General features: G+C 48.5%; 43 protein-coding genes, 2 tRNA genes and 1 pseudogene. 24 read left to right on the forward strand and 22 right to left on the reverse strand.

Annotation, left to right across the window (positions count from 1 at the left end; genetic code table 11):
- Positions 1-380 precede the first annotated feature (380 nt).
- The 6 genes from EA392_07615 to EA392_07640 all read right to left on the reverse strand — a co-directional run bounded on the left by EA392_07615 (position 381) and on the right by EA392_07640 (position 8,099).
- A complete protein-coding gene (locus EA392_07615; protein ID TVR39099.1) occupies positions 381-2,486 on the reverse strand; it encodes an oxidoreductase in 2,106 nt (701 codons plus the stop codon).
- A 4-nt stretch (positions 2,487-2,490) separates the two neighbouring features.
- The gene (asnB, locus tag EA392_07620) at positions 2,491-4,347 is read right to left on the reverse strand and encodes an asparagine synthase (glutamine-hydrolyzing) (GenBank protein TVR39060.1); all 1,857 of its coding nucleotides are present in this window, start codon (positions 4,345-4,347) and stop codon (positions 2,491-2,493) included.
- Positions 4,335-5,453: a glycosyltransferase family 1 protein gene (locus EA392_07625; protein TVR39061.1), complete on the reverse strand. Its 1,119-nt coding sequence runs from the start codon at positions 5,451-5,453 to the stop codon at positions 4,335-4,337. Before EA392_07625 ends, asnB begins: the two co-directional genes overlap by 13 nt.
- Positions 5,422-6,705, reverse strand: coding sequence for a hypothetical protein (locus EA392_07630; protein ID TVR39062.1), 1,284 nt, complete (start codon positions 6,703-6,705; stop codon positions 5,422-5,424). Before EA392_07630 ends, EA392_07625 begins: the two co-directional genes overlap by 32 nt.
- Positions 6,706-6,716: 11 nt before the next feature.
- Positions 6,717-7,868: a glycosyltransferase gene (locus EA392_07635; GenBank protein TVR39063.1), complete on the reverse strand. Its 1,152-nt coding sequence runs from the start codon at positions 7,866-7,868 to the stop codon at positions 6,717-6,719.
- Between the two features lie 72 nt (positions 7,869-7,940).
- Positions 7,941-8,099 (reverse strand): 50S ribosomal protein L34, encoded by a 159-nt coding sequence (locus EA392_07640; protein TVR39064.1) that lies wholly within the window; start codon positions 8,097-8,099, stop codon positions 7,941-7,943.
- Between the two features lie 238 nt (positions 8,100-8,337).
- On the opposite strand from EA392_07640, the gene EA392_07645 reads away from it, so the two are divergent.
- Positions 8,338-10,122 (forward strand): ATP-binding cassette domain-containing protein, encoded by a 1,785-nt coding sequence (locus EA392_07645; protein ID TVR39100.1) that lies wholly within the window; start codon positions 8,338-8,340, stop codon positions 10,120-10,122.
- A gap of 15 nt (positions 10,123-10,137) precedes the next feature.
- Here the strand turns inward: EA392_07645 and EA392_07650 are convergent, their stop codons facing one another.
- From EA392_07650 to EA392_07665, 4 genes are all read right to left on the reverse strand, one after another.
- A complete protein-coding gene (locus tag EA392_07650) occupies positions 10,138-13,488 on the reverse strand; it encodes a hypothetical protein (GenBank protein TVR39065.1) in 3,351 nt (1,116 codons plus the stop codon).
- Between the two features lie 67 nt (positions 13,489-13,555).
- On the reverse strand, positions 13,556-14,653 hold the full coding sequence (locus tag EA392_07655; GenBank protein ID TVR39066.1) for a UDP-N-acetylglucosamine 2-epimerase (non-hydrolyzing): 1,098 nt from the start codon (positions 14,651-14,653) through the stop codon (positions 13,556-13,558).
- Positions 14,654-14,664: 11 nt separating this feature from the next.
- Positions 14,665-16,470 (reverse strand): ABC transporter ATP-binding protein, encoded by a 1,806-nt coding sequence (locus EA392_07660; protein ID TVR39067.1) that lies wholly within the window; start codon positions 16,468-16,470, stop codon positions 14,665-14,667.
- Positions 16,471-16,539: 69 nt separating this feature from the next.
- Positions 16,540-18,915 carry a polysaccharide biosynthesis tyrosine autokinase gene (locus EA392_07665; protein ID TVR39068.1) on the reverse strand — a complete coding sequence of 792 codons (2,376 nt, stop codon included), beginning with the start codon at positions 18,913-18,915 and terminating at the stop codon, positions 16,540-16,542.
- 222 nt (positions 18,916-19,137) lie between these two features.
- Between EA392_07665 and EA392_07670 the strand changes: the two genes are divergently transcribed.
- Genes EA392_07670 through EA392_07685 form a run of 4 tightly spaced genes read left to right on the forward strand, consistent with a single transcriptional unit; the run spans position 19,138 to position 21,705 of the window.
- Positions 19,138-19,341 carry a hypothetical protein gene (locus EA392_07670; GenBank protein TVR39069.1) on the forward strand — a complete coding sequence of 68 codons (204 nt, stop codon included), beginning with the start codon at positions 19,138-19,140 and terminating at the stop codon, positions 19,339-19,341.
- A gap of 15 nt (positions 19,342-19,356) precedes the next feature.
- Complete coding sequence (locus EA392_07675; protein TVR39070.1) at positions 19,357-19,905, forward strand: hypothetical protein; 549 nt, start codon at positions 19,357-19,359, stop codon at positions 19,903-19,905.
- 41 nt (positions 19,906-19,946) lie between these two features.
- Positions 19,947-20,387: a hypothetical protein gene (locus tag EA392_07680; GenBank protein TVR39071.1), complete on the forward strand. Its 441-nt coding sequence runs from the start codon at positions 19,947-19,949 to the stop codon at positions 20,385-20,387.
- A 25-nt stretch (positions 20,388-20,412) separates the two neighbouring features.
- Complete coding sequence (locus EA392_07685; protein TVR39072.1) at positions 20,413-21,705, forward strand: serine hydroxymethyltransferase; 1,293 nt, start codon at positions 20,413-20,415, stop codon at positions 21,703-21,705.
- On the opposite strand, the gene EA392_07690 is transcribed toward EA392_07685, so the two are convergent.
- Positions 21,648-22,541, reverse strand: a complete 894-nt coding sequence (locus EA392_07690; protein ID TVR39073.1) for a hypothetical protein — start codon at positions 22,539-22,541, stop codon at positions 21,648-21,650. The genes EA392_07685 and EA392_07690 overlap by 58 nt on opposite strands.
- Positions 22,528-23,064, reverse strand: a complete 537-nt coding sequence (locus tag EA392_07695; protein TVR39074.1) for a hypothetical protein — start codon at positions 23,062-23,064, stop codon at positions 22,528-22,530. The genes EA392_07690 and EA392_07695 overlap by 14 nt, the downstream gene beginning before the upstream one ends.
- A 139-nt stretch (positions 23,065-23,203) precedes the next feature.
- Here EA392_07695 and fahA point away from each other — a divergent pair, with 139 nt between their 5' ends.
- From fahA to EA392_07725, 6 genes are all read left to right on the forward strand, one after another.
- On the forward strand, positions 23,204-24,472 hold the full coding sequence (fahA, locus tag EA392_07700; GenBank protein TVR39101.1) for a fumarylacetoacetase: 1,269 nt from the start codon (positions 23,204-23,206) through the stop codon (positions 24,470-24,472).
- 5 nt (positions 24,473-24,477) lie between these two features.
- Positions 24,478-26,703, forward strand: coding sequence for a bifunctional (p)ppGpp synthetase/guanosine-3',5'-bis(diphosphate) 3'-pyrophosphohydrolase (locus EA392_07705; protein ID TVR39102.1), 2,226 nt, complete (start codon positions 24,478-24,480; stop codon positions 26,701-26,703).
- Between the two features lie 27 nt (positions 26,704-26,730).
- A complete protein-coding gene (locus tag EA392_07710) occupies positions 26,731-27,177 on the forward strand; it encodes a transcriptional repressor (protein TVR39075.1) in 447 nt (148 codons plus the stop codon).
- A 101-nt stretch (positions 27,178-27,278) separates the two neighbouring features.
- Positions 27,279-28,559, forward strand: coding sequence for an adenylosuccinate synthase (locus EA392_07715; GenBank protein ID TVR39076.1), 1,281 nt, complete (start codon positions 27,279-27,281; stop codon positions 28,557-28,559).
- 32 nt (positions 28,560-28,591) lie between these two features.
- On the forward strand, positions 28,592-30,190 hold the full coding sequence (locus EA392_07720; GenBank protein ID TVR39077.1) for an organic solvent tolerance protein OstA: 1,599 nt from the start codon (positions 28,592-28,594) through the stop codon (positions 30,188-30,190).
- Positions 30,171-30,752 carry an aminodeoxychorismate/anthranilate synthase component II gene (locus EA392_07725; GenBank protein TVR39078.1) on the forward strand — a complete coding sequence of 194 codons (582 nt, stop codon included), beginning with the start codon at positions 30,171-30,173 and terminating at the stop codon, positions 30,750-30,752. Before EA392_07720 ends, EA392_07725 begins: the two co-directional genes overlap by 20 nt.
- On the opposite strand, the gene EA392_07730 is transcribed toward EA392_07725, so the two are convergent.
- The gene (locus EA392_07730; GenBank protein ID TVR39079.1) at positions 30,749-33,433 is read right to left on the reverse strand and encodes a hypothetical protein; all 2,685 of its coding nucleotides are present in this window, start codon (positions 33,431-33,433) and stop codon (positions 30,749-30,751) included. The two genes, EA392_07725 and EA392_07730, sit on opposite strands and share 4 nt — an antisense overlap.
- Before the next feature lie 126 nt (positions 33,434-33,559).
- Here EA392_07730 and EA392_07735 point away from each other — a divergent pair, with 126 nt between their 5' ends.
- The 5 genes from EA392_07735 to EA392_07755 are packed head-to-tail and all read left to right on the forward strand — an operon-like array spanning position 33,560 to position 38,443.
- Positions 33,560-34,744, forward strand: coding sequence for an N-acetylmuramoyl-L-alanine amidase (locus tag EA392_07735; protein ID TVR39080.1), 1,185 nt, complete (start codon positions 33,560-33,562; stop codon positions 34,742-34,744).
- Positions 34,745-34,747: 3 nt separating this feature from the next.
- Complete coding sequence (locus EA392_07740; GenBank protein ID TVR39081.1) at positions 34,748-35,779, forward strand: MCE family protein; 1,032 nt, start codon at positions 34,748-34,750, stop codon at positions 35,777-35,779.
- Positions 35,780-35,783: 4 nt separating this feature from the next.
- A complete protein-coding gene (locus EA392_07745; GenBank protein ID TVR39082.1) occupies positions 35,784-37,139 on the forward strand; it encodes a 4Fe-4S dicluster domain-containing protein in 1,356 nt (451 codons plus the stop codon).
- A gap of 3 nt (positions 37,140-37,142) precedes the next feature.
- Entirely contained in the window at positions 37,143-37,937 is a 795-nt protein-coding gene (locus EA392_07750) for a (Fe-S)-binding protein (GenBank protein ID TVR39083.1), read from the forward strand.
- Positions 37,934-38,443 (forward strand): ABC transporter ATPase, encoded by a 510-nt coding sequence (locus EA392_07755; GenBank protein TVR39084.1) that lies wholly within the window; start codon positions 37,934-37,936, stop codon positions 38,441-38,443. The genes EA392_07750 and EA392_07755 overlap by 4 nt, the downstream gene beginning before the upstream one ends.
- On the opposite strand, the gene EA392_07760 is transcribed toward EA392_07755, so the two are convergent.
- Genes EA392_07760 through EA392_07785 form a run of 6 tightly spaced genes read right to left on the reverse strand, consistent with a single transcriptional unit; the run spans position 38,411 to position 44,607 of the window.
- On the reverse strand, positions 38,411-40,498 hold the full coding sequence (locus tag EA392_07760; GenBank protein ID TVR39085.1) for a hypothetical protein: 2,088 nt from the start codon (positions 40,496-40,498) through the stop codon (positions 38,411-38,413). The genes EA392_07755 and EA392_07760 overlap by 33 nt on opposite strands.
- Positions 40,477-40,980, reverse strand: coding sequence for a GNAT family N-acetyltransferase (locus EA392_07765; protein ID TVR39086.1), 504 nt, complete (start codon positions 40,978-40,980; stop codon positions 40,477-40,479). The genes EA392_07760 and EA392_07765 overlap by 22 nt, the downstream gene beginning before the upstream one ends.
- Positions 40,981-40,996: 16 nt before the next feature.
- On the reverse strand, positions 40,997-41,695 hold the full coding sequence (locus tag EA392_07770; protein TVR39087.1) for a Crp/Fnr family transcriptional regulator: 699 nt from the start codon (positions 41,693-41,695) through the stop codon (positions 40,997-40,999).
- Between the two features lie 47 nt (positions 41,696-41,742).
- Positions 41,743-42,285, reverse strand: coding sequence for a DUF1572 domain-containing protein (locus EA392_07775; protein TVR39088.1), 543 nt, complete (start codon positions 42,283-42,285; stop codon positions 41,743-41,745).
- Complete coding sequence (locus EA392_07780; GenBank protein TVR39089.1) at positions 42,233-44,359, reverse strand: S9 family peptidase; 2,127 nt, start codon at positions 44,357-44,359, stop codon at positions 42,233-42,235. Before EA392_07780 ends, EA392_07775 begins: the two co-directional genes overlap by 53 nt.
- A gap of 59 nt (positions 44,360-44,418) precedes the next feature.
- Positions 44,419-44,607, reverse strand: a complete 189-nt coding sequence (locus EA392_07785) for a hypothetical protein (protein TVR39090.1) — start codon at positions 44,605-44,607, stop codon at positions 44,419-44,421.
- 534 nt (positions 44,608-45,141) lie between these two features.
- On the opposite strand from EA392_07785, the gene EA392_07790 reads away from it, so the two are divergent.
- Positions 45,142-45,321, forward strand: a complete 180-nt coding sequence (locus EA392_07790) for a hypothetical protein (GenBank protein TVR39091.1) — start codon at positions 45,142-45,144, stop codon at positions 45,319-45,321.
- Between the two features lie 33 nt (positions 45,322-45,354).
- Here EA392_07790 and EA392_07795 read toward each other — a convergent pair.
- Positions 45,355-45,432, reverse strand: a tRNA-Pro gene (locus EA392_07795).
- 112 nt (positions 45,433-45,544) lie between these two features.
- Positions 45,545-46,381 (reverse strand): hypothetical protein, encoded by an 837-nt coding sequence (locus EA392_07800; GenBank protein TVR39092.1) that lies wholly within the window; start codon positions 46,379-46,381, stop codon positions 45,545-45,547.
- Positions 46,382-46,711: 330 nt separating this feature from the next.
- On the opposite strand from EA392_07800, the gene EA392_07805 reads away from it, so the two are divergent.
- Positions 46,712-46,921 (forward strand): hypothetical protein, encoded by a 210-nt coding sequence (locus EA392_07805; GenBank protein TVR39093.1) that lies wholly within the window; start codon positions 46,712-46,714, stop codon positions 46,919-46,921.
- Positions 46,914-47,123, forward strand: a complete 210-nt coding sequence (locus tag EA392_07810; GenBank protein TVR39094.1) for a hypothetical protein — start codon at positions 46,914-46,916, stop codon at positions 47,121-47,123. Before EA392_07805 ends, EA392_07810 begins: the two co-directional genes overlap by 8 nt.
- Before the next feature lie 43 nt (positions 47,124-47,166).
- Here the strand turns inward: EA392_07810 and EA392_07815 are convergent.
- A tRNA-Ser gene (locus EA392_07815) sits at positions 47,167-47,255 on the reverse strand.
- A 103-nt stretch (positions 47,256-47,358) separates the two neighbouring features.
- Here EA392_07815 and EA392_07820 point away from each other — a divergent pair.
- The 5 genes and pseudogenes from EA392_07820 to EA392_07840 all read left to right on the forward strand — a co-directional run.
- A complete protein-coding gene (locus EA392_07820; protein ID TVR39095.1) occupies positions 47,359-49,155 on the forward strand; it encodes a hypothetical protein in 1,797 nt (598 codons plus the stop codon).
- A gap of 11 nt (positions 49,156-49,166) precedes the next feature.
- Positions 49,167-50,573, forward strand: coding sequence for an ABC transporter permease (locus EA392_07825; GenBank protein TVR39096.1), 1,407 nt, complete (start codon positions 49,167-49,169; stop codon positions 50,571-50,573).
- Complete coding sequence (locus EA392_07830; protein TVR39097.1) at positions 50,570-51,754, forward strand: ABC transporter permease; 1,185 nt, start codon at positions 50,570-50,572, stop codon at positions 51,752-51,754. Before EA392_07825 ends, EA392_07830 begins: the two co-directional genes overlap by 4 nt.
- Positions 51,755-51,898: 144 nt before the next feature.
- Positions 51,899-51,994, forward strand: a pseudogene (locus EA392_07835) (phosphoheptose isomerase).
- A 62-nt stretch (positions 51,995-52,056) separates the two neighbouring features.
- A partial coding sequence (locus EA392_07840) for a TGS domain-containing protein (GenBank protein TVR39098.1) occupies positions 52,057-52,382 on the forward strand: 326 nt, incomplete at its 3' end.

The following is a 52,382-nucleotide window of genomic DNA, read 5'->3' on the forward strand; positions in this document are numbered from 1 at the left end:
GTGGTGGGTGAAAAACCCACCCCAACCCCGACCTTCAACATCAAGGTCGTGTGAAACCCGCGTTTGTCGGGGCCACCCCTCCGGTGGAGGGGATAAAGGCCTCCGTTTCAATTTTGGGGATTTCTCGCTCGAAATGACAAAATGCTAATAACCAGAAATAAAAACTCCCAATCACACCCTTTTGTCATTTCGACCGGAGTGCTGAGGAATGAGGTACGGAGTAGTCAGCCCTGAAGAAGTACGAGACAGAAATCTTATCGCGTGTTCATAGCTTACTTCTTAGAACAAACACCCAATGCACAGAATCATCATTTCCCCCCTAGGCGACTTTGATGAATGGCAAGGGTCACAATCGAGTGACTTCGGTTAACAAAGAGCTCTCACCCCTTCAACTCCTCCAACACCTTAAATGTCACCCACATCGAATGGTAGAGTTCCTCCAGTGAAATGGGGGCAGGTTCTCCTTTTCTGATGGAATCGGCAAAAGCCTGAAGTTCCTCACCGTAGCCCTTTTGCGCCTTTGCCCATGTTTTGAGCGGTTTGCCAAGGCCGTTCTTGCGCAGCTTTTTAAAGTCTTCCACTTGCCAGAACTGACCGTCCTGCTGAACTTCCAGCCTTTCTTTTGGCAGAGAAGGATGTCCGTTTGAGAAATAGTTAATCACAGCCACGCTTCCGTTCACCATCTTCAATACAATGGCCGCGGTATCTTCCACGCCGGGTGAAGTTCCCAAAGACGTGACCTGTATCGACTGAACCTTTGATCCCGAAAGAAAAATGGCCAGGTCAATAAAGTGACACGCCTCGCCCAAAATCCTGCCGCCTCCTGTTTTCGGGTCGTGCACCCAATGGTCGGCTGGCAGGGCACCGGCATTGATTTGATAGTGCATACTCACCGGACGAGAGGGCTTAAGTTCTTTCTTTAACCCATCCGTCACGGGAGAAAAACGCCGGTTAAAGCCTACCATCAGTCGTCCCGCGGATTGAGCCGCCACCCGGGCAATTTCCTCCAGTTCATCCGGATGAAGACAAAGCGGCTTTTCCACAAACACATTCTTACCGGCACGCAAAGCTGCCAACACGTATTGCGCGTGCGTATCGTGTCGTGTAGCCACAAAAACGGTGTTGCAATGCTCGTCGGCAAGAAGCTCCTCTACCGACGAAAGTGCACCTGCAAATCCATACTTATCCGCAACGTTGCGCGCATTGTTGGGACGAGCGGTGACTATATGCCGCAAATGCAGCCCTGCGAGATTGGGCAACAGAAAATTCTGCGCAAACGAACCCGCCCCGATAAACGAAGCCACAACCACTCCGGATTTCATTGGGGTATTTTGCTTCCTCACCACTTTTTGAGCAAGCGTTTTGCCCGTGTCGTATGCCAAGATAACTCCGGCAAATTCTTCCGATTTGGAAACAATCATGTCGTAGGCTTGCCGTGCGTCACGAAAATCAAACCGATGCGAAATCAGCGGCGAAAAATCAACGGCTCCCGACGCAAGCATGGCCAGCACGGCCTGCATGTTTCGGTTTTCGGTCCAACGCACATATCCAATGGGATAATCAAGACCTTCTTCCTCATAGGCGCGATCATAACGGCCCGGACCATAAGAGGCCGACATGCGCAAATCCAGCTCTTTGCGGTAGAAATCCTTTCGGTCGAAACCGGTGGGAACGTTGCCCACAATCACCACTTTCCCTTTGGGCCGCGCAACCCGTCCGGCGAGGTTAACGGGGTCGAGCGATGAAGTTCCGGCGGTGATGAGTACGGCGTCCGTGCCGAAACCCTCGCAGAGGTCAATGATTTCGTTTTCAATGCCGTGTTGCTCCCGTACAAATACGTGATCAAAACCGAGAGCGCGGGTTGACTCCACTTGTCGCGCATCAATATCCACCCCGATGGGCCGTACTCCCGCTGCCCTGAGGAGTATCATCGTCATTTTACCAATCAACCCCAGTCCGATCACCACAGCATTTCCGCCCAGTTGGGTGTCGCTCAAGCGGATTCCCTGCAGGGCAATGGCGGCAATGGTGGTCATGGAAGCCTCATCGAGCGAGACACTTTCGGGCACTTTTGCGCAAAGATTTTCGGGTACGGCCACCACCTCGGCGTGCACAGCGGAGCCACCGGCGCATGCCACGCGGTCGCCCACCCTAAAACCGCGCACATCATCGGCAATCGCAATCACCTCACCGGCGCAGCTATAACCCAAGGCACTGGGGGCTTCAAGTTTGTTCATCACCATTTTGTAGGTGTCGGCCAACCCGTAAGTGCGGGCCGCTTTCACCACTTTTTTCACTTCGTTTTGACGGGCGCGCGCCTTGGCCAGGTATCCCAAACGCGCGTCGTTCACGGTTTTTCCTTCGGTGCCTGCGCTGATGGCCGAGTAGTGATTGCGAACCATCACCATGCCCGGCCCGAGAACCGGAAAAGGCACTTCGAGGAGCTGCATGGTGCCGTCTTTGAGTTGTTGTACGAGTTGTTCCAAGTGGTTAATTTTCAATGTACATTCGATACCAATGCTGAAAAGAAATCAGGGCGTAAAGGATGGAACTGTGGTCGGCGGTTCCGCGCCGGTGGTCTTTCACCACACCTTGAATTCTATCTACCGAGAAGCCCTCAAAATTACCAAAAAAGGCAGGGTCGAGAAGCTTATTGAGGATCTCCTGACTGGAAAGCAAGGTTCGGAGAGGCATTCCGAATCCGGCCTTGCGTCTGCGAACAATATCGCGCGGCAAGTCGCTCTGAAAGGCGTCTTTCAGAATGCGCTTGGTGTTGTCCAGACCAGCAATACGATCGGAAACGGGAAGCGACCACGCAAATTCAGCCAACCGGTGATCGAGAAAAGGGACCCTGCTTTCCATAGCGTGTGCCATGCTCATGCGGTCGAGGTAATGAAGGTTCTTCACCAGGAAGTTTTCACGCTCAAAATGCTGCAGGGCTTCGAAGTCGTCTCCCGCATAGTCACCCAGAAAATCTACCGAAGCAGGTTGGCTGAATGGCTGATACACAGATGAAGACGCATGCCAATCACCCACCACACTGAGCGGCGCAAAACGATGAGGGTGACCATAATAGCGACCGAGTTTGTAGAGGTATCGCTTCACGGCCTTGCCTTTTCCCCTGCCGGGATATAAGCCCGCCATGCGCCTGGCTAACATGCGGGCAATCGGAGCCGGAAGTTTGTCGAGCATACCTGCCATCCGCAAAATGATGTGGCCGCCATAGCCGAAAAACAGTTCATCGGCCCCCATTCCGCTGAGCACCACCGTACTTTTTTGCGATGCTTTTGCGGTAATCAAATAAGCGGGAATCTGCGACCCGTCGGCAATCAGGTCATCGGAAAACCGCAGGGTTTGATGAAGCAAATCCGTCGTAAGTTCATCACTGCCAATTGCTATGGCCTCGAAAGAGAGTTTCCATTCGCGGGCCAGTTCACGGGCGTAATGTGCGTCTGAGGTGGTTCCTTCGGCCTTCACATCACGCTCGTCTTTTACCGCGCAGTAGTGCCGAATTTCCGGGCGATTGCGAAGCAGCGATGCAATGATAGACGAGTCCAGCCCGCCGCTCAGAAAGGTGCTAACCGGCACATCGGAGCCCAGTCGAAGTTCAACGGCGTCCGTCAAAAGTGAGCGCACATGGTCGCGCCGTTCGGCGTAGGTTTTCGGAACATCCAAGGTTTGAGGCTTCCAGTAGCGATGGGTTTCCAACGTACCGCGCTCCAAATCAAAACGGAGGTAGCAGCCGGGTTCTAAGCGCTTCACTCCTTTGAAAAGGGTTTCCTGCCTCGGAACATATTTGAATATGAAGTAGTTTCCGAGCTCGTCTTTGTTCAAGGCAGCCCGCACTTCACCTGCCAGAATAGCCTTGATTTCGCTTCCAAATCGCAGCACATTATCCTGAAAATGATAGTAAAGGGGTTTTACGCCCAACCTGTCGCGCACGAGGTACAGGGCATTTTCTTCTCGGTTGAAAAAGGCAAAAGCAAAATCGCCGTTGAGATGCTCCAGGGCCCTGATGCCGTGCGTATTGAGCAACTCAAGCAGCACTTCGGTATCGGTTGAGGAGCGGGGCTGCCATCCTGAGGCTAATTTCGACTTCAACAGGTGATGGTTGTAAATCTCTCCGTTGAAACAGATTACCGCATTTCCATCGGCCGAAGTCATGGGCTGTTTTCCGCGCTCGCTCAAATCGAGAATGGCCAGTCGACGGTGACCCAAAAACAGATGAAAGTCCTTGCACTGCTCTTCAAAAAAGCCCTCGCCATCGGGTCCGCGATGGGCCATTGCGGCAACCATGGCCGGTCCGTTCAGCTTTTCGCGCGACACATAACCAGCTATTCCGCACATGCTTGCAAGGTTTGGTTAAAAATGTTTCGGTAGCGCTGTACAAGGTGCTCTTCGGTAAATCCCGACTCATACCGTGCGCGACTTTTTCTACCCATCTCCATTACCAGATCCGGGTTTCGGATAAGCAAGGTAATGCGTTCAGCCAGTTCGGTTTCGTCGGTGGTATTCACCACAAATCCGTTTTGGTCGTGGAGCACCGATTCAACAATGGCACCCTGGTCGGAAGTGAGAACGGGCAATCCGGCAGCCATGGCTTCTACAATCGCCCAGGGATGTCCTTCGGGATGGGTGGGGATAAAAGCAAAAACGTCGGCGTTGTTGAGGGCTGCCCATTTATCGGCGCCGCTCACGGGTGAATGAAGATGCACTTGATGGAGGCTGTGTTTTTGAATCAATGACAGGCATCGCTCCTGGTAATCTGGATTGTCCCAGGCACCGTAGGCATTTAGGACGCATTCGCATTGAACTTCTTGCGGAAGGGCCGCCAGCGCACGCAACAGCAAATCAAAACCCTTTCCGGGGAGAAAATTGGACAAGTACAAAAGACGCAAGGGCTTAGCCGCCGAGACACGCTTAGCACCAAGCTCCGGAAAATCGCCACCATTGGGAGCTACAAAAATCTTTTCAGGTGGAAAAAGACCTTCAAAGAGGTAGCGAAGATTGTTTCCCAGCACGAGCACGCCTTCGGTTTTCTTCAGTGAATTTCTCACCCACCAGCGGGTCAAGGGCGAGGCGCTGTGGTACCAATTTCTGAACTGGCTTCCTCGAAGTTGCACCAAGACCTTTACCCCGGCACCCGATAGAATCCTTACGTACAAACTGTCTTTTAAAAAACCCATGGTGGTTTGGCTGATGGGCACAAGGGCGAGGTCGGGTTTCAGGCTGCGGGCGAGCTGATGAAGTTGCCGGTAACCACCTATGCTTCGCCAGAGTTTTCGCCAGCCAAAGCGCCCCAGGCTTTTAACCGAGGTGTTGAGTCGGGTGTCAAAATGATGCAAATCAAACCATTCATTGAGGCGCGAACGAAGCAACAATTGCGTTGCAACGGCGGGCCCCATGAAGGGAGGAGGCAATTTACCCAACAAGAGTACCCGGGGTTTTGGCATAGGTCATTTTTCGGTGAAGCGGCAAAGCCACGTAGGCAAACACGGCCATGAGGATGTACACAAAAGGCGCGTACATGGTTGGTGTAGTGCTAATTGCATAAAGCACTGTAGCCATCATGATTCCGGTAACAAGAAAACGGTGATGCTCCGGGAGGTACCGAGCCCTGCGCCACACGTTGAAGAGCAGCAGCACGTACACCAACAACCCCAGGTAGCCCGTGAAGAACAACAGGCGAATGAAGTCATTGTGGGCACCAATTCCTACAAGGTGAAAGGCGTAGTCGAATGTAAGCGGGTACCCCAACATTTGAACAAGCACATTTTGCTGGCTCAGCAGGTCGAACATAAACATCCATCTCCCCACCCGACCGTGCATCAATTTGGAAGTATCCTGCTCACCGGCATACACTTTCATGTCGGTTTCGAGCAGTGGTGTGATGCTGCTTTCCAGTACCTGCTGGCCGAAGTAGATGACAAACAGCCCCACCACCACCATTGCTCCCACGCCTACCGCCTTGTTTACCTTCATGTTGTAGAGTACAAAGAGCCCTACCGTCATGGCAAAAACGGTGTAGCTCGCCACGTGGTGCATGTTTACCAAAGCCACCACCGATACCACCGCAACCACCGCGCAGATACTGATAGAGCGGCGAATGGGTCTGCCTGCCAGTTTATCGCGGAAGTAGAAATAACCCGCAGCGAGGGATGCAAGTGAAATGTAAATGCCGTAGCTCACCACATCGCCAAAATTGCCCTGAATTCTGGCCAGTCCCCGACTTTCCTCGGTTCGGATGGGGCCGGAAGTGAGCTCATATACCAGCACTCCCCCAACAATAATCCCTGCGTAGAGTACCGTTTGCAGAATGCCATCCAAATCTCCCTGGTTGCGCACAAATCGCCGGAGGAAGTAGAAAAGATAGGCCGGCAAGCTGAGTTTCAGCACCGATTCCATGGCCTGCATGGAGAAAGGGTCGAACATAAAAAGGAGAAAACAACCGAGCAGCAATGCCGCAGACCAATACCCAAAAAGCTTGTCAACAATGGAGCGCTGCCGCACTTTGTAGCGAAAAATAGTGAGCAAACACAAAACCGGCGTAAGTACACCCACGATGTACAGGGGCGAAAGCAGCGGCGAGATCTCTTTGAGGTAGTAGAAGTTGTCAATGATGGGACGCAGTAGCACCAGCAACACAAACCACTTGAGCAACCAAGGTTTATCCCTGAACCATTTCTTCCAGTACTTCCAGCGCATTGGCGCTAAAATTACGGGCTTTGCATGGATTGAACCACCCGCGCGGCGATGCTTTGGTAGCTAAAGTTTTCAACCGCTTGTTGGGTGCGTCGGCTCCTTTTGTCAGCATCCATTTCTTTGCCGGCAGCACGAAGCATATCAAGGTGATTTTCGGACACAAAGCTGCACAATGCTCCTGCCTGTCCGATATGTTTGAGGCTCTTATCTTCCGGCAGAACGAGAAAAAGCCCCGTTCCCATTCCTTCGAACACAGAGATGGCCGTGATGGGCCAAAATCCCACATCGGCAGCGTTGTAGCAGGCAAGTAGTTCAGAGTGCGAAGTGAAAGGAAGCAGAAAACAGCGCGAGGTAAATTTTCCGGATTCTACGCGTTGGCGAACAGCCTGCGAATGGATATCCTCACCCACGCCTACCAGCATCAAGTGAACACGGGGATTCTCATCCATCAGGTTTTCCATGGCTCCGATCCACGCATCGTATGACTTGTTTTCGGCCATGCGCCCCACAGAGATATAGAGCACGTCTTCCCCTTTGAGGCCCAACTCTGCACGTTTATGTTCTCGCAAGGAAGGCTGAAAGGAAAAAACACGGTGGTTAAACCCAAGACTGATTTCCACAGATTTGTTTTCCAGGTGCTGATGCGAAGAGGCGCCCAGCCAATCCTTCAGCAGTTGTTTCGTTTCGGGCGTGTAGTGCAGCAATCGATGGGCGTTCTGGAGGGCCCTGAGGTAAATGGGTTTTTTCACGATATCCCTCCACCGCTTTCGCCAGCCCGAGAGATGAATGTAGGAATGACTGTTGTCGCCCAGAAGCACAGCCGTTTTCCAGGGGGTATTGCCCAGCACCGGATAAGGAAAGACCTTTCCGAGGCCCATAACCAGAACAAACTGCGGAGAGGTTTCTTTTACGGCGTGCAATAAACCACGGCCTATCACGAACTGGCCACGCGCAAAAAGGGGCTTAAGGCGGCGCACTTCCACCCCTTCGTCAATGCAGATCTCAGGAAAGGGATAGTCGTTCACCTTGTTCTTTACGTATGCCGGCACCGCGTGCGAAGTCACCACCACCACCTCATGACCGGCAGCAGCCAAGGCCCTTGCGAGATGCACCTCGAGGTATCCGAGATTGGGAAGGTAGTGTCCGCAAACAAATGTAATGCGCAAAGTTCGGGCTGGTTTTGGGCAACAAAAAAGGGCCGCGTTTGCGACCCTGTAAATATGCAGAAAGCGAAAATATTATCGCTTGTGACGACGCTCAGAAGAAACGCTCACCTTCTTGCGGCCTTTGCGGCGACGAGCATTGAGTACGCGACGACCGTCGGCGCTGGCCATTCGCTCTCTGAATCCGTGTTTGTTACGTCGCTTGCGCTGTGAAGGTTGAAATGTGCGTTTCATGACTTTGGTGTTTCTTTTTCGTGGGTTTCTTCAAAAAGGACTGCAAAAATAGATGTTTTTTGCATTACAACAAGCATCTGCAACAAATCTTGCGAAATCTTTGTTGGTGCCTGCGTTGCGAGCAACCAGAGACCGGATTTGCAAACTGACCTCGGTTGATATGGTGCAGAAATCCGTCAGAAAGTGACTATTTCGAGCTCTTTTTGCGCAACAAATTGACTTAACTTTGCGCACCATTATGGCAAGGAGCAGAAACAAGGAAAAGATAAAGGTTTCGCGTGAGGCATGGAAAAAATCCATCCGCATATTCAGCTACCTCAGGCCCTACCGCTTAACGTTTGGAATCGGATTGTTCTTTTTGTTGCTCACCGGAGCTACAGCGCTGATTTTTCCTGAGCTGATGGGGCGGTTGGTGGACAGTGCGAAAGACAGTGACTATTCTACAGCCAACCAGATTGCGCTGGTGTTGTGTGTGATCCTTGTAGCACAGAGTATTTTTTCGTTTTTCAGGGTGTACCTGTTTGTGTCGGTTACGGAGAAATCGCTGGCCAACCTGCGCAACGACATTTATCAGCACCTGATTCGCCTGCCGATGACCTATTTCAATCAAAAGCGGGTGGGTGAACTCAACAGCCGGATGACGGCTGATCTCACCCAGATTCAGAGCACGCTTACCACCACCATTGCCGAGTTTTTGAGGCAGCTTATTCTCATCATTGGTGGACTCACCCTGCTCACCTTTATTTCGCCGAAGCTCACGTTGATGATGCTGGCCATCGTTCCGGTACTGGCCATTTTTGCGGTGATTTTTGGTCGCTTTATCCGAAGTCTGTCGCGAGAGGCGCAGGACAAGGTAGCGGAATCTACCACCATCATTGAGGAAACATTGCAAGGCATTGCCATCGTGAAATCTTTCACCAACGAGCTTTTTGAATCTGTGCGCTTCCGCAAAAGTGTGGATGAAATTGTGCGGGTTTCTATCAAGGGAGGGATTTACCGCGGGATCTTCGCGGCCTTTATCATTTTCTGCATTTTCGGTGCGATTGTAGCCGTGGTGTGGATGGGTGTGCGGATGTCCATTGAGGGCTCAATTACCATTGGAGAGCTGATTTCGTTTGTGCTTTACTCTGTGTTTGTGGGGGCATCCATTGGCGGAATTGCAGAGCTGTACGCGCAGATTCAACGGGCTGTTGGTGGCGTGGAGCGCTTGATGGATATACTGGAGGAAAATCCGGAGAACATCCCAATGACCCAAATTTCCAAAGAAGGCAAGAACCGAATTCGCGGAAAGGTCGCCTTCGAAAATGTGCACTTCAGCTACCCTACCCGACAGGATATGCCCGTACTGAACGGTGTTACTTTTGACGCCGACACGGGTGAAACCATTGCGATTGTTGGGCCCAGTGGCGCGGGCAAAACCACTATCACCGCGCTCATTCTGCGGTTTTACGATATCTCTTCGGGAAGTATTCGCGTTGACGACCGCGAAATTTCAGACTATCCGCTTTCTGAGCTTCGCGCCCAAATGGCCATTGTGCCGCAGGATGTGATTCTCTTTGGAGGCACCATCCGCGAAAACATCGCCTACGGAAAACCCGATGCCAGTCAGCAGGAAATTGAAGAAGCTGCACGCAAAGCCAACGCCGAGGAGTTTATCCGCACTTTTCCCGAAGGTTACGACACCATGGTAGGTGAGCGCGGCATCCAATTATCTGGAGGTCAACGGCAGCGTATTGCCATTGCGCGGGCTGTATTGAAAGACCCTGCCATTCTAATTCTTGATGAAGCAACCAGCTCACTCGATTCAGAGTCGGAGCGGTTGGTGCAGGAGGCTTTGGATGAACTGATGAAAGGCAGAACCTCTTTTGTGGTGGCGCACAGGCTGGCCACGGTTCGCAACGCCGACCGCATTTTGGTGGTTCAGGACGGCAAAGTGGTTGAATCTGGCACCCACCACGAGCTGATTGCGCATGAAGAGGGACTCTACCGCCACCTGAGCAACATGCAGTTCGAAATCGGGTAAGCGCCTCACCTACTCTTAATCCCTGGTTGAGATAAGCAAGCGAGCGCGGCCGTTGTTGGATGCGACCAAAATTCCCCGTATTTCATCGGTCGATACTTTGATGGGGAGTACACGCCGGACATCGTCGGGCAGGAAAATGCCACTTTGCGGCTCGTACACCACCTCAAAATCGCCCTGGCCATTGCCTTTCAGGAAGAGTCCTTTGCCGCTGTCGTAGGGTGTGGTTTCTACTTCGGTCACGAAATTGTTTCCGGCCAGAACTACGTCGAGGTTTCCGTCGCCGTCGAAATCGTCGATCACCATCCCCATGATGGGAGCGATTTGCGCTGCGATCGGCAGAGGTCTGGCCTCCCAACCGTTATCGGTTTGCCGAACCAACACACTGGTGAAATCATCGGCCTGGAGCGCAACTGCCTCCTGAAGCTTTTCATCACCCAGGATGTCCGTCAAACTTGCTGTGGCAAAGTCGTGATAGGTTTCAAACGCCTCCAAAATGAATGGCATCTGGGCGCTGCTGCACTCCCGTCCGCGCACCGGCACGAGTCTGTCCTGATAGGTCTTGCTCAGCACAATGTCCAGTGTTCCGTTTCCGTCGAAATCACCCGCAAAACAGTAGAGCGGTGATTCAGGCGAGGGTTGAAATTTATTGTTCCGCCCCAGGTTACCCAGTATGTATTCCTGTTTGCCATCTCCGGTGAAATCACCTGAGGCAATGCTGCTCCACCAGCCTCCTCCTGCCCCTTCAGGCGGAAAGGAACTGTTGGCAACAAGTCGTCCGTTGTGCCAGTCAAAAAGTTTGGGTTGCATCCACTCCCCCACCACCATGAGTTGAAGATGGTCGATGTCATCGCTTTGAATCCACATGGCATCGCTCACCATACCGGCATACATCAAATCGGGAGCGCGCTTGTCTGTGACATCCACATAGCGTCCGTTCTGATTTTCGAGGAGATAGCTGCGAGGCGCGAGCGGATATTGTCCGGGAACATTTCTTCCGCCCACAAACAAATCGAGGTCGCCGTCGTTGTCCCAATCCACAGCCCTCACCACGAGAGTGCTGGTGTGCATTTTGGGTAGAATTTTGGCAGATTCAAAACCTCCGCGACCGTTGTTGCGAAACATCAAATCCTGCAGTAATTCCGGTGAGTCGGCCACATCACCTCCGCCTCCGCGCGCTACGTAGAGATCTAGAAATCCGTCGCCATCTACATCCAGAAACAATGCACCCAAATCTTCACCTCCGGCGGCAACTTCAAACGCGGGTACATTTGCCTGCTCAAAAAAACCGCCGGCCGATTGCAGGTAGAGCATACCCGGCTCGTCTTTGGCCCCTCCGAGGTAAAAATCATCCAGCCCATTTCCGCTCACGTCGCCTACGGCCAATGCGGGCCCAAGTTGACTCATTCGGTGGGGCAGTAAAATTTCCTCTTTAAAATCGTCAAATTCGTTTTCCTTGTGAACAGCGGGCGGCTTTACAGCGGCCTGGGTAGCATCCCAAAACCATTTTTCCTTCATTTCCGGTTGGCGCTTGCGCGCATCTTCAGCGTCATAAGTCAGGGTCTGGCGCTGATTACTTTCAGGGCTTTTCACCACCTGCCACTTTTGGTTGGGCCACTGAATGACTACACTGTCAATACCGGCCGTTTGCCCCAATCCGAAATGAAGCACAGGCTCCATGAAACTCTGAAAGCCGCGCGTAAAACGATATTCTGCGTATTGCATTTCACCGCTGCTATAGAGCCAAACCCGGGAGCCATCTACGTGGAAAGTTTCTTCCGGAGCCTCCAATTCAATTTGCAGAAAGTAGCTGTTTTCATGCTCACGCGAGTTGTTGCGGCAGATGAAGGCGGGCTGACCGAGGTTGTTCACCACCATATCCAAATCGCCGTCACCGTCCAAATCGGCATAGGCCACACCATTGGAGAACGAGTTCTTTGCGAGGCCCCAATCCGATTTTACCCCTTGGAACTCGTAGCCGTTGATGTTCCGGAAAATCTCGTTGGGCACAGGGGTGGAATCGGCTTTTTGCAGCATTTCGAAGTACACCTCATCCGAGTATTGGTCCAGCGCCAACAAGGTTTGCACGAGATCCTGACGCCAGTCGTTGTTTAGGATATCGCGGTAAATTCCGTTGGAAATGTAGAGGTCTCGTTTGCCGTCATTGTCCAAATCAACCAGCAGCGGCGACCAGCTCCAGTCGGTTTTGGCCACTCCGGCCAGATGGGCAATATCGCTCATCACACCCGAGCCGTCATTGCGGTAGAGACTGTTGAACATGTATTGCGGCCTGAAGCCTTGCACTTCAGTGAGGAACCTGAACTCGTCCACGTCCATAGAAGCCATGTTGAGCTTGTTGCGATAATGATCTGCCGGAGTCATATCAACCACCACCAAATCGGGGCGGCCGTCGTTATTGAAGTCGGCCATGTCGCAGCCCATAGAAAATAGTGGCGAGTGCGTAAAGCGGCTCGAAAGCCGTTCGGCAAATTTTCCGTTTCCGAGATTGAGGTGCAATCTGTCCGGAATAAAGTAATCGTTGGTAATGAGGACGTCGGGCTTGCCGTCTCCGTCAAAGTCAGATACCGCGATACCCAGTCCAAAGCTCACAAAGTCAATTCCGGCCTCTTTACTGATGTCGGTAAACCTGCCATCGCCTTCGTTGCGGTAAAGACTGCATTGGTAGCGTTTCTTTTCGGCTGCAGGGAGTGAATCTACGTGTGCAAGCCAATCGGGTGTCATGTTCTCCCAGTTGCGAACGGCGTGGTTCACCACCCACAGGTCGAGGTCACCGTCTCCGTCCATATCAAAAAAGACCGCTTGTGTGCTCAAGCCGTTATCGGCAATACCATAGGCTGCGGCCTCCTCCTTAAACGTGTTGTTTTTCTGATTGACATACAACTCGTTTCGGGTTGATTTTCGTTGGTATTCCGGGCCGCTGTAAGACACGTAGATATCCATCCAACCATCGTTGTTGATATCAACCAGGGTTACTCCGGTAGCCCATTTGCCCTCGCCTTTGATGCCTGCTTTGTCTGATATATCGTCAAACACAAAATTTCCTCGATTCAGGTACAGGGCATTGGACGCATCGCTTCCGCAGAAAAACAAGTCGGGTAAACCGTCATTGTTGAAATCCCCAATGGCCACTCCGCCGCCGTTGTACATATAGTCGTACTGTCCCACGTTACGGCCCGATTTTTCGAGCACCTGATTGGTAAAATGTACGCCGGTATGCGAGGCGGGCAGGTATTCAAAACGGGTATTTGCCGTTGGGGGCTGGTCGGGAATGGTTTCTGAGCAACTCGTTGCCAGCAGGATTGCAGTCAGAAAAAGGCCATAACGCGACCTGTTAGATGGAGTATTCATTGCGAAGGCGGTTTCGTTTGCAGGAACGATGAAAGCCTAAAGGTACCGAAAATGCAGAAAAAGCCCTTTAATCGCCAAACTGCCGCGCGAGTACCTCAAGCACACGATACGATGCCTCGCCATCCCAAAGTGCGGGGACAGATCCTTGCTTGAAGGCACCCCGCATGATGGATTCAACGGCTTCGGGAACACGCGACCAGTCGTTGCCAATCAGCACGTTGGTGCCCTCGGTAATGGTAACGGGGCGCTCCGTATTGGGCCGAAGTGTGAGGCAAGGTTTGCGCAGGAAGGTGGTTTCCTCCTGAATTCCACCGCTGTCGGTGAGCACAAAACGACAATCTGCAACCAGTTTCTGAAAATCGAAATAACCCATGGGCTCAGAGAGCGTAAGGTTTGGAATGGAGGTGAATTCCTCCTGCAAGCCAAATTTTGCCAGGTTGGATGTGGTGCGCGGATGAATGGGAAAAACAACCGGAATTCTGTCGCAAACCCATCGCACCAGGGCAACCAGCTCTTTGAGTCGAACGGCATTATCAACGGTGGCAGGCCGATGGATGGTCATCAGTGCGTACTCTTCCGGATGAACAGAAAGTTTTTGTAGAATATTTGAGGCATGGATATCCTTTTGAAAAGCGACCAGGGTATCAATCATGGTGTTGCCAACCATGTGCAGGGCATCGGCGGGTTTACCCTCTTTGCGCAGGTGTTCTTTTCCGCTGCTTTCGGTGATGAAAAAAAAGTCGGTAATCTGGTCGGTGAGGATTCGGTTGATTTCCTCTGGCATACCGCGGTCGTTGCTGCGCAATCCGCTTTCGAGATGTGCCAACGGAATGCCCATTTTATTAGCAACCAAAGCACCGGCAAGGGTTGAGTTCACATCACCCACCACCATCATCACTATGGGCTTGCGCTCAACAACCACTTCTTCCAGTCGTTGCATGATGGCGGCCATTTGACTGACGGGGCTACCTGGTTCGATGTTCAGAAAATGGTCGGGAACCAGTTTGAATTGATCAAAAAACACCTGCGACATGTTCTGGTCAAAGTGTTGACCGGTGTGTACAATCTCCACCTGCCAACCGGGGAACTTCGCCACCTGCTTTTTGAACTGCGTAACTTTCACAAAATTGGGACGTGTACCCGTTATGGTGAGGATGGTTTTCATGAAGACTTGTATTAAGAAACGCTTTGCAGTTCGACCATGCGGGCAAAGTAGGGAGATGTTTCAATCAGTTCATCAAAGGTTCCGGTTTGCTCAATCTGGCCGTTTTTCATCAGAACAACAAAGTCGGCATTGCGAATGGTGGAGAGCCGATGAGCCACAATCAAAATCGTGAATTTACCTTTGAGTTGATCAATGCTCTCCTGGATAGAGCGTTCTGTTTCTGTGTCGAGTGCAGATGTGGCTTCGTCCAGAATAAGTACGTCGACTTCTTTGTACAGTTCGCGGGCAATGGAGAAGCGCTGCTTTTGTCCCCCGCTCATTTGCAGTCCTGAGTTTCGCATTTCGGTTTCTTCCACTTCGGGGAGGTTTCGCACAAAATCGTCGATGGAAGCTTTTCGCAGGGCTTGCCAGAATCGGTCAAGGTTTTCGGGTGTTTTACTATCCCAAAAGGTGATATTGTTGAACACATTATCGCTGAAAACGACTGGTTCCTGGGTAATGTAACCGATGTTTTTCTGGTAGCTGCGGATGTCAAAATTGGTGATGGAATTTCCGTTGATGAGCAACTGGCCTGAATCGGGTTGAACCAAACCTGCGATAAGATTAACAAGAGTGGTTTTTCCGCTTCCGCTTTCGCCAACAAAGGCAATGGTTTGGTTTTTTTGAATGTTGAGGCAAATGGATCTGAGGATCTGACTATCATCGTAGGCGAACCCAACATCTTTCAAAGAGATTTGCTCAATCGCATCGCCAAACAATTCCGGAGAATAACATTCCTGATTGGTTTTTGCCTCTTGCATGAATTCAATTATGTTGTCTATTGATCCGCAGTTTGAAAGAAATCCATTCCAATTACTTTGCACTTGCATGAGGCTGGTAAGAGCTCGATACAAAAACAGTAAGCCTAGTATTACAGTGGTTATTGACTGACTGAAAACCGCGTACTGAATAAAGATTACGGTCATGACCACCAAGATGATAATAGGCTCTCTCGTGCTCTGCATAACTGCGCCCAACATTCCTATTTTCTTGCCAGCAACCTCAACTTCATCGGCTTTTTCTTTCAACCGCGTGGCATAACGATCTAATCCTCCCACAGCCTTGAGGTACTTAAAAGCGTAGACTTTTTCAATCAGATAACGCTGAAAACCATGCCCTGAAGTTGATATCTCTTTAGACAAACCTTTGGATTTCGTGTATATGCCGCGATAAATGAAGTTTGTAAGCACACTACCGGCAATGACAAAAAGGCCTAACATCGCGTTGGTGGTGAGCGTGAGAAGGAGGTACACAGAAACCAACACCATGTGCTGCATCGTCGCATAATAGCGATTGAAGGAGTTGATAACACGCGAAACCTCACTCCCCATGGTATTTTGAATTCGACCTGCGTCGGAAAGCACAAAGTATTTATAGCTCAAAGAGCTTAGCGCCTCTATGGTTTCGTGTCGTATTTTCCGAACAAAAAACCTTCTGGTATTCACCATATAGGTGAGGTAGAAATACTTTGCCACTCCTTTGAAGATGAAGATAGCAAGCATGAATATGAGCACTGTTTCGAGTACTAATTCGAGCCCAATACTGTTTAAGAAGTCGAGAAGGAAGCGCAAATTCCCAAGGTCATCCGGGTTGGGTTGGCTTGCTCCGTCAATGGTTTGCAGAAGGGAAAGAAGCATCGCTAAACCAAAGCCGTCAAGCAACCCCACCGCGACGCTAGCCACCAGAGCTATGAATATCCTATACCTCAGGTGAGTGAAGAAGAAGTAGAAATACCGAAGCTTAGTATGCAGTATATTCTTCAGCAATGTGGGCATCATTGGGGTTACAAAGGAAACACTTTTCGCAAGTCTGTCTGAAAGAGAAATGAGTCAACGGTCAAACATCGATTAATCGCGTTTTTGCTCGGAGTCACTCCCGTAGCCATAGCCGTAGCCGTAGCCGTAGCCGTAGCCGTAGCCATAACCGTAGCCGTATTTACTGTAGTAATATTTCCAGCGTTTTTGTTTGATTCCATTGAGCAGCAATGCCACATGGCTCAGTTTATTGGCCTCAACAATTTCTTCCAGGTAGCGAACACCTTGCTTGGTGGCTCTTGCTGTATTCATTACGAACAAAGCATTATTGGTATGCTTCATCAGGACCAGTGCATCACTGATAAGCATCAATGGCGGAGTATCGAAAATGATGTAATGATACCTTTCTTTGAGTTTTTCAACCAATTCGGTTACCCGATCATGCAACACCAATTCGGATGCATTTGGTGGGATAGGGCCTGCAGTCATGATATGAAGATTCTCCACAGAGCTGTTTTGTATTGACTCTTCAAGGCTGGTTTTACCAACGATATAGGTTGACAGTCCAATTTGATTCGGCAGTCCTATGGAGGAATGCACCTTGGGCTTGTGAAGGTCAAAATCAAGCAAAATGGTTTTTTTGCCTGCTTTGGCAATCATCGCCGCCAAATTGATATTTACAAAGGTCTTTCCCTCACCCGGGTGCAAAGAAGTGCTGAGCATAACATGTGAACCTCCGGATCCGCTCAGAAACTGCAGGTTGGTTCTGATTGCACGAAAAGATTCAGCAATGTTAGACTTGGGGTTATCAACAACCACCAATCTCGACTCGCCTGTGTCCCGGTAAAGGGGCAGTCCACCGAGTACTGGTAAATTCGAAATATGCTTTAATTCCCTTGTGTTCTCAATTCGTTCAAAAAGCATCAATCTGACGAACCCAATTAACACAGCAAGAGCAAAGCCCGCACCTACAAAAATATACCAGATTCGCTGCTTATTCGGCCCTACTACGCCCAATGATCTGGAACGCTCAATGATACTGGTTTGAGGAATAATACCTGCCCTAGCGATTACGGTATTGGCCCGTTTCTCAAGCAAGAATATGTACATGTCCTCGTTCACCTTTCTCTTGCGTTCGATGTTGAGTATTTCTCTCTGAGACCTGGGTATTTCCCGGATTAAACGTTCAATTTGTGCTATTTGAGAGATTAACCCAGCTTTCTTCTGCATCATGGCTTCGCGGGTATTACCAAGATAAATCAGGATATCCTTTCGCAAAGCTTGCATGGCCTCATCCGACTCGCGGATACGTGGATTTTCGCCGGTAACATTAAACAGACTGAGATTTCTTTGAATTTGACGCTCATACAGCTCGTTCAAAGACCGTCTTAAAAACGCGTCATCGTCAAGTACATAAAATGAGGGTGGCAGGATCCGCTCTTCATCGCTTTTAAAAACATACTCTTCCAGAGCATCAATCGATTGCAGCCCTAACTCCAACCTCCTCACGTCCGAGTCAAAACTGCTAATGGTTTCAAAGTGCTTGCGCTCTTCTCGCGATAAATCGAGGATGGCTTGCCCTTCTTTGTATTGCTCCAAATCTGATTCGAGGCTATCGAGAATAGAAGCAACCCGACCTAACTGACGATCGATATAATCAAGCGTATTATCATTCAATTCCTTCTGATTATCCAGCGTACTCTGAATGTACGTAACAGAGAGACTGTCCAGAAAAAGCCTGGCCCGCTGCTCAACCGCATCCTCAATCGAAAGCTCGAGTATGCTCGTAAAGTCAACATTCTGAATATTCAACCCCCTTTTGTAACGATTTACGAGGTATGTTAAACTGTTCACCTGAAACTGATAGTTGTTCACAGCCAATCGCATGAAAACCTGGTCACTTAGATGTGGTGTTTTGCTCACTTTGATCACAAAATCGTCGGAAATCACCTGCTCATTGAATGGGAAAAGCTTTTCTGTATCAACGCCATCTTTCTGGTACCTGAGCATGTACTCAGAAGGTGAAACAACAAGCAAATCGATTTTTTGCTGATAAAGCTTGGCATTCAATAATTTTACCTCAATGTCAAGACCGTCAAAATGTGTTACCTCTGTGGTTTTAACCTTACCTTTGATGAAGTAGGATAATTCAAAGTTGAGCTTTTTAATGGTCTTTTCAATCAAATCATGCGATTTCAGCACGCGTTTTTGATTGGTGATGTCCGCATAGTTTTGATAAAAGCCGGACAGCCCCCTGTAAACCTGAGATTGCAATTCATACCCAGATTCAGGCTTTAACAGGATTTCCACCTTTGCGGCGTAGATATCTGCCATCCTGTGCGTGTACAAGTATGCAGCAACGCCGAATATGGCGGTAAATAATACCACCAGGTACCAGTTCTTGCCGACAAATTTACCGACTACCCTGAGGTCGTCAGCTTCAATCACTCCCCCCTTTTTTTCGGCCATGGAATTTGGTTGGTTTTAGCCTGCAAATATAGTAATCATAGCCTATACCGCACTGTGCTTGATGGTCGGCGTTACAGATATCGCCAACCAACCAATCGAGAGAAATAACGGAGTGTATACCCTGACTTACTTTCGAAAAAAACTTGGACAACTCATTTTTTGAAGTGAGTTGTGTAACTTCAAAGATTAACTATCTTTGCTACCAGAAAGTACGGACTCAAGATGAAAACTTTTCTCCAGCTAGGGTTGATCACCTTCCTGATTATTTTCCCGCTATTGCTTGCGGCTCAACCTTCAAGCGGAGGGGCTGGGCCTCCTTGTTTCCCACCACCTTGCATACCTATTGACGGCGGCACCACACTCCTCATTGCTGCGGGGCTGGCTATCGGTGGTAAGAAGGCCTACGACCTTCGCAAAAACCGGTAGAGGTTCCATTTTTCCATGTTGCGTACCATCTGGTCTAACACATTTTATCGCTTTCTCATTACTGCGGGATTGATTCTCCTCGCCTGGAATTTGCTTTACGACAATTGGCTTCAGCCTCACACGCTGATTGACCGCCTGGTGATTGACAACCTTATCTTTTTCAGCTCTATTATTCTGGAAGCCATGGGTTACGACCTGATGCCTGCTCCTCCAGCTGCACAACAAATACGCACCATCGGGATAGATGGTAGCACGGGCGTTTGGATAGGCGACCCCTGCAACGGAATCAGTTTGTTTGCGCTGTTTATCGCCTTTATGTTGGCTTACCCCGGCCCGGTATTAAAGAAGATTTGGTACATACCTTTGGGTCTCGTTATCATCCATCTGGTAAACATCGTTCGCATTGTTGCGCTCACCATCATCGTTGCTGTGCGCCCGGAATGGCTTGAATTCAACCACAATTACACATTTTATGTGCTGGTTTACACGGCGGTTTTTGCACTCTGGTATTTCTGGGCTTTCAGACTGAGCAAAGATCAGCGCCCGGCCATCCCGTCGTCTTGAGTAATACCGGCAAATACTCAATCATTGCAGCGCTAACACTGTTGTTCATTACCGCAGGTTACACTCGCGATTTCTGGGCACTTAATGTGAACTACATTCTTTACTTTCAGCAAAGTGGTCAGGAGACCTGGGAAGGCCACTCCTTTTTCGACTTTATGCTGCAATGGCCTGTGCAGCATGTTTATTACACCAAATACATCATCACCCTGGTATTCACCCTGGTGAATTTTGTTTTGAGCGCTGCATTTGTATGGGTGCTCTTTCAAAATAAGTTACTACTGAAATTGATGGTTGCCATGTATGCGCTGATTAGCCTCGTGGCCTTGGTGTTTTTTGCAGGTGGTTGGATGCTTGATTCGGCTGAGACAGGGTACTCCTACGCGCGACTTTTAATGGGATTTTTACAGTCTCCTGTTCCTGCTGCCGTTCTTAGCTTGAGCTACCCCCTTTACCGCAAGTCACAAGAATCCGTGATCCGCTAATTACTACCTTTGAAGGCAAATCACCATTATGAAAGACACAGCCATTTTCAACCTGATAGAGCAGGAAAAACAACGTCAGGTCAACGGATTAGAACTTATCGCTTCTGAGAATTTTGTGAGCCCGGATGTACTTGAAGCCATGGGCTCAGTGCTCACCAACAAATACGCTGAAGGCTTGCCTGGGAAGCGATATTACGGTGGTTGTGAGATTGTTGATCAGGTGGAGCAATTGGCTATTGATCGTGTGTGTGAACTTTTTGGCGCAATCTGGGCAAACGTTCAGCCGCATTCCGGTGCACAGGCAAACGCGGCTGTAATGCTGGCAGTACTCCAGCCCGGAGATGCCATTCTGGGTTTTGACCTGAGCCACGGTGGTCACCTCACACATGGCTCACCGGTGAACTTCTCAGGAAAACTATACAAACCCCATTTCTACGGCGTAAAGCGCGACACAGGATTGATTGACTACGATTCGCTAGAAAGTACAGCTCGCAACGTCAGGCCAAAGCTCATTATATGTGGTGCTTCGGCTTACTCTCGTGATTGGGATTATGAACGAATTCGGGCGGTGGCAGACGAAGTAGGTGCGCTGGTACTGGCCGATATCTCCCACCCGTCGGGACTCATTGCAAGCGGTTGGCTCAATGACCCATTGAAGCATTGCCATATTGTAACCACCACTACGCATAAGACGCTCCGTGGACCCAGAGGCGGTCTGATTATGATGGGGGTTGATTTTGATAACCCCTTCGGTATTAAAACGCCCAAAGGAGTGGTACGCAGAATGTCGTCACTTCTGGATAGCGGAGTATTTCCCGGCACACAAGGTGGTCCCCTGGAGCATGTCATTGCAGCCAAGGCTGTGGCCTTCGGAGAGGCGCTTCAGCCGTCCTTCAAAGACTATACAAAGCAGGTGATTGCCAATGCGAAAAAACTTGCAGACGAACTGGTAAAGATGGATTATAGCATCATCTCGGGCGGAACCGACAACCACAGTATGCTGATTGACCTTCGATCCAAAAATATTACAGGGCGCGACGCTGAGAATGCATTGGTCGCAGCAGAGATTACAGTGAACAAAAACATGGTACCGTTCGACGACAAGTCACCATTCGTTACTTCGGGTATTCGGATTGGAACTGCGGCGGTGACCACAAGAGGGTTAAAAGAAGACCATATGGTAGAAATCGCTCACCTCATCAACAAGGTTATCTCCAACGCGGAAGATTCAGTGGTGCTGGACGAAGTGAAAAAGTCAGTTCACGACCTGATGAGCGCCTTTCCTCTTTTCAACAAGGCCGAATTGGTGAATCCTTGATAAAACCCATCGGGCAAAAACATCAGGTAGCTCAAAACCATGATGATTCCGAAATCAGGCAACCCCATTCCAAAGGCCACATAGAGGTGAAAAAAGGCTCCGGCAAACAACAGCGGGCCCTTGGTTTTTCTGAACCAAACCAGCACCGGAAAAATTAACTGATAGCCCAACGCAAACCAAGTGGCCATGCGACCCAAAGTTTGGCTTTCACCAAAAACTTCTATCAACCAGGGGTGACTGAATTCACGAATGTGCAGCACGTAATAGACCGCGTCGCCACTGAGCCAGTATGTACCCTGTAGTTTGTACAAACCCGCAAACAAATAAACCACTACCAGTTGCAGCTTGCAAGCCAGAAGAAACAGGTTGTTCAGGACATTGCTTTGCAGAGAGGTCTTTCCGTCGGGCATGAAAATGAAGTAAAACAGAAACATCACCAACAGGGTATGTCCCCCGGTGATATACAAATGCGCCCGAGCAAAAAGAATCAGCGTACTGATGTAGATAATTCCCGAAGCAAAGATTCTCCAACGTTTGGCAAACCACAGGGCAATTCCTGATACCTGAAAAATAATCAGAGCAGGATACCAGGAGTTCAAAGTTCCGTCCATCAAGAGATAAATGAGCCGGTACCATAATGTAGGCGGCGTTGCCAGTGGGTGAATCCAGCCATCCGCACTCCATAGTTCGCGGGAAACGGGGAGCAAAAAAAGCGTGTTCAGCAACAAAAAACCATAGATCGCAGATTTGAACAAGGCGATGGTTATGCGCGGTGGTTCTGCCTCCAACCAACCGTGTAAGCCGTTGAACAAAGATATATTCTTACCGGGCTGCATACACGGGAAATCTTAAAAATTCAGGTGAAGCTTCAGCCCCTCCGGGAGGTGGCACGGGAATCAGCCTTATTCTCACTTCTATGCTGTCAGGCAGAACTTCTTCTGCCCCCTCGCGAAATCGCGCCCCCGCGTAATGGATTGCGCCCTGATAAGCCCGTGAGCGCTCAAAAAAACTTGTCCGTTTATGCTCCGTGCGATTTTTGCTCAAATCCTCCCATCTCTGGTGATCATTCCACAACCGCCACGCAACATTTTGATTGATGCGAAACAATATACTCGCCTGCGACAACCGGAATGCATCATGCGCCTCCAGCAGCTCAGCTCCGGGATCACTCCAACCACGCCATTCACCTTGAGCAAACACCCTAAACTCAATTGATTTTTCCACGGTGGGAGGGTCAGGCGCAAACAGGCTCCACGTTTGGTGAAACTGAGGAGCCATATAAGCGGTAACCCACTGCGAAAGGGATGAGGGGAAATAGCGCTGAGGCGAAACATATACCAGCGTTGCCCCAAAGTGCAACACAAATAACCCGAGTAGAAAGTAGGTTACGCCACGTCTGTTTTCACGATTGTTTCTGGGAGATTTCAGCTTACGGGTGTTTGCTCAAAATTATATTTTTGGGCGCAATTCCCTACCTTTGAAAAAAGTATTTTCATTCATGCTCGAAGCAAACAACCCCGCCCACAAATCATGGGTAAGCGTAGATTCAAACAGTGATTTCCCTATTCAAAACCTGCCTTTTGGCATTGCCGGATTGCCCGGTTCACGGCCCGGCCCGTCCGTTCGCATTGGCAATCAGGTACTCCATTTAAAGGAGCTGGGTGAAGCTGGTTTACTCAACGACCTGGGAATTGATGCTGAAATCCTGGAAGCCGATAAGCTCAACCCACTGCTCAAATTGGGCAAGCAATGCACGCGAAATCTACGCAACCGGCTTTCAGAATTGCTTCGAGAGGGAAATGAAACGCTACCAAACCACGCTCAGCTCCATAAAATGATGCTTCCGGTTTCGGAGGTGGTTATGCACATGCCCGTGGATGTGGGAGATTACACCGACTTTTACTCCAGCGAACAGCATGCCACTAATGTGGGCACGATGTTTCGCGATCCGGACAATGCGCTCCTTCCCAACTGGAAACACATTCCCGTAGGATACCACGGGCGTTCTTCATCCATCATCCTGTCGGGCACACCCATACACCGTCCCAAAGGCCAAACCAAAGCAGACGATGCCGATGCACCCACATTCGGTCCGTGCAGACTGCTTGACTTTGAGCTGGAAATGGCTTTTATCACCTTTGAAGGAAAAGCCCTTGGTCAATCTATCAGTACTGCCGAGGCGGACGAATACATCTTTGGGATGGTGCTGTTCAACGATTGGTCTGCGCGCGATATTCAAAAATGGGAGTACGTTCCTCTCGGGCCATTTCTGGCGAAGAACTTTGCTTCATCCATTTCGCCGTGGATTGTAACGCTGGATGCTCTGGAACCTTTCCGCGTACCCGGCCCGATTCAGAACCCGGAGGTACTGCCTTACTTGCGATACGACGGCCACAAGCATATTGAAATTCAACTGGAGGTTGGTCTTACTCCCGACGGAGGGCTTGAAAACACCATCTGCCGCAGCAACTACAAATACATGTACTGGAACATGAACCAGCAACTGGCACACCACACTGTAAACGGTTGTAATGTGCGGGCCGGCGACATGATGGCCTCAGGCACCATTAGCGGTGAAACTACTGATTCGTATGGCTCTATGCTGGAGCTAAGCTGGAAAGGAACCAGACCCATTCATTTGAAAGACGGATCTGAGAGAAAATTCATTGCCGACCACGACACCATAACCATGCGCGGCTATGCTGAGAAAAATGGTGTCCGGGTAGGATTTGGAGAGGTGAACACCAAGGTTTTGCCGGCACTTTGAACAACATGGAAATCAAAGTAGATACCGAGCAGGAAAAACGCGACATTCTTCGGGCTTACAGGGGGTTATTGCGTGTTACTAAAACCAAGGGCAAGAAAGATCGCGAGATGGTACGCAAGGCCTTTGATCTGGCCCTTACCGCTCACAAGGATATGCGGCGCAAATCCGGTGAACCCTATATCTACCATCCGCTGGCCGTAGCGCGCATTGTGGCGGAAGAGATTGGCCTCGGCACTACAAGCGTAATCGGGGCGCTTTTGCACGACACAGTTGAAGACACCTATATCACCCTTGAAGACATTGAGCATCTTTTTGGTCCTCAGGTGCGAAAGATTATTGACGGCCTTACCAAAATTGAAGGGGTCTTTGATCATACCACTTCTATTCAGGCAGAGAACTTTCGTAAAATGCTTCTCACACTGTCGGATGATATTCGCGTGATTCTCATCAAACTGGCCGACCGCTTGCACAACATGCGTACGCTGGAGTCCATGCGTCGCGACAAGCAACTAAAAATTGCATCCGAAACCAAGTTCATGTATGCGCCCCTTGCCCACCGATTGGGGCTGTACGCTATTAAAAGCGAACTTGAAGATCTCGCTCTGAAATACACTGAGCCAGAGGTTTATGAGGAAATCATCAGCAAACTCAAGAAGACCCAAGCCGTTCGAACGCGATTTATCAACCGTTTTATCATTCCCATTAAGCGGGGATTGGAAGCCAGCGGTTTCAAGTTTGAAATTAAAGGACGCACCAAGTCTATTTTTTCCATCTACAACAAGATGCAGGAAAAAAAGGTGTCGTTTGAAGAAGTGTATGATCTCTTTGCCATCCGCGTCATTATTGATACTGCCCTCGAAAACGAAAAAGCCGACTGCTGGCGGGCCTACTCAGTAGTTACAGATTACTACAAACCCAATCCCGACAGGCTTCGCGACTGGATTTCGACCCCAAAAGCCAACGGGTATGAATCACTCCACACCACGGTGATGAGCCCCACAGGAAAATGGGTAGAGGTTCAAATCAGAACACGACGCATGGATGAAATCAGTGAGAAAGGTTTTGCTGCGCACTGGAAATACAAAGAAGGAGGTCAGCAGGAATCCGGACTTGATGCCTGGCTCACCCGAATCCGCGAAATGCTGGAGAACACCAACAGCGATACGCTCGATTTTATTGACGACTTCAAGCTGAATCTCTTTGCCGACGAAATTTTTGTGTTTACCCCAAAAGGCGACCTGTTTAGTTTGCCTATGAGTGCCACTGCACTCGACTTTGCATTTGAAATTCACTCACAGGTTGGTTCAAGTTGTTTGGGCGCTAAGGTGAACAACAAGCTGGTACCGTTAAGCCACGAACTGCGAAGCGGCGATCAGGTAGAAATCATCACTTCTCATAAACAGAAACCGAAGGCCGACTGGCTGAATTTTGTAGTAACCGGAAAGGCTAAATCCAAAATTAAGGCTGCCCTCAAGGAAGAGCGCAAGAAAATTGCTGAAATGGGCCGCGAAATGCTGGAGCGCAAACTCCGTAACATCAAAGTTGATTTTCTGAGCATCAACATCACCGAACTCGAAAAGCACTATAAGGTTGACAGCGCTTTGGAGATGTATTACCAGATTGCGAAAGGTAAGATTGACCTCAAAAAACTGCGCAACTACCGTGTTGAGAACGGGTTGATAATATTTGAGGAAAAGAAGTCAGAACAAAAGTCGGCCGAAACACTGGAAAGCCTTGTACAAGAGGGCAGAACACCCAACGAAACCCTCACCATTGGCGACGACATGAAGCAGGTTGACTACTCGCTCGCCAAGTGTTGCAACCCCATTCCCGGTGATGATGTTTTTGGTTTTGTAACTGTAAACGAGGGAATTAAAATTCACCGTGTGAATTGCCCCAATGCGGTTCAGCTATTGGGCAATTATGCCTACCGGGCCATCAAAGCACGATGGGCAAGTCAAAAGGCCAATGAGTTTTTGGCTACCATTCGCTTTTCCGGGATTGACGACGTGGGATTGGTTCACTCTATCACATCTGCCATCTCCAACGAATTGCGTGTAAACATGAAGTCCATCAGTTTTGAATCGAACGACGGTGTTTTTGAAGGACTGATCAGCCTCTACGTTTACGATACCGACCACCTGCATCAGCTTATCCGAAAGCTAAAACGCGTGCAAGGGGTGCGCAGTATTCAACGGGTGGAAGCGGACGGTGGAATTGCGGCGGAATAAGTAGCTTTGCACTTTAAGACCTCGACCATGAGTGGAGAATCCACCAACGAAAAAGTGCGAAACATTTTTTCGGCCTATCTAGAAAACAACGGCCACCGAAAAACCCCGGAACGATTCGCCATACTCAATGAAATTTACAACATTGACGGGCATTTCGATATTGAGTCGTTGTACGTTAACATGAAAAACAAGAATTACCGGGTAAGCAGAGCCACCCTGTACAATACCATGGACCTGCTGCTTGCCTGTAATCTTGTCCGCAAACATCAGTTTAGCAGCAATATCGCGCAGTTTGAAAAAGCGCACGAATTCAAACAACACGACCACATCATCCTGACCGATACCGGTGAGGTAATTGAGTTTTGCGATCCCAGGATACAAAACATCAAAGCCACGCTCGAGGATATTTTTGGTGTGGACATCGTGCACCACTCGTTGTACTTTTACGGAACGCGCCGCGAAGTAAAAAAATGATCTTCGCAACCAGGCATCACGAATCACTAAATCCAACATAGCGGCCTCATAGCGCTCACAAATACGAACGGGTGTCAAATCACCCGATAAAAGACCAAAATATGAAAGCTGACGTACTACTCGGACTCCAATGGGGAGACGAAGGAAAAGGAAAAATTGTGGATGTACTGACCCCGAACTACGAAATCATTGCACGTTTTCAAGGAGGCCCCAATGCCGGGCATACACTGGAATTTAACGGAATCAAACACGTGCTGCACACCATTCCTTCAGGGGTGTTTCGCGATACCACCATGAACGTAATTGGAAACGGAGTGGTGATTGACCCTATCATCCTGAAAAAGGAAATTGAAGCACTCATACAATACGATGTTCCTGTTTTCAAGAATATTCTCATCTCGCGCAAGGCACACCTCATACTGCCCACTCATCGCATACTTGATGCGGCCAATGAACACCAAAAAGGCAAGATGAAAATAGGCAGCACCCTGAAAGGCATCGGCCCGACGTACATGGACAAAACCGGGCGCAACGGATTGAGAATTGGCGATATACTCAAGCCCAATTTCCGTGAGATATACGACCATCTTGTGAGTAAGCACGAACACATGCTGGCTCAGTTTGATTTTGACTACGACCTTGCACCCATGCAACAGGAATGGCTCGAAAGCATTGAATTCCTTAAGAAAATGACCATCATTGACAGTGAACATTACCTCAACAATGCGCTAAAATCGGGAAAATCCATACTGGCAGAAGGAGCACAGGGCTCACTGTTGGATATTGACTTTGGTACCTATCCCTATGTTACTTCATCCAACACACTCTGCTCAGGAGCGTGTTCAGGTTTGGGTATCGCACCGAACCGCATTCAGGAAGTATTCGGCATCTTTAAAGCCTACTGCACGCGAGTAGGAAGCGGCCCTTTCCCTACTGAATTGCATGATAATACGGGTGAATTGATGCGAAAAGTGGGACACGAATTTGGAGCCACTACCGGGAGACCCAGAAGATGCGGATGGTTGGATTTACCCGCGCTCAAATACGCCATCATGATAAATGGTGTAACCCAATTGCTGATGACCAAGGCAGATGTACTTTCGGTGTTTGAAAACATCAAGGTGTGCACGGCCTACGAAATAAACGGTGAGGTGGTGGAATACTTCCCTTACGACATCAACATAGAAGGAATCAAACCTGTTTACAAAGAGCTTCACGGTTGGTCGGAGGATTTAACAGCAATGAATCAATGGGAGCAACTACCATCAGAACTGATTGACTACATTGCCTTTATTGAAAGTGAAACAGGTGTTCCCGTGCGTATTGTGTCGGTTGGACCCGATCGAAGCCAGACCATTTTACGCGAAACCGTATCGGCCTGATAACTGGCACGAAAAGTGCGCTGCAGCCCATCATGAACAGTGCCTTCAAATTGGTTTTCAGTATTGCGCTGGTGGCAATCATGCCGGGACATTTTCTTGCGCAGGAAAGTTCCAAAAAGAAAATTGAGCTGCTCAGAGCCGATTTTCAGGATTTTTCTGTTGACATTCATCCGGATGCAACGCGGCTGATTGGCAATGTGAAGATGAGGCACGAAGGAGTAATTATGTACTGCGACAGTGCCTACCTCTACGACAGCAGCAACAGCCTCGACGCTTTCAGCAATGTGCACATAAGACAAGGCGATACCCTGGATCTCTACGGCGACTTTCTCAAGTACAACGCCCCCACCCGAACTGCTGAGGTCTTCAATAACATTACCCTGAAAGACAAGGAGATGATTCTCACAACGGATTATCTTCTACACAATCTTCGCACGGATATCTCAACGTATCTCAACGGGGGGAAAATTGTAAGTACCGAAAATGACAATGTGCTGGTTAGTCAACGGGGCGACTACTACAGCAAAACACGTTTCATGTTCTTTAAGGACGATGTAGTGCTTACCACTGAGAAGTACACCATCTACACCGATTCGCTGCGGTACGACATGGAAACCGAAATTGCGTACTTTATCGGACCCACCGAAATCATTTCAAAAGACAGCTACATCTATTGCGAAAACGGCTGGAGTGATACCCGACGCAACATTTCGCAATTTAACCAGAACGCATACATAATAAGTGATACCCAGCGCATGGAGGGCGACAGTTTGTTCTACGACCAGAACATTGGTATGGGCAAAGCATTCAACAATGTGCAGATTACCGATACCGTCAACAATTACATTATCAACGGCGATTTTGCCATTCACTATGACAGTAGCGGACATTCACTGGTAACCGAACGCGCAATGCTCACGCTGATTGACGGCCCCGATTCTTTGTATTTGCACGGCGATACCTTGTTCTCTGTGAAAGACTCGGCGGGTAATCACATCGTTCACGCCTACCACCGCGTAAAGTTTTTCCGCAACGACCTTCAAGGAAAATGCGACTCGCTTACCTATCACGATGCCGATTCCATCATCGTAATGTACCACACCCCTGTTTTGTGGTCAGACGAAAACCAGATTAACGGCCGCCTGATCAACCTCTACCTGAAAACAGGCGGGCTCGATAGAATGTATATAGAACAGGACTCGTTTATCACCTCTGAGGCAGGGCCCAATCAGTACAACCAAATCAAAGGGAACTACCTCACCGGTTATTTCGAAAAGGGAAAGCTCGCCAGAGTGTGGGTAGAAGGAAACGGAGAAACAGTTTATTACGCCAAGGAAGAAAATGAAGGTGAAGAGGACAAGGATATCGGCATGAACAGACTAATATGTAGTGATATACGTATTTTTCTTAAAGACAACGAAGTTCAGAAAATTGTGTTTATCGATATGCCGAGCGGAACCCTCTTCCCTATTGATCAGGTGCCAGGCGGAGACGACAAACTCAAAGGTTTCCGTTGGGATCCTTCATGGCGCCCACTTGATAAAGACGATATCTTCAGGAAAGACGCTCCCGAAGGTGGAGCTGCGGTGGCATCAACTGAAAACGACGCTGATGAAGCTCCTGCTGATTGACAACTACGACTCTTTCACGTACAACCTTTACCACAGGCTTCAGCCCTTTGTGGGTTCCATTGACGTATATCGAAATGATCAGTTTGACGCTCGCCGGACAAAACAATACGATGCCGTTGTATTCTCGCCCGGCCCCGGGCTGCCTCACGATGCAGGCTGCATGCCGCAAATTATTGCCCAATGCCATCACGAAGTCCCGATGCTCGGAATATGTTTGGGAATGCAGGCTATGGGCCAGCATTTTGGAGCCCAATTGAGCAACCTTCCCAAAGTGCTGCACGGAGTGTCATATAACGGATGGGTAATGGATAAGGATGACCCTCTCTATCAAGGCATCCCGCGCTCATTTGCCTGTGGCCATTACCACAGTTGGATTGTGACGGAACTACCCGATTGTCTACAGGTTACCGCGCAACACGAAGATGGATGGGCGCTTTCGTTCAGGCATAAAGAGCTACCTATATGGGGAGTACAATATCACCCGGAGTCTGTGCTAACACCCCTCGGAGAGCAAATACTCAAGAACTGGGTGGACGCACTTCTCCCTGCGCCCACGCGCTAAAAGAAGTTGGCATTGCTCCCCAGATTACCCCTTCGCTGAAGTTTGAGATCCTGAAGAACCTGTGCTTTCACATTTACGTGAACCTGGTAACTCCGGCGGATACCGAATGGAATTACGGTAGCTTGCAATTCCCAGCAATGTAAGTCCCAATAAATGGTAATCTGGGTAGTAGAAGGCTGCATCGTTACAAAATCAAATCCCGACATCACCCCGATTTTCCATTTTTCGAGCACCGTAATATCTCCGTTAAACATCACGCCTTGCGATATGATCAAAGAATCCACGAGCTGCCCTTGTTGCATAAAAAAAGTTTTATTGGCGCTCATGGTATAATTCAGGTTCAGCGTCCACGGCACATTCCAATCCACAAACATCTCAGGGTTAGACTCTATGAAATCCATTTCCTCCTGCGACCCCCTTTTGGACGTACCTCTGTCTTTTCTTTTGTTTTGGCTTTGAAGGCTTCCTCCAATCGCCACATTCGCATTGCTGAAACGAAGGAGCTGCCCCCTGTCCGCGAGCATAGAGCGGTTGATGGTTCTACCCATTTCGTCGTACGAATAGGGTGAGAAAGAGGTGTTCACGTTCACGTTGATTTTTTGGAAAAGCATGGTTCGGCCACTGATGTTGATATTTGACCACTTCAGCGAATCGCGAAACAAATCATAGGTCGTATTGAACGTAAGGTTATCTATAAGTTTCATTTTGCGCGTACTGGCTCCCGTTGTATCCGATTTTGCCGCGGCAGCCTTCGCTTCGATATTGTTGATAAGGCTCATGTTCACCACCCCCGCCTGGCGCGTAGATGGCTGACCGAAAATGCCGCCTTCAAACGGGGAGTAACTGCTTAGTGTACCACCATCACCAAAAAAGCCAAACACGCGTGTGTCAAAAGACGGACGGTAATTAAAACCTACAGTGGGAGTTACAACGTGACGTATAGCCTTAAGCTTCTCGCCTTTAAACTGATACATTCCGTAAATCTTTGTGGTGAGATTTCCGTTTACGTTCCAGTCGGGGGCAGAGAAAAACCCGCTCAGGGTATCTGTGCGGGTTGTCAGGGACTCGGGGTCCAGTGAGCGGCTGATGCGTTGAAAATACCATCGGTCGGTGTAGTTGAAACTGGGGTTGAAAGCAAAATGCCAAACCTTAAGCGATGTACTGACTCCAGCGTTGTGTCTCACACCATTTCTGAATTGTGAGCGCAAAAAATCGAGGTTGTCAAAATTGAGATCTTCCTCGTTCACAGAAAGCCTGTTTTCGAAATTAGCCTGATAGGTTAAGCCAATTTTCTCGTACCATTTTTTTGGTCCGCTCTGTGAACTGCGCAAGAACGAAAGGGGCAGAAACACCCGCGACAAGTTGAAAGTTGCCTGCGGGAGCGTAAAGTCATAGCGCCCCGTGCGGGAGTTTTGGCTGTGACGTGCGTTCACGCTCAAGCTGTAGGGCTTACCAGGAAAAGTTTTGGTGTACTGCACGTTTGACTGAAAGGTATTGGTCAGGAAGTCTCCCTGTGTACTGTTCAGGTTATTGGTAAAGGCGTTGCTGCTACCCATGTTGAGACTTGCCGAAAAGCGTGAATCGGGTCGGGCTTTGGGGTCCTGCATATGGTTCCAACGCAAAAAGAACTGTGTGGAAATGGATAGGTCGTCAAAGTCGGGGTCACCACGGCGCTGCCGGTTGTAGTCAACGTTTAAATCTCCATTGAAGCGATATCGCTTCTTGTAGTTGGTAAAATTGCGTAATGCCCAGCTTCCGTTGGTGTAGATGTCACCCATGATTTTGGTATCCACATAATCGTTGATGGGAATGTAGTAACCACCGTTGAGCAGGAAGAAACCGAGTTCGGGCGAGTCTCCCCAGGTAGGTATGAGTACACCTGCTTTTTCTTTGTTCTCAATGGGAAACAAACCAAATGGCAGAATGAGCGGCGTAGGGATTTTTCGAAACTTCATCATCGCACTTCCCGAAACAATCTTGTCTTCGGGTATCATAATGAGCTTCTTAAAATGAAAGGCGTAGTGCGGATTGGCATGACTACAGGTTGTGAACTTTCCTTTGTAGTTGTGAATCTGTCCGTTGGGATGATACTTGGAAACCTCACTGTGTATGTAATTCTCATCCTCCTGCGTGTAAACTTTGTGCACCAGCCCTTTCTTGGTTACAAAATTGTACCGAATGGTATCCGCGTCGAATGAAGAGCCACCCTCTGTAAACACAGGGTAACCCACCTGTACCCCTGCCGTATCTATTATACCCTTGGCAATTACCGTATTGGACTGAAAACCATATTCGATGTAATAGGCCTGTAGCTTGATATCCTCATAGTTTACCTCTGCCTCGCCATAGAGGAGCACACGCTTTCCGAGTACATCATATATCACCGAATCTTTGGCATCATACACAACCGGGGCATTCAGGGCACTTTCTGATTTAGCCGGCTGCAGCGTATCTCCCGACAAGGTGTCGGCCCCGGCCAGCAGCGTATCGGGGGTAGCCATCCACACCGAGTCTTCGGAGGTAAAGTACAGGGTGTCGGGAGCTTGGGTTTCTGAATGATCCAACTCATCAATAACGGGAATGCCCTCCACGTCGATGCGGGGCATGATAGTTGAAGGAGTTGACAAGGTGTCTTCAGAAGGAATTTGCTGAGCGAGCAAACTGCCTGAAACGCTTATCAACAACAACGCTGTTAAAACAAATTGCCTGTTGAAAAAACCGACCAAAGGTATAGTGGTAAATTTGCTTAAACCCGAACGTGTAGAGCGTTTCAAAACTAAGGATAATAGAGTACCCCCCACCAAGTGATGTTTGAACTTATGCACGGGTCGTTTTTCAGAAAGCTTTTGCTGGTACTGTTTCTCTTTGGAGTGGCGGGCCTTGCAGCATCTTTTGTGCCAAAAAAGGTGAAAACCACCCAGATTCGCAAGATTGTTATTGACCCCGGCCACGGAGGAAAAGACCCCGGAAACATAGGTACAGGGCGTTACCAAACCCGCGAGAAGGATGTGGCGCTCGAAGTGGGCCTGAAACTCGGCAAATACATTTCTGAGGCATTTCCCGACATTGAGGTCATCTATACGCGCAATGACGACTCCTTCCCCGCCCTGCACGAACGCACCCGCATCGCAAACAAAGCAGACGCAGATCTATTCATATCCATCCATTGCAACGCCAGTGATAACCGCTCTGCCTTAGGTTCTGAAACTTTTGTGATGGGTATTGACAAGAGTGAGGCCAACCTCAAAATTGCCCAAAAGGAAAACTCTGTTATTCTGCTCGAAGAAGACTTTGAGCAAAATTATGCCGGTTTAGACCCTACCACACCCGAGGGTATTATTGCCCTTTCGCTTCGCCAAAACAAATTTCTGGAGCACAGTCTTTATTTTTCGAGCCTCATTCAAAAGCAGTTTAGAGAACGAGTGGGGCGAAAAGATCGCGGTGTGAAGCAGGCCGGTTTTTACGTGATCAGCTTCACCACCATGCCCAGTGTGCTCATAGAACTTGGTTTTCTTACAAACAAAGAAGAAGAAGACTTTCTGGTGTCAAAAGTGGGGCAAGATTATATGGCCTCAGCCATCTACAGGGCTTTTAAACAATATAAAGCTCACCTTGAAATGGTGGACGAAAAATCCTTTCCTGTAGTGGGTGAAACACCCAAAAGCGAAATAAAGCGCCCGGTTGAAATTCCACGCGAAGAAGCTGAAAAAAAGCCAGCTACAAAAAGGTCAAAAGGCATTACCTTTAGCGTTCAAATTGCCACTACCTCAACCCCTGTCAATATGCGTGAAAAATTTCCCGGCCTGCGAGATGTAAAAGAAATGGAAGTTGACGGAAAATTCAAGTATTTTGCGGGCGAGGAAAAAACGTACGAAAAAGTGGGAACACGCCTGAATGAAATCCGAAACAACGGATATCCGGGGGCCTTTATCGTTGCATTTGAAGACGGACAAATAACCAATCTGCAGGAAGCCATAGAGCGAGCCAGGTAAACCATGAAAATAACCCGCGAAGTAAAAATAGGATTCATCGTACTGATCGGTATCGTGATTTCGTATGTTGGTATCAACTACCTGAAAGGCATAGCTGTTTTTGCTAACCAAAGGTCGTTTTTTGCTCTATACGAACGTGTTGAAGGACTCCAACCTTCCAACCCGGTGGTAATTAGCGGCTACCAAATCGGGCAGGTTCGGCGGGTGACCTACCTACCTATATCTCGGCAATTGCTGGTTGAAGTGAGCATCAATGAGAAGGATCTCGCCATCCCGAAAGATTCAAGGCTTAGAATTCAAAGCAGTGGCTTGCTGGGAAGCAAAGAAATTCTGTTACAAATTGGCGAGAGCCCGGAGTTGGCTCAGCACCGCGACACATTGCAGACAAGCGTGGAAACGGGTATCATGGAATCCGTGAACCAGGAAATCCTTCCGCTGAAACTTAAAACGGAGCAGCTGCTGGCACAGGTAGATTCCGTACTCACCATTTTCCAGATTATTCTGGACGAAAACACCCAAACCAACGTGGCAAAAAGCCTCAAAAGCGTGCGAATGGCCATTCAATCTCTGGAGCTTACGGCATTTCGGCTCGATACTCTGGTGGCTGAAGAGCGCTCAAAATTGAGTGAAATTCTTAACCACGTAGAATCCATCTCAGGTAACCTTGCCGCTAACAATGACGCCCTGACAAACGTCATTCAAAACTTCTCTGCCATCAGCGACAGCCTGTTAGCCAGCGACCTGAAAACAGTGATTGCCAATGCATCTGATGCTATGAAGGAAGTAAGTAACATCACGGAAAAAATTAATCGTGGCGAAGGAACCATGGGTATGCTGATCAACAATGACTCATTGTACAACAATCTCACCTCGGCCAGTAAACAACTGGACCTGCTCATGGAAGACCTCCGCGTGAACCCCGACCGCTATGTGCGTGTTTCAGTATTTGGAGGTAAACGCGAAAACAAAGTGCAACTGTCGCGAAAAGACATTGAAACACTGCGTGAGCAGTTGAGAGAAGACCTGAAAGAATAACCACATGGGAGTTTCAAACATCGTTTTCATTGTTTTACTTGTAGCAGCGGGAGCGCTCTTTGCCAAAAACGCCGGAAAAATTGCCCGCAATATCCGGTTGGGTCGCGACCTTAAACGAAACGACAGGCCCGGAGAGCGCTGGAAAATCATGGCCCGCGTGGCCCTGGGGCAAAGCAAAATGGTGGTGCGCCCCGTAGCAGGCATCATGCACATCCTGATTTATGTGGGCTTCATTATCATCAATATTGAAGTACTCGAAATTGTACTCGACGGAATTTTTGGCACCCACAGGCTTTTTGCCCCGGTTTTGGGCAACACTCTTTACTACTTCATCATCAACAGCTTCGAAGTTCTTGCGTTACTGGTTATTGTAGCCTGTGTTGTATTTCTCGTTCGACGAAACATTTTGAGATTAAGTCGCTTCACCCAGCCCGAAATGAAAAGCTGGCCTGCCACAGATGCCAACATTATTCTGGTTGTGGAAATTCTGCTGATGGGTGCTTTTCTCACGATGAATGCCGCCGACTCAACTCTTATGATGTACGCCCATTTGGGTGCACTCCCGGATGACCTGATGCACTATGCATCACTGCCCGGCCACGACGGGTTTTTGGTAAGTCAATGGATTACCGGCCTAACACCCGATGACCCTTACGCTGTTGCCAACCTTGAGAGAGCAGCGTGGTGGTTTCACATTGTAGGGATTTTTGCCTTTCTCAACTACCTTCCCTACTCAAAGCACTTCCACATTTTGTTGTCTTTCCCGAACGTTTGGTACAGCAACCTCGCAGCCAAGGGGCAATTTACCAACCATGAGGCCGTAACCCGCGAAGTAAAACTCATGCTCGACCCAAGCGCAGACCCATATGCTGCTCCTGCTGAAGGTGGTGGAGAACCAGAGCGCTTTGGAGCAAAAGACGTAAGAGACCTCACATGGAAGCAATTGATGGATGCATACACCTGCACGGAGTGTGGCAGATGTACGGATGAGTGTCCGGCCAACCAAACCGGCAAGCTGCTTTCTCCACGGAAAATCATGATGGACACCCGCGACCGACTGGAAGAAGTGGGAAAAAACATTGACAAGCACGGCAAGGAGCACGACGACGGAAAAGCGTTGTTGCGCGATTATATCAGCGAAGAAGAACTCTGGGCCTGCACTACTTGTAATGCATGCGTTCAGGCTTGTCCGGTGAATATTGATCCGCTGTCTATCATTATGGATCTGCGTCGCTACCTGATTATGGAAGAAAGCAAATCGCCGGAATCTATCACTGCGATGTTCAACAATGTAGAAAACAACGGCGCCCCATGGGCATTTTCGCAAGCCGACCGCGCCAAATGGATTGAAGAAAGCTAAACTATGAGCGAAACACTTAGAGTACCTACCATGGCCGAAATGATGGCTAACGGCGAAAAACCGGACATTTTGTTTTGGGTAGGATGCTCCGGTAGTTTTGACGACCGGGCAAAAAAAATCACCAAAGCAGTTGCAAAAATTCTGCAACGAGCCGGAGTTAAGTTTGCCGTACTTGGTGCTGAGGAAAGCTGTTCGGGAGATCCCGCTAAACGCGCCGGCAACGAATTCCTTTTTCAGATGCAGGCCATGATGAACATCCAGGTTTTGGATGGCTACGAAGTGAAAAAAATCGTGACCGCATGTCCACATTGCTTCAATACGCTCAAAAATGAATATCCCGGTTTGGGCGGAAACTACGAGGTGGTTCACCACAGCCAGCTTATTCAGGAATTGATTAACAACGGACAGCTCAGGCTCATGGGGGGAGGCACCTTTAAAGGCAAGCGCATTACTTTTCACGATCCGTGTTATCTCGGTCGGGGTAACGGCGAGTACGAAGCTCCCCGGGCACTGATTGAAAAACTCGACGCTGAACTGGTGGAAATGAAACGCTGTCGCAGCCGCGGATTGTGTTGCGGTGCGGGAGGTGCTCAGATGTTCAAAGAAGCCGAAAAAGGAAACAAGGAAGTGAACATAGAGCGCACCGAAGAAGCTATTGAGGTGAAACCTGAAATTATAGCCACCGGTTGCCCTTTCTGCAACACTATGATGACCGACGGTGTGAAAAATTTTGAGAAGGAAGGTGAAATTCACGTTCTGGACATTGCCGAACTCATTGCGCAAGCCGAAGACTTATGATAACAAGTCACGATGACGTAATGAATGGTATGCTCACACTGCCCGACGAAATGCGGGTATGGATTTATGCTGCCAACCGCTCGCTTTCCGAAGAGGAAGTAGAGCGAGTGAGAGAAAGCGCTGCCGCTTTTCTTGAAAGTTGGCAAAGCCATGGTCGTCAGATGAATGCGAGAATTTTTGTGTTGTACCAGCAGTTCATCGTTGTGCTGGCCGATGAACAGTCCTTTATCACCAGCGGTTGCGCAATTGATAGTTCTGTGCGTTTTATAAAATCGCTGGAGGATGAACTGAAGTTGAATTTGTTTGACCGGATGCTGGTTTCCTACCGCGATGATGAGGGCACTGTGCAAACTGTTCCGGTAACCAAATTTACGGCACTCGCCAAAGAAGGGATGGTGAATGAGGATACCATCGTATTCGATCACACTGTAAGCACATTGGGGAAACTAAAAACCAGATGGGAAATACCGGCCTCAAGCAGTTGGCATGCCCGTTTTCTTGAGTAGGTCTGTTTCTTTCCTGAGGATGGGCGCAAATTCTACTTCCAGCCTTGTACCATTTTCGGAGCTAAGTTTCATCTCACCATCCATTTGAGAAACAAAGGTTTCTATGAGTTCCATGCCTATGGATCCTTGCTGTTCACGCCCCGAGTCCTGATCGAAACCAACTCCGTCATCCGATATAACAAGTCTGCATAGCCTTTCTGTAACCGGCTCAAGAATCACCGTAATAAGGCCTGATTCTTTGCCTTTGAAAGCATACTTGAGGGAATTGGTAACAACTTCGTTCACAAGTAGCCCCAGTGGAATAAGTGTGTCAACTGTAAAATGCGAAACCTCAACCCTGATCTCGTACCTTACCAACTCCTTATCGCTAAAAATGAGCAGCAGATTATCAAGAATGGTTCTCAGGTAGTTCTCTATGGAGACTCTGGCAATATCAGGCGCCCTGTACAATTGTTCGTGCAGCATAGCCATGGAAAGCACCCTGTTCTGAACCTCACGCAACATACGCTCTGCTCGCAAATCATCCACAACATTGGCCTGCAGGTTAATAAGGCTCGAAATAATCTGGAGGTTGTTCTTTACACGGTGATGAATCTCCTTCACCATGGCTTCTTTTTCCTCCTTGCTCACTACGGTGGCCTTCAGATCGTCATAGGTCCGGCGTAATTCTTCATTCTGCGCCTCGAGTTGTTTGTGAAAACGGGATTCAATCCTGAAGCGCTGAATAAATATAATTGCGATGGCTACCATCAATAGAAAACCGGCTATTAAAACCCAAAGTTGCACCTGCCGCTGACGAATCAGAGAACTCTTGGCTGCCAGCTCCAGGTCTTTAATAGCCAACTCCTTTTCGCGCTCAGAAGATGCGTATCGGGCTTCCTGAGCGGCCAGCTGTTTGGCTATTTCTTCAGTCTGAAGCGTGGCATTGAGCTCAACAAACATATCCTTGTACAGATAGGCGTTTGCATAGTCTCCCAGCTCTGCGTAAACATCCGCAAGACCCTCGTAGCATAGAAGTTGATGCTTAACAGACTTCAAATCATCATAGATGTCCTTTGCTTTATTGTAGTACGTTACCGCCCTTTCGAGTTGGCCCAAAACCGTGTAGGTATCGGCCATGTACAAAAAGTTAGCAGCAATACCCGATCGATCTTCCAGTTCATTTTTAATTACCTGCGAAAGAGCAAAATAATCCAAAGCCCTGTCATAATCTTCAAAATCGTGGTAAACGAGTCCAATATTGGTATAGCACCGTGAAATGTTCATGGAATGCTCAATAGTCCTGTATTTTTCGAGAGCGCGTTCAAAAAAGTTAAGCGCAGTGGTGAGTTCATTTCTGCGGCGGTAAATAAGAGCCATGTTGTTGAGTGCGGCTGCCTGACCGTATATTTCGTCCAGCTCTCTGTACAGCTCCTCCGCTTTTGTGAAATATTCAAGTGCTTTGTTATCGCTCTTTGCTGATACGTGGAGGTTCCCTATGTTCACGTATGCAATAGCCAATCCCGACTTGTTGCCAAGGCGCTGCCTGATGTTGAGTGACTGTTGATAGTATTCCAACGCATCCTGAAAATTTCCTCTGATTTTCAGCATTACACCGATGTTCATCAACAAGGTGGAATGAAGCAAAGGAATACGTACTTCAGCCTCGTACTGCTCACTGTCCATTAGCTTAAGCACCTCCATACCCTGGTGATAGAGCGTTAAAGCACTATCATAATCGCCAAGGTAATAGTGAGAGGTTCCTATAAGGTTTAACATCTCAGATTCGTAGTACAAATGGCCAAGTTCACGAGCTGTTGACAGTCCTTGTTCAAGGTAGTTCAGGTTGTTGCGTGTTTCTCTGGTGGCCAGATAGGCATCTAGTTCCATGATACTTGCTAAAAGCAAAGTATCAGATTGCCGGGTTATCACTGATTTGAGGCTGTCTATGATGGCAGCGCGTTGGCCCAACGCTGAAAACGCCATGAACAGGCCTAGCATTGCTGTTATTACAGCTCTTATCGCTATAGTGAAATGAATACCCGGGAGCATGCTCAGTTTTGGTTGGCCCTCCATTCCATCACAAAGTCATCCATTACGTGACCCTCGCCAACGTCAAAATCTTTGGAAGCAATGGTAGTGAAGCCAAATTTACGGTAAAAATCAATGGCTGTGATATTTGCTCTGTTCACTTGTAAGCGAATCACATTGAAACCTCTCGCCCGTACCTCCCCCACCAATGCATTGAGGAACCATAAACCCAGTTTTCTCTTCCGAAACGCCTGATCTACATATAGTTTTTCGAGTTTGGTATGGTCGTCGAGAAAAAGCAACTGCGCATATCCGATGTCCTGACCATTATGCAGCAGAAGGTAAAAACGGGTATCATTGTCTGCCAACTGTTGCTCCAGTTTTTCAGGTGCATACATCCATTCAAACAAATAATCAAGTCTGTCGGGGGGTAGGATATCTCTGAAGGCCGGTTTCCATATTCTGAATGCCAATGATTCTATCCGGGAACGGTCGTTGGTTCCACAAACCCATAGTTTTGCATCCATAAGCGTCGGGCTTAAATCAGGAATAGGCCTTTAATCCTTCGGGAACAAGCACTGTAAAAGTCTTGCCACGGTGATCAATAAGCCCCTTCTTTTTTAGGTCATTCAACACCGTTGTAACCGTTTGTCTGGAAGTTGCAGTCATATTAGCAATGTCCTGGTGCGTGAGGTTGTGCGTCAGCGTCCATTGAGCGTTGGACTTGTCGCCGTGCTCTTCCACGAGATTTAAAACAAAAGAGGCTATACGGGCCGACGCATCTTTGAATAACAACATGTCCAGCTTTCTTTCAAGCTGTTGTAGTCTGTTTCCTACATTTAGGGTCATGGCAAGTCCAACGTCTGCATGCCGTGTCATTAAGTCCTCAAAAACACTTGATTCTGCAACACATATGATCACTTGCGAATCCATCGCGATTGCGGACGCCTCCGGTGTGTCGTGCGAACTCATTTTAATTGCACCCAGAATCTGCCCCGGATAGACAACATCCTTTACCATTGTTTGCTTACCATCATCGCTGTGCGCCAGAATCTTCACCCTTCCCTCTTTTATCAGGTATATTTGGTTTTCGTCGTCACTCTTAAAAATTTCCTCACCTTTTTTAAAGTAGAGCATTTCGGTTGCACCATCTATTTCCATCATAGCCTCCATGGAGAGGTTGTGGAAAAAATTAATCTGCTGCAAATACCATTGCTTGATACTGGGTCTAGTTCCGGTCATATTGTGATCGTTCTGGCAGGTTACGCCTCCAAATATAGCAAAGTCTGTTAGTCGAGATTGTGGTTTTCGTAGTACTTCAAATCAATATTTCGCAACATCTTCACAATCATAGACACTTGCCCCAGGTGATAGGAATAATGCTCAACACCATGAATCAGTGCGCCTAAAACTGAGGTTTCAAAGCCCTGAATATGCCTTTTGTTGGAAAGTGACTCTTCAGGGATATCCTTCCAAACTTCTTGCAATTCGGCTTTCAGCACTTCCAGGCGCTGCTTCAGTTCTTCTTTGCTGAAACCTCCGGATGTTGCAAACTCCTTTTTCCGATTCCTCACATCTTCAGCGCCTCCCACGCCGTGTATTATCCACTGCCTCAAATTTCCTTCAAGGTGAAGAACCAGGTTTCCGATGCTGTTGGTTGACTCATTGAACCTAAACCATAGTTGCTCCTCACTGCAAAGAGTGAGACACTTTTCCAAACGTGGCCAGAATTCAACAAAAAGTTTTGCGTTCAGGTTGTCCAATACTTCTCGCCCCACATCACTTTCCGCTTTCACTGTCAGTAGTTTTATCAAGGTGAAGCTCCATGTAATCCAGTAATTTTTCCATCAAATGCAGCCTGTCTTTTCCGTGTATATTATGGGGATGCCCGGGATACACAAAGTAATCGACCGGTTTTCCGTGCGACACTAGCGACCGAACGAGTCTGGCAGGTTGGTCGGGGAGCACTACCTCATCGCTTCCTCCGTGAATCAATAGCAAAGCGTCCTGAAGATTGGTTGCGTAGGTTAAAAGATCAGACATTTTGTACGCGTCGGGGTCTTGTGATGGCGAACCGAGATAACGCTCCGCATACATGGATTCGTAGTCTTTCCAACCGGTTACTGCACCTCCGGCAATACCTACCCGAAATACTCCCGGTGCCCGAAGCATTAGTGCCGAAGCCAAATATCCCCCGTAGCTCCAACCGTGCACGGCCATTCTTTGTATATCAACGTATGGTAGCGTTGAGAGATAGTGAACACCCAGCAACTGATCATCAATTTCCACAGAACCAAATTTGCCATATAAAACTTGTTCAAAATCTTTTCCTCTGTTACCTGTGCCTCTGTTATCGAGCATCCACACAACATATCCGCGCGATACCACATGATTCAACCACAATGGCGCTCCGTAGTTCCACGCATGTTGAACCAATTGAGTTTGCGGGGCACCGTGTACATAAACCAGCACAGGTAGTTTTGCGTTCTCAGTTGCGTGTGCGGGTTTCATCAAACACCCGTATAATTCCGTTCCATCTTCGGTTTGCAGCGTAATAATTTCCGCAACGGGCATTTCTTTACCGGAAAGTGGATGGGATGCTTCGTGCAAGGTTCGGATTCTCTTACCATCAGTGGAATAGAGTTCGTCTTTGCCGGGGATTTGAGGATTCGACCACTGAAACCATATTCTGGTTCTGTCTGGGCTCACCTCCGCCCGATTCACCCATGCATTTTCAGAAACAGAATGAATTTTGCCGTTCCGGAGATTCAGCCTGAAAATATTGCGTTGCAAAACGGGTTTGTGGATGGTAACCCAGACATGACCGGCTTTTTCGTCGAAACCAACAACCTCATGAATATCATACGCTTCATCGAAAAGTTTTTTTATCAGCTTTCCCTCTGCGCTGTAGCGAAACAGCTGCTTGTATCCATCTATTGATGAAATCCACAGAAAGTCTCCACTGCCATCAGGTATAAAAACAGGCCCGTTGTGAGGATCAACATACATATCGTCAGTTTCTGTAATCAAGGCACCTATTCTCTTACCGGACGCTGCCTCATATTTTACCAACTCGAGTTTTTTCTGATCGCGCGACAGCTCGTTCAAATAAATGTGGTGGTCGTTGGGCGACCATGTTAGATGAGAGTAATACACCTCGCGCAGATCTCCTGTTTCGAGGTAATAAGTTTCCTGCGAACTGAGATGATACATGCCTATTGAAGGCATTTCTCCTTTTCTGCCGGCCATTGGATACCGAATGGTGCGACCTTCACTTTCGCCGGTACCATAATCGCGCAAGACGATTTCAGCAATATTCGAGTTGTCGCTTTGATAGAAAGCAAGCAGGTCTCCGTGGTTCGACCAAAATGTTCCTTTCACATTTCCAAACTCAAAACGATGCAATGCCTGTCCTGCCTTTACCGGACCTGCGGGGTGTCGGGTTACCCAATTCACAAGTGTATCTCCATATTGCACAAACACGTTCGGCCCACTGAAATAGCTAAGGGCTATGTGGCGGTGATTAAACTCAGCATTATGGGCATCCTCCACATACCTCATCAGAAACTCTGTTTGACCGGTAGGAATGTCATACACAAAGATTTTCTGGAAGTAGTCAAAGGCTATCTGATTCTCATTCATCCACGAAATAGCCGGAAAAAAACGCATGGAGAGAAAACCCTGTGACTGCACCCCCCGGTTCAATTCAGAGAGCGTTATTTCTCTTGACCCCAGATTATCAGGGTCGCGAATAACCAATCGCGTTGCATCTCCTTGTCCCTCCAAAAAGCAATATCCTTTGCCATTGGGAAGCCAGGTAAAGCGAACAAGATTATGTGGCCGAAGTTGACCGTATTCTCCGTAAACTGCTTCTCTGAGCGTTAGCGCTTCGTTTGGCTGAGCCACAGCGTGCCCAACAAACTGATGGAGCAGAAAAAAGATAGATAGTAGTCGATATAAATGAGTCACTTCTTCTTGTTATAGCGAAAATATACCAGCAAAGCCATAAGGGCAATCACGATGCCGAAGATAATGAGCACCGTTAACCAGCTATCTTCGGGGTCGCCCTGTACACGAATATCCTGAGGGATTTGAGCCGCGGTGGTCAGGGCAGAAAAAACGAGTGTAAAAAGGTAAAGAAGGCGTTGCAGCATGACTAATCTTTTAGCGTGTTGGCCAAAGATACAAAAGCAAGACGGGAAGCTTCTTTCCGATTTGCCCAACAAAATCTAAACCCAACCGAAAGGCCCAACGGCAATACTTTTTCTTTTTCCCCAAAGGTGATTTTAAGCTATGATAAGCAGGATTACCTGCGGTGATCCTAAAAGGGGGGACAGACAAGAAAACAAGGCCATTGCTTGACGCAATGGCTTTTATTTTCCTGCACAGCCCGGTTGAAAGATATGATAAGCAGGATTACCTGCGGTGATCCTAAAGTGGGGATAGACAACAAAACAAGGCCATTGCTTGATGCAATGGCTTTTATTTTCCCGCACAGCCCGGTTGAAAGATATGATAAGCAGGATTACCTGCGGTGATCCTAAAGTGGGGATAGACAACAAAACAAGGCCATTGCTTGATGCAATGGCTTTTATTTTCCCGCACAGCCCGGTTGAAAGATATGATAAGCAGGATTACCTGCGGTGATCCTAAAGTGGGGATAGACAACAAAACAAGGCCATTGCTTGATGCAATGGCTTTTATTTTCCCGCACAGCCCGGTTGAAAGATATGATAAGCAGGATTACCTGCGGTGATCCTAAAGTGGGGATAGACAACAAAACAAGGCCATTGCTTGATGCAATGGCTTTTATTTTCCCGCACAGCCCGGTTGAAAGCATAGCTTTCCCGGGCTGTGCGGGAAAATAAAAAAGACCAGCGTTTCCGCTGGTCTTGTGTTTCTTGTCGGGGTGGCAGGATTCGAACCTGCGACCTCCTGCTCCCAAAGCAGGCGCGATAACCGGGCTACGCTACACCCCGAACTCCTTTTCCGTAATCAACTTCACTTCACAAACTCTCCGGAAAGGAGGCGCAAAGGTAAGCTTTTTGACATAAGATTACAGCTGCGTGAAAAACTTTGTGGTGCGATTCCTTAAAACCACTTTGAACGAACATTTCCCGTTGCTGCCGCGAGCGCCGCGAAATGCTGGTGTACGTTTTGAATACGTTCCTGTGACAACTTGGTAAGGATGGGATCAAGCGAACGAATATCTTCAGCAACTGCCTTGCAATCCGGATCATTCTCAAACACATCAAGCATCTTTAACACCTTTTCAGCACCAAAAATCATGTTCCATACTTCAGTATCCACCTCACGCTGAGATTCGATATTGGCTCCAATATTGGCAGCGATGTGCATACTCTGCAACCATCCACCGGCCACAATCTGACAGGTAATTTGCGCCCTCTCTTCCGAATAGAGATTATCTTCAGCCTGACGATAGGCATCATTGAGTAAGCTACTTTTCTTTCTGAAAGTTAAGGTCGTGTCTCCTACCTCCGTTATTTTCGCCATCAGCCCCTCATCAAAAGCGCTGGAAATACCCAACTGATCAGCAAGACTGAGGATTGCCTTTACATAGGAAGGAGTTTGATCAGCTTGCTCAAACATAGTTAGATAGTTCAAATCAGCTCCGGCCGCACCCAAAGAAAGTGCTTGCTTTTTACGACCTGTTGCTCCTTGGTACTTTGATGCAGCCCCCACAAGATCTGATTGAAACGGAACACCAATCTCACGCATCACAAGATAGAGGTTCCCCGCATCCTTGATGTCTTTGCGGATGGTACGTAGCTCACGCTCATAATCCACAGCAAGGCTGTCAGCTTTTTCGTAATCGTAGGTTTTGGCCTGTGGTTCAGACTCGCAAGAGCTGAGAGCAATTCCAAGTGCTAAGAATCCTGCGGGAATTAATTGGCAAACTGTCTTCATGTTGAATGGCTTTTTTGGTTCATAGTGTGGCAAAAATGGAGAATAACTGCAACGTACAGACTTAAGTTCTCATTATTTATCCACTATCAAACCTGAATTCGTTTTGGGTTTATTGTTCTGGCTGTGGATTACGCAACCTGCAGGTCAAGGTTTCAATAACAGCATAATAAATGGTATAGTGCTGTATATCAACCACCTTTACCCGACACAACCAGCGACTAGAATCTCGCACAGGACTGACTTTAATTCTCTTTCTTCGACTTACTCGGGTTGAGCCACCTAAGTGTTGGAGATTTTTTGTTTCACCACAGGCTCAAACTGCCTTGGGGATTGCCTAAAGGCGATCCCGAAAGGGGGAAACAACAGCCAAATCCAGCCACAAAAGTGGCCGGGATTTTTTGTTTCACCACAGGCTCAAACTGCCTTGGGGATTGCCTAAAGGCGATCCCGAAAGGGGGAAACAACAGCCAAATCCAGCCACAAAAGTGGCCGGGATTTTTTGTTTCACCACAGGCTCAAACTGCCTTGGGGATTGCCTAAAGGCGATCCCGAAAGGGGGAAACAACAGCCAAATCCAGCCACAAAAGTGGCCGGGATTTTTTGTTTCACCACAGGCTCAAACTGCCTTGGGGATTGCCTAAAGGCGATCCCGAAAGGGGGAAACAACAGCCAAATCCAGCCACAAAAGTGGCCGGGATTTTTTGTTTCACCACAGGCTCAAACTGCGTTTGGCCTTTGGTGAAACAAAAAATCCTGCACCCTATTCAGGGTGCAGGATTTGGCTGCGGAGAGAGGGGGATTCGAACCCCCGATACCCGTTTCCGAGTATGCATGTTTAGCAAACATGTGGTTTCAGCCACTCACCCACCTCTCCGGTTCTTCGGCTGAATTCATGCATCGAAAGCATATCACAAACGATGCTTAAAATGAATGTGGGCGCAAAAGTATAAAATACCCCAATAACACGAACTATAGTCATGGCGAAAAAAGCTGCTGTTCGGCTTTTCTTATTTTTGCTGGCAAACGAACACATTTTTATGCGCTCAACATTATTTTACGCACTTCTATTTCTGACAGTGTTTATTACATCTTGTGAAGAAGCCTATGAAACTTCTGGTAAATCAGAGCGCGCAAGAATTGCTATAACCTCAGATCCTGATGCCATACACCCTGTATTGTATCGAACCATCAATGCGCAATCCATCAACGATTTGGTTTTTCAAAAGCTTATGCAAACCGATCCCGCGACCCATGAACCAGTTCCGGTACTTGCATCAGCCCTCCCTACGATAGCACCATACCACGACTCTTTAATTCGTATTACTTACGATATCAAGAGCAATGCTGCTTGGACTGATGAAACACCCGTTACTGCCGAAGATGTGGTTTTCACTTTTAAGGCTACTGTGATGCCGGGGGTGCGCGCAGAAGGCAAACGCGATTTTCTCCGGGGCATCCAATCAATTTATGCGGATAGCACCAATGAAAAACGCGTTCACTTTGTGTGTGAACACAATCTGAGGACTACCTACGCTACAGGAGCCGAACTTGGCATTCTACCGGCTCACCTCTACGATACAGAAGGTTTGATTAAGGATATATCGTTCAGCGAAATTATCCGTCACACCGGCAACGAGGAGTTGCCCGAAAACTGGCAACTGTTTGCGGAAACTTTCAACCACAGCAGGTTTTCCAGGGACCCCGACTACGTGCAGGGCTCAGGCCCTTACCAACTCACAAACTGGACAAGCGGACAATCTCTACTTCTCACCCGAAAAGAAAACTGGTGGGGTAAGAAGACCGAGAAAACACTTTGCTACTTTCAAAATTACCCTCTTGAAATCAAGTACTTTATTATCGCTGAACCTACAGCAATTATCAAGGCGGCAAAAAATGACCAAATCGATGTCGGGCCAATTCTTAGGTCTCAGGATTATTACGATTTACAGGACAATCCCATTTTTCTGAAATCCTTCAAACTTGCCAGCACACCTGAACTTTCAACCAATATCATCCTGATGAATGGCTGCAAACCCATTCTGGCAGATGTAAAGGTTCGCAAGGCATTGGCTCACTTATTTGATGTTCAAACCTATATCAATGTGGTTCAAAAAGGAAGTGGCACGCAAGTAACCGGGCCGCTTCATAACAGCAAGCCAGGCTACCACGGCGGAATCGAACCTTATCCTTTCGATGCACAAATAGCCGCTCAAATGCTTGAAGAGGCCGGATGGACTGATAGCGATGGTGACGGAATTCGGGATAAGGTAATTGACGGCGTAAAAACCGACCTTGTTCTTGAATACCTGTACCACACAGGACATGAAGGCCGTCGCAACGCAGGGATGATGCTGCAGGATTGGGCAAGGGCTGCAGGTGTTCGCATAGAGGTGAGAAACGACGAGTGGCTGGTATTTATTGAACGCCTTATGGCTGGTGACTTTGACCTGGCCTTTTTCTCATGGACAGATGAGCACGCGCCAACAGACCCAACTCCCGTTTATCACAGCAGCGCCATCGAGAATGGTTACAATTTTAACTGTTACAGTAGTCCCGTTGCAGACTCCCTCATTGAAGCTATCGCAAATGCCCAAAACCAAAAGCAATATGAGGAAAACTGGAGGGAGCTTCAGGTAGCATTGCACAACGATGTGCCCAATATTTTTCTTTCAACCAACCAGTCAAGAATTTTTGTTTCAAGAAGGTTTTCGGGATTTGCCCCTATGACTATTCCTCCCGGTTACTTCGCGGGCAGCTTGAAGCCGGCCCAATAGAACTCACATCCATGGCATGGCGAACCTTGAAGCGACTTCTGTACTGGTTTCCAGGTTTGTTTTTGGTTTGTTTGTTGGGCTTTGTACTGATACAAGTCTCTCCCGGCGACCCAGTGCTTGCCCGGTTGAATCTCGCCCCTCACGCTGGCTCCGCGCACGAAAGCATCTATGAAACATCTGCCTATCAAACCACACGCGTTGCCCTTGGTTTAGACCGTCCACCTTTCTACCTCAGTGCAACTCCATCCACAGTACCCGACACGCTGGGGGCCATTGCACACCCGGGCAGACGCAAAGCCTTAAAGGCTCTTAGTATGCGTTTGGGCGGTTCTGAGAAAGTTCTGGATTGGTACCACACCCACAATGAATTACGGATTCATTTGGCTAAAAGTGAATCGGCTATGGTTCAGCGACTGGCCTCCGACATTCTCCTTCAAAGCAATTTGCAGGAAATTCTTAGAAGATACCAGCTATTATCAGAAGGGTGTGAAAAGGCTGAAAATACTGCCTTGGTGATGAAAGTGGCGGTCGTTGCCGCAAAACTCAATGAAAATCAACAAAGCTGGAAGAGCTTTATTCCCGTATTCCAATGGCACGGTATTGACAATCAATTTCACCGATGGTTGCTGGGGCATAAAGGTGAGGGAGGGTTGATTCGGGGAGATTTTGGACGTTCATACAGAGACAATCAACCCGTAGCACCCATCTTAGCAAATGCATTTTCGCAAACCTTGCTATTGGCCGTAGCGGCATGGTTGCTCATGTTTGTTGTTGCCGTTCCTGCGGGATTGAAGCTTGCACAGATTGATTCACCCGGAAAGTCCCGTTTCTGGCTGTACCTTCTGTTGGTATTGTACTCCATCCCCGGCTATTGGCTGGGAACCCTGATGCTCACATTTCTGTGCAGCCCGGACTTTTTAAACTGGTTCCCGGTAGCATACAAACTCATGGACATCCCTGAGAACGCGTCGTGGTTTAGCAGGCAACTTATCATCATGTATCACCTTATACTACCTGTAACCTGCTGGACCGCTGCCGGCGCAGCTTTCATTGCCATCCAAACAAGGAAGGAAGCCAGAGCCATCATGCGCAGCAGAGGCTACCTCGGGGCAAAATCGCGAGGGCTTTCCGAGAAGCAACTCATGACAAACCACGTTGCCCCGCGAGCCCTGATTCCGGCAATCGGTTGGCTGGGAGGATTGATTCCCGCTTCACTTTCGGGAGCTGTCGCCATTGAACTCATTTTCTCCATCAACGGTATGGGCAACCTCGCTTTTCAATCCTTTCATGCCCGTGACTATCCTGTTGTGATGGCTATCATTTTTATAGCGGCGCTCACAACGTTGATTGGAACCGTGGTTTCAGATATTCTTCTTCACTATATCGACCCGCGAACAAGAGAAATGGCCACAAAATGAAGTCGGTTCTGCCCATATTGACCCGGTCAAAAACCCTGCTTACAGCTGGACTTGTTCTGCTTTTCCTTGCCCTTTTTGCTCCATTTCTCGCCGGAAACCAACCTATTTTGGTCAATCTCAACGGAGCGCTTCATTTCCCCGTGTTGAAAGGTGACACTGACTACACCATGAGAGTGGCCGCACTTGCTCAAAACAAAGACCTGCAGTGGATGGTGAAACCTCCGGTTCCCTTTTCACCGCATGATATGGATTTGCAACGCGTGGCTGTTCCTCCGTTCTCAAAAGCCGCTATTCCCGGGATTGAAAACACCCGCCACTGGTTAGGCACGGACGAATTAGGAAGAGACGTACTTGCGCAAGTAATTCATGGCAGCAGAACTTCGCTCATGATTGCGCTGATCGCGGTTGCCCTGGCCGTAATGATAGGCATACTGCTCGGCGCCCTGGGCGGCTATTGGCACAACCGCAATTTGCAACTTCATTTTCTGACTTTTTTCTTTTGGGTTGTGCTTGTGGTTCTTGTTGCTCACGTGGCATGGGTAGCATGGCAAATTCAGAGTTGGATGACGTCAGCCCTCCTTCTAATCCCCGTGCTTACCTTTATATACCTCCTCCGGCGAGTCAATCAATGGCTATTAAAATCACGGGTCAAAAATTGGAGCATAATGCTCACGCCCGACGCATGGGTTCTCTGGGTGGTTCACCTGATTACAGCTCTCCCTGCTTACTTCATTTTAATTGCTTTGCTAGCCGTGTGGAGAGACGTTTCGGCTGTGGGACTTTCGGTCATTTTGGGCTTACTGATGTGGCCCGACATAGCCCGGCTCATGAGAGCTTCTGTAATTTCCGTGCGCAACGAGGCCTACATTGATGCCACCAGCGCACTCGGAATCAGCCCCTGGAGAGTAGTCCTCCGACACATTGCACCCAATGCATGGCGCTCAGCGCTCACAACCATAGGTTTTGCTGTGGGGGCGGCCATTGTTGCAGAGTCTTTTCTGTCTTTTATCGGTATCGCATCAGCCAATACCGTTTCGTGGGGAACGCTCCTTGCATCTTCGCGCGCCAACCCCGAATGGTGGTGGCTTTCTGTATTTCCCGGGCTTGCATTGATTTCGGCTGTGCTGGTATTTTACCGCTTGTCTGGGTTGTTGATAAGCTCTCCCGAAAAGAAAGCGTAACTCCCCGCAGTGATTGTAACTTTGTAACTCAACACACTATGAATCAATATAAGTGAGAATCAACACCAGGGTTTACAAAGTGCTACCGATGAGCAGGGCCGTGCCATCAGCCCGGTTCTTAAAAGCAATGTAACCTAGAACTTTTGGATAGACAACCACATTGTGCGAGCCATAAAGTTCAATGGAAAGTTCACAGATTTAGTGAAAATCAAAAAGGAAATAGAGGTTTTCCGACGATAGTGTAAATCAGCTGTGCACGGCTGCTTTGCATTCCCTAAATTTGCAACCCCAAAATCAGGATGATGATAGAGATAACCCTTCCCGACGGAGCAATCAAAAAATTTGAAAGCGGCGTAACCGCAATGGACGTTGCGATGAGCATCAGCGAGGGTCTGGCGCGCAACGTGCTGGCAGCCGAAGTAAACGGGGAGGTATGGGATGCAACACGCCCCATCCATGAAAATGCTGCGCTGCGTCTGCTTACCTGGCGAGACGACGAATCGCGTGCCGTACTCTGGCACTCCTCGGCTCACCTCATGGCCGAAGCCATCGAGTCGCTCTTTCCCGGAGTGAAATTCGCCATTGGCCCTCCGGTAGAAAACGGTTTTTACTACGACCTTGACCTGGG

This window comes from Cryomorphaceae bacterium (assembly GCA_007695365.1).
Taxonomy (GTDB): Bacteria; Bacteroidota; Bacteroidia; order Flavobacteriales_D; family SKUL01; genus SKUL01.

What these genes read in the sequence shown, in the direction of transcription:
- EA392_07785 (TVR39090.1), bottom strand. Translation starts at nt 44,607, where the DNA reads ATGCTGCAACGCCTTCTTTACCTTTTTACACTCGTTTTTTCTGCCCTG.
- EA392_07650 (TVR39065.1), bottom strand. Translation starts at nt 13,488, where the DNA reads ATGAATACTCCATCTAACAGGTCGCGTTATGGCCTTTTTCTGACTGCA.
- EA392_07765 (TVR39086.1), bottom strand. Translation starts at nt 40,980, where the DNA reads ATGGATGCAAAACTATGGGTTTGTGGAACCAACGACCGTTCCCGGATA.
- EA392_07705 (TVR39102.1), top strand. Translation starts at nt 24,478, where the DNA reads ATGGAAATCAAAGTAGATACCGAGCAGGAAAAACGCGACATTCTTCGG.
- EA392_07790 (TVR39091.1), top strand. Translation starts at nt 45,142, where the DNA reads ATGCAATGGCTTTTATTTTCCCGCACAGCCCGGTTGAAAGATATGATA.
- EA392_07750 (TVR39083.1), top strand. Translation starts at nt 37,143, where the DNA reads ATGAGCGAAACACTTAGAGTACCTACCATGGCCGAAATGATGGCTAAC.
- EA392_07740 (TVR39081.1), top strand. Translation starts at nt 34,748, where the DNA reads ATGAAAATAACCCGCGAAGTAAAAATAGGATTCATCGTACTGATCGGT.
- fahA (TVR39101.1), top strand. Translation starts at nt 23,204, where the DNA reads ATGCTCGAAGCAAACAACCCCGCCCACAAATCATGGGTAAGCGTAGAT.
- EA392_07640 (TVR39064.1), bottom strand. Translation starts at nt 8,099, where the DNA reads ATGAAACGCACATTTCAACCTTCACAGCGCAAGCGACGTAACAAACAC.
- EA392_07760 (TVR39085.1), bottom strand. Translation starts at nt 40,498, where the DNA reads ATGGAGGGCCAACCAAAACTGAGCATGCTCCCGGGTATTCATTTCACT.
- EA392_07825 (TVR39096.1), top strand. Translation starts at nt 49,167, where the DNA reads ATGGCATGGCGAACCTTGAAGCGACTTCTGTACTGGTTTCCAGGTTTG.
- EA392_07820 (TVR39095.1), top strand. Translation starts at nt 47,359, where the DNA reads ATGGCGAAAAAAGCTGCTGTTCGGCTTTTCTTATTTTTGCTGGCAAAC.
- EA392_07770 (TVR39087.1), bottom strand. Translation starts at nt 41,695, where the DNA reads ATGACCGGAACTAGACCCAGTATCAAGCAATGGTATTTGCAGCAGATT.
- EA392_07690 (TVR39073.1), bottom strand. Translation starts at nt 22,541, where the DNA reads ATGCAGCCCGGTAAGAATATATCTTTGTTCAACGGCTTACACGGTTGG.
- EA392_07735 (TVR39080.1), top strand. Translation starts at nt 33,560, where the DNA reads ATGTTTGAACTTATGCACGGGTCGTTTTTCAGAAAGCTTTTGCTGGTA.
- EA392_07645 (TVR39100.1), top strand. Translation starts at nt 8,338, where the DNA reads ATGGCAAGGAGCAGAAACAAGGAAAAGATAAAGGTTTCGCGTGAGGCA.
- EA392_07675 (TVR39070.1), top strand. Translation starts at nt 19,357, where the DNA reads ATGTTGCGTACCATCTGGTCTAACACATTTTATCGCTTTCTCATTACT.
- EA392_07800 (TVR39092.1), bottom strand. Translation starts at nt 46,381, where the DNA reads ATGAAGACAGTTTGCCAATTAATTCCCGCAGGATTCTTAGCACTTGGA.
- EA392_07720 (TVR39077.1), top strand. Translation starts at nt 28,592, where the DNA reads ATGAACAGTGCCTTCAAATTGGTTTTCAGTATTGCGCTGGTGGCAATC.
- EA392_07625 (TVR39061.1), bottom strand. Translation starts at nt 5,453, where the DNA reads ATGCCAAAACCCCGGGTACTCTTGTTGGGTAAATTGCCTCCTCCCTTC.
- EA392_07630 (TVR39062.1), bottom strand. Translation starts at nt 6,705, where the DNA reads ATGCGCTGGAAGTACTGGAAGAAATGGTTCAGGGATAAACCTTGGTTG.
- EA392_07710 (TVR39075.1), top strand. Translation starts at nt 26,731, where the DNA reads ATGAGTGGAGAATCCACCAACGAAAAAGTGCGAAACATTTTTTCGGCC.
- EA392_07715 (TVR39076.1), top strand. Translation starts at nt 27,279, where the DNA reads ATGAAAGCTGACGTACTACTCGGACTCCAATGGGGAGACGAAGGAAAA.
- EA392_07745 (TVR39082.1), top strand. Translation starts at nt 35,784, where the DNA reads ATGGGAGTTTCAAACATCGTTTTCATTGTTTTACTTGTAGCAGCGGGA.
- EA392_07670 (TVR39069.1), top strand. Translation starts at nt 19,138, where the DNA reads ATGAAAACTTTTCTCCAGCTAGGGTTGATCACCTTCCTGATTATTTTC.
- EA392_07830 (TVR39097.1), top strand. Translation starts at nt 50,570, where the DNA reads ATGAAGTCGGTTCTGCCCATATTGACCCGGTCAAAAACCCTGCTTACA.
- EA392_07755 (TVR39084.1), top strand. Translation starts at nt 37,934, where the DNA reads ATGATAACAAGTCACGATGACGTAATGAATGGTATGCTCACACTGCCC.
- EA392_07665 (TVR39068.1), bottom strand. Translation starts at nt 18,915, where the DNA reads ATGGCCGAAAAAAAGGGGGGAGTGATTGAAGCTGACGACCTCAGGGTA.
- EA392_07725 (TVR39078.1), top strand. Translation starts at nt 30,171, where the DNA reads ATGAAGCTCCTGCTGATTGACAACTACGACTCTTTCACGTACAACCTT.
- EA392_07660 (TVR39067.1), bottom strand. Translation starts at nt 16,470, where the DNA reads ATGATGCCCACATTGCTGAAGAATATACTGCATACTAAGCTTCGGTAT.
- asnB (TVR39060.1), bottom strand. Translation starts at nt 4,347, where the DNA reads ATGTGCGGAATAGCTGGTTATGTGTCGCGCGAAAAGCTGAACGGACCG.
- EA392_07655 (TVR39066.1), bottom strand. Translation starts at nt 14,653, where the DNA reads ATGAAAACCATCCTCACCATAACGGGTACACGTCCCAATTTTGTGAAA.